This is a genomic window from Paraburkholderia sp. (genome assembly GCF_035501035.1).
Taxonomy (GTDB): Bacteria; Pseudomonadota; Gammaproteobacteria; order Burkholderiales; family Burkholderiaceae; genus Paraburkholderia.
In genome coordinates this window covers 1-56,108 of record NZ_DATJWR010000173.1, presented here as the reverse complement: position 1 = coordinate 56,108, position 56,108 = coordinate 1, and the positions used below count along the sequence as shown (strand labels likewise).

Here is a 56,108-nt window from a genome sequence, read left to right as displayed (position 1 = left end):
GGAAGCCGGCCTTCACGAGATCGGTATAGACGTCGGAATTGATGAGATGGCTGGGCGTCGCCACCTGCGAGCGCGCGATGCGCCCCTCAAGGTAGCTGCAGGGATAGGGCGCCGTTGCATAGAATTGCAGCGCGGAAAGCGGTGAAAGCGGCAGCTCGTTTGGATGCGTCACGTTGGCAGCTCTCGTAGCAGTTCGGATCGTCGCGTGCCGTTCGCATGGCGTACCCGGGCCTGGCGCGCGTGTCTCGCCAGGCTTGCGCGGCGTGCCGCGTACGGCGTGGGGGCGGCGACGGGTTCTGTCTTCAGTCTAACATCGACGCCAGGCATGTTTCCATCGAATTGCGCAGGCTGTCGCCGGCGCACACGGGTGCATGCCGGATGCGTGCTGGATGTGTGCCGTAAGCGGCCTCCTCGCGGGCTTCGCGCCCGCTGTTCGTGTCAGTTTTTCGTGCCGCTTGTTCGTAGCGTTCAAGCAGCTGGTAGCACTTCGCTGCGCGTATCCCGGCCGCCGAGCAGCTCGGCGAGCACCGCCTTGTCGAACTGCCAGGGAATGGGCGCCGCGTTCACGTGCGTGCGCACATGTGTGATGAACGACTTGCGCGAGATTTCGCGCCCGCCGAGCGAGGCCAGATGCGTGGTGTTCTGCTGGCAGTCGATCAGCTCGACGCCGTGGCGGCGCAGATGCGCCACAAGCGCCGCGAGTGCGATCTTCGAGGCGTCGGTGACGGAGGCGAACATCGATTCGCCGAAGAACATCGTGCCGAGCGAAACGCCGTAGAGCCCGCCCACGCGTTCGCCGTCGAGCCAGGCTTCGATGCTGTGCGCGTCGCCCACGCGGTGCAGCGTGGAGTAGGCGTCGATCACGTCGGCGGTGATCCAGGTGCCGCGCTGGCCACGGCGCGGCGCGCTTGCGCACGCGCGCATGACGGCGGCGAAATTGTCGTCGACGCGAATCTCCCACGCATCCTCGCGCAGTACGCGCTTGAGCGTTTTCTTCAGGGAGGGCGACACCTTGAACTCATCGGGGCGCAGGATCATGCGCGGATCGGGGCTCCACCAGAGCACCGGCTGGCCGTCGGAGTACCACGGGAAGATGCCGCGGCGGTAGGCGTCGAGCAGGCGCGAGGGCAGCAGGTCCGCGCTGGCGGCGAGCAGGCCCGGCGCGCCGCTCGACGCGCCGAGCGCGCGCTCGACGGTGGGAAACGGGTCGTCGGGCGAAAGCCAGGGGACCATCGTGCAGGTACTGTCAGCCGTCGCGCAGCGAGCGCAGGACGTCGCCGGTGTGCAGCCCGTAGCTGCCCGACTGGCGATCGGCGAAGAAGAAGCGCAGGGTCTGGCCGACCGTGGGGAACGCAATGTCGTCCCACGGGATCTCGTGCTCTTCGAAGAGCCGCACTTCGAGGCTCTCCTCGCCGGCTTCGATTTCGATGTCGAGCAGGCGCGCGAGATAGAACAAATGCACCTGGTGCACGCGCGGCACGTTCAGGAGCGAAAAAAGGTTCTGCACCTCGACGCGCGCGCCGGCCTCTTCAAGCGTTTCTCGCGCCGCGGCTTCGGCGGTCGTCTCGCCCATTTCCATGAAGCCGGCGGGCAGCGTCCAGTAGCCGTAGCGCGGCTCGATTGCGCGGCGGCACAGCAGCACCTTGTCTTCCCAGACAGGAACCGTGCCGACCACGTTGCGCGGATTCTGGTAGTGGATGGTGCCGCAGTGCGAGCAGACGTAGCGTTCGCGATTGTCGCCGGGCGGAATGAGCAGGCTGACCGCCTGACCGCAAGTCGAACAGAATTTCATGGGCACGATAGGGGGATGGGTGATGCGAGTTTATCACCGCTGCGGGGGCTGCCGGGGTGCAGCCGTGAGGTGGGCGCGGGGGAACGCGAGGGCGGGCGCTTTGCTCGCCGAATTGTTTGCCGGATCGCTTGTTTTTATCTGTGTTCTGCCTGCCTGCGTTCGCCGGAGTTCGCCGTTTTCCCGGTGCCCGAAATGAGCAAGGCGGTAAACGGAAAAAGGGTTACAGGCCGATGACCTGTAACCCTTTCGAATTCTGCTGGTTGCGGGGGTAGGATTTGAACCTACGACCTTCGGGTTATGAGCCCGACGAGCTGCCAGACTGCTCCACCCCGCGTCCGTCGAAGAAAAGATTATATGACAGTTTGCGCCGCGGCGCAACAATAAATAACGGCCGCCTTTCCGCGCGTTTGCAGAACGATTGCAGGACGCGGGTAAGACGGACTCTGCAGACGCCAGGATAGAATCGGGGCTCGGTCGGCGCCGGGGGTAACGTGCGCGCCGGCGCATCTCGCCTTTCTCGTGCGCAACGCGCTTCTCAGCTTCATTTCTCATGCCTCGTTCATGGACATCGCCCTCGATCTGCAATCGATAGCCGCGCAGGAACATGCGCTGGTGTTTCCCCGTTTCGACGCCGATCGCGCCTGGCAACTCGGCTCGCACCTGTATGAACTTGCGCGCTCCCGCTCGCTCGCGATCGCCATCGACGTGCGTACCTTCGGCCAGCCGCTCTTCTACTGCGCGCTCGACGGCACCACGCCCGACAACGCCGACTGGGTGCGCCGCAAGGCACGCGTGGTCGAGCACTTTCGCCGCAGCTCCTATGCGATCGGCCTGCGCATCCAGCAGACAGGCACGACGCTCGCCGAAAAGCATGGACTATCCGTCGCCGACTTCGCGCCGCACGGCGGCTCGTTTCCGCTCACCGTGGCGGGGGCGGGCGTGATCGGCTCCGTCACGGTCTCGGGCCTGCCGCAGCGCAACGATCACGAGCTGGTCGTCGAAGCGCTGTGCGCGCAACTCGGCGCCGACTACGCCCAGCTCGCGCTCGCCAGGGCCTGACGCGATGCGGTTCTCTCCCTGGACCTGGCTCGCCATCTCGATCGTCGCGGAAGTCATCGCCACCTCTGCGCTGCGCGCGTCAGACGGCTTCACTCGGCTCGCGCCCTCGGCGATCGTCGTCGCGGGTTATGGGGTCGCGTTCTATGGCCTCTCACTTACGTTGCGCAGCTTGCCGGTGGGCGTTGTCTATGCGGTGTGGTCCGGCGCCGGTATCGTGCTCATCACGCTCGTCGCGATGGCGCTTTATCGCCAGGTGCCCGATCTTCCGGCTGTGCTTGGGCTCGGCCTCATCGTGAGCGGAGTGGTCGTGCTCAATCTGTTCTCGAAGATGCAGGCGCATTGAAATGAGGCCGGGCAGCCTCGCGTTCAGCACTCGGGCGCCACGATGCGGATGCCTGCGGCCGCCACGGCCTCGCGGCTGCGCTCGCCCTGGACCGTGGCCGCGTCCTCCCACAGGCTGATCGCACGCGCAACGTCGATGTCGTGCTCCTGCGCGTAGCGGAACCAGCGGCTCGCCGCCTGTTGTTCGGAAATCTCGTGCTCGCCTGCGAAGTATCGGCCGTTCAGTGTCGGGGTCATCGATCTATTGAGTGAGTGAATGGGCGGTGGACGGCGCGAGCCGCTTTCGTGCATCCGCATCGTCATCCTTGCGTGGTGCCACGCTGGCCGCGCCGGCCACGTTGGCGCCGACTCTCGCGCATCGCGCGTAAGATACCCGGCTACCGCCGTGTGCCGCGTCGTCCGCCGGTGGCAGTGCCTATCCGCTGAATATCGCCAATGGGGCAGGACATGATTATCCGCTTTCCCGCCGATGCGGCGCACTACCACGACTCCAATCTGACCGTGGTGTTTCCCGCACTCGTCGACGGCACGCGCGTTCCGTGCGCGATTTCCGTCGAGGCGCTCGAAGATCATTTTGGCGCTCTGCCCGCGAATCGCGATGCGTGGATGCAGGCGTTCGACGCGGGCCGTCCGCGCATCGAGGCCGTGGCCCGCGCGCATCTCGAGCTCAGCAATGGCTCGCCGGTGCTGCTCAAGAGCGGCCATTTCCCGCCGGGGCGTCTCTCCTCGTAGCGCGCAGGCGCGCCGGTCCCGGCGTCATCGGATTTTTCGGTTGCCGCCTCCGACGACGCAACCGACAATCGCCGCCATGGCCACAACCGAACGCAAAATCCGCGAAACACAGGCGCGCACGCTTAGCCAGCGCGAGCGCATTCTCGATGCTGCAAGCCGCATCGTCGTCCGCGAAGGCTTCGCCGCGCTTTCGATGCGCAAGCTCGCCGATGCGATCGGCTATTCGCCCGCTTCGCTCTACCTGTACTTCGAAGGCCGTGACGAAATTGCCGAGGCGCTCGGCCGCGAAGGCTATATGCAACTGCTCGCGCATCTCGAGCCATACGCGCAGGAAGCCGATGCGCGCGAGCGACTTCACGCGCTAGCACACGCGTACGTGGCGTTCGGTTGTGGGCATCCGCAGACTTACGAGCTGATTTTCATGGCTCGCAAGGGCCGCTCGGGGCAGGTGGGGCCGCCTGAGCGCCGTGCGCGCGGCACCGCTGGCGTGCCGGATGCGCCGCACGAGCACGCCGACGATGCCTGCGGCGTACAACTCTTCGCGGCCACGCTGTCAGAGCTGACACTGGCGAGCGGCGCGCGCGCCGACTGCGCGCTGCTTGCACAGGCGCTGCTCGCAACGCTGCACGGCGCAGTGATGCTTACGCTCGCGCGTGCCGACTTCGCCACTGCCGCGCCCGGTCCGGTGATCGACGCCGCGCTCGATGCCTGGTTCGGTACGCGTGCCGCTCCGGGCGCGCCGCGGGCGGCGAAAACACCCGACGCGACACCGTGAAAGCCTCGCATGGTCCCGTGCAAAGCCGCGTTTCCCATCGTTAAGTCTTGCCAATCGCCATGTCACACGAAGCTACCGCAAGCCCAGCCAGTTCCGAAGCCGACCCGCACGTACTCACACGGGTAGCGAACGGCATCGGCTATATCGAACTCGAGCGCCCGCAGGCGCTCAATGCGCTCACCACTGCCATGGTCCGCACGATGCAGGCGGCGCTCGATCGCTGGCGCGACGAGCGCGGCGTGCTCGCGGTGATCGTGGGCACGCGCCACGCTCGCGCGTTCTGCGCGGGTGGAGACATCCGCTTTCTCTACGAGTCGTATCGCACGGGCGAGCAGGCCGCGCTCGATACCTTCTTCACCGACGAATATCGCCTCAATCACACGATCTTCGCGTACCCGAAGCCGTATATCGCGTTGCTGAATGGTGTGGTCATGGGCGGCGGCATGGGCATTTCGCAGGGCGCGCATCGCACGGGCGGGCTGCGGCTCGTCTGCGCGAGCACGCGCATGGCGATGCCCGAAACGCGCATCGGCCTCTTTCCGGATGTGGGCATGGGCTGGTTTCTCGCGCGCACGCCAGGTGCGATCGGCCGCTATCTTGCGGTGACGGGCGAGACCCTCGACGCGGCGAGCGCGCTCTATGCCGGGCTCGCCGATGTGTCGCTCGACGAGGCCGCCTGGCCCGAGCTGCTCGATGCGCTCGAGACCGAGCCGTTCGCCTCGGGGGCAGAGGTGGTCGCGCGCATCCGGCGCGCGGCGTTGAGCGCGCACGAGTCTCGGCGTCTTGCCGAAGCCTCTTCACTGGCGGCCACTCGCGTCTGGATCGACCGGCATTTCTCGCTCGCTGACGTGCCGGCCATACTGGCATCGCTCGAAGCCACCCAGCGCGCGGGCGAGGACGCCGAAGCCGATTGGGCCGAGCAGACCGTGGGCGTGTTGCGCGAGCGCTCGCCGCTCTCGATGGCGGTGTCGCTCGAAGTGGTGTCGCGTGCCGAGGGGACGATGGCCGAGTGTCTGCGCCGCGACCTCGACCTCACGCGCTCGAGTTTCGCAATCGGCGACGTGATGGAAGGCATCCGCGCGCGCATCATCGACAAGGACAATCATCCGCACTGGCGCTTCGTGCGTGTCGAGGACGTGCGCCCGGAAGAGGTCGAGCGAATGTTCGCGAGCCCCTGGAGCCCGGCGCAGCATCCGCTGCGCGAGCTGGTTGGCTGAGCCGGCGAGGGAGGGGGAGGAACGAAAGGCGGGAAAACGCAGGGGGAAAACGCAGCGGGATAACGCGCGCCGCGCATCGCGCGCGGCGCAAGGGCTACGTCAGTCTTCTGGCGTCTCGCTCATGAATGCGCGCATGAAGACGAGCGCGCCCCAGCCCCACATCGCATTCGAGGCGAAGGCCGTTGCGAGCCGCGGCAGCATGTTGCCGCTCGGCCAGATGCCGCGCAGCGGATCGACCACGAATACCATCGCGGCGGTCAGGACGAGGCCGCCGAACACGAATGCCTGAACCCACGGCGCGGGCCGCGAAGGCGACACGCGCAGCAGCCACGCCATCAGCACGGCCCAGATGGCGCTCCAGATTGCGTTCACGAGGAACTCGGGCAGCCCGAGCGGCAGGAACGGCTCCGTCGAAAAGCCGGTCACGTCGATGACCTGCGCGGCGTGCAGGAGCGCGAGCGTCGCTTCGCGAAAGAAGAGTGACGCGAGAAAGCCGGAAACGAACGGCAGAATCAGTTTTTGCATGTAATCGTGCGAGGGATTGCGTGGCTTGGGCGCGCTTCGCGCGCGGGCGCGCCGGTGTTTTTGTGGGTGCGTGCGCCATTATATCGGCGCGCGGTGCGGCAAGGCGCACCGTATGCTAAAGCGTCGGGCAAAGCACGAAAGTGGAAAACCTAAGCTCAAAAAAATCGTTTTAAAGGGCGAGGCCCATCCCTAGACTGGTTCCCCATGGAGACGGCGCCGCCGTCGCCGGCCGCCGCGCGACGTGCACGGGGAACGCGCGGGCGCATGCCGTCAATCGACGAATTTCTTTGAACCCTGCCATGAGCGGCGCGCTCGCTTGCGCGGCCCGCTCGTGCGCCTTTGCGCGCGCAGCATGGCGGCATCCCCTCTTCCAGATTTACGAATAGCAGGCAGGAGCAACGCATGAATGTGTTCTGGTTCATCCCGACTCACGGCGACAGCCGGTATCTGGGCACAACGCAGGGCGCGCGCGCCGCGGACCTCGCGTACTTCCAGCAGATCGCCGTCGCCGCCGATACGCTCGGCTACGAGGGCGTTCTGCTGCCCACGGGCCGCTCGTGCGAGGACGCCTGGGTCGTGGCCTCGAGCCTGATTGCCGCCACGCGGCGCCTGAAATTTCTCGTGGCGGTCCGCCCGGGGCTTTCTTCGCCGGGACTTTCCGCGCGCATGGCCGCGACTTTCGACCGGCTTTCCAACGGGCGCCTGCTCATCAACGTCGTGACGGGCGGCGACGCGGCAGAGCTCGAAGGCGATGGTCTCTTCGTCGATCACGACACGCGCTACGAGATCACCGACGAGTTCCTGCACATCTGGCGCAAGCTGCTTGCCGCTTCGCATACGAACGAGGCGATCGACTTCGAAGGTCAGCATCTGCGCTCGGTCGGCGGCAAGGCGCTCTATCCGCCGGTGCAGCGCCCGCATCCGCCGCTGTGGTTCGGCGGTTCGTCGCCGGCTGCGCATGCGATGGCGGGCGAGCACATCGACACCTATCTGACCTGGGGCGAGCCGCCCGAAGCCGTTGCGCGAAAGATCGCCGACATACGCGCGCGTGCAGCGGAGCATGGCCGCACGATCCGCTTTGGCATTCGCCTGCATGTAATCGTGCGTGAGACCGAAGAAGAGGCGTGGGCCGCCGCCGACCAGCTCATCAGCCATCTCGACGACGACACGGTCGCTCGCGCCCAGGCCGCATTCGGCAAGATGGATTCGGAAGGGCAGCGACGCATGGCGGCGCTGCACGGCGGCAAGCGTGGCACGCGCAAGGACCTCGAGGTGTATCCGAACCTGTGGGCGGGCGTGGGCCTCGTGCGCGGGGGGGCGGGCACGGCACTCGTCGGCAGTCCGGAGCAAGTGGCTGCGCGCATGAAGGAGTATGCGGAGCTCGGCATCGAGACGTTCATTCTTTCCGGCTATCCGAATCTGGAGGAATCCTATCGATTTGCGGAACTCGTGTTTCCGCTGCTGCCGGGCCGAGCCGCGAAGGGCGTGGGCGGCCCGCTTTCGGGTCCGTTTGGCGAGGTGGTCGGCAATCACTATCTGCCGAAGGTGAGCCAGAGCTGATGCGGCGCGCGCGAACGAAGCACGAATCATGGAGGATGCAACGATGACGCAATCTGCAGTAACGGCTGCGCCCGCGCGCGGCGCAGCCAGCGCCGGCGACGCACCGCGCTCCGTACGCGCCGCGCAGGCGTTCACACGCGCGAGCTGGCGGCGCCTCGTGCCCTGGCTCGTGCCGTTGGCGATTCTCTTGATCTGGGAAGTTGCGGCGAAGAGCGGCGTGCTTTCGACCCGCGTGATGCCCGAGCCGCTCGCCGTGCTGCGAGCCGCATGGTCGCTGATCGAATCGGGTGAAATGTGGCAGGACGTGCGTGTGAGCACCTGGCGCGCGCTCTCGGGGTTCGCGATCGGCGGCGGCATCGGGCTCGTCCTGGGGCTTGCCACGGGGCTTTTCAAGCCCATCGAAACCGCGCTCGATTCGACGGTGCAGATGGTGCGCAACATTCCGGCGCTCGCGATGATTCCGCTCGTGATCCTCTGGTTCGGCATCGGCGAGGAGGCGAAAGTGTTTCTCGTTGCGCTCGGCGTGTTCTTCCCGATGTACGTGAACACGTTCCACGGCATACGCTCGGTCGACGCCAGTCTCGTCGAAATGGCGCGCAGCTATGGACTAAAGGGCTTCGCCCTTTATCGCGAAGTGATTTTGCCGGGGGCGTTGCCGTCGATTCTCGTCGGCGTGCGCTTCGCACTCGGCTTGATGTGGGTGACGCTGATCGTCGCCGAAACGATCTCGGCGCAGTCGGGCATCGGCTACATGACGATGAATGCGCGCGAGTTCCTGCAAACCGATGTGGTGGTCGTTGGCATTCTGCTCTATGCGGCGCTCGGCAAGCTCGCCGACTGGCTCGCGAAGTGGCTCGAACGCGTCGCGCTGCGCTGGCACCCCGCATATCAACGGGAGGGCGACGCATGAGCACGAGCCAACTGGCACCGAATTACCGCACGGGACGGGACGGTTTCGCGTCCACGCGTGTGCGAGAACGCAGCGAAAAGGTTCATGCTGCGCACGATGGCGCGGCGCTACGCACGGACCCGCGCGCAAGGGACGCGGCAGTCGAGCTGCGCGGCGTGGGCAAGCGCTACGGCGAACGCACCGTGTTGAGCGGCTTCGACCTCGCGATCGAGCGCGGCAGTTTCGTCTCGATCGTCGGGCGCAGCGGTTGCGGCAAGTCCACGTTGCTGCGCCTGATCGCGGGCCTCGAAACGCCGGACGAGGGCGCCGTCGAATGGCGCGGCGCGGGCGGGACGGCGCTCGATACACGCATCATGTTTCAGGATGCGCGGCTCCTGCCCTGGAAGACCGTGCTGCAGAACGTGATGCTCGGCCTTGGGCGCGGCGCACGCGAGGACGCGCGTGCGGTGCTCGATGAGGTGGGCCTGCTCGCGCGCGCCGACGAATGGCCCGCGCGCCTCTCGGGCGGCCAGCGGCAGCGCGTGGCGCTGGCGCGTGCGCTCGTGCACCGGCCAAGCCTGTTGCTGCTCGACGAACCGCTTGGGGCACTCGATGCGCTCACGCGCATTGAAATGCACGCGCTGATCGAGCGTCTGTGGCGCGAACATCGCTTCACGGCGCTGCTTGTCACGCACGACGTGCACGAAGCCGTTGCGCTCGCCGACCGCATTCTGCTCGTCGAGGCGGGGCACATCGCGCTCGACCAGCCGGTGCCGCTCGAGCGCCCGCGTGCGCGCGTGGATGCGCGTTTCGCCGCGCTCGAAGAACGCGTGCTTCAGCGCGTGCTCGGCAGTGGCGCGCAGCACGCCGGCGAGCGGCCCGTGGCTGCGATAGCCTGAGTTATTCATCAGTAATCCTCTATTTCCTGCCTGAATTCGCGGAGCCGAAGTCATGACCATTACCGCCATCAACGTGCGCAACCAGTTTCGCGGCAAGATCAAGGAGATCATTCGCGGACCCGTCGTTTCCGAGGTCGACGTCGATACGTCGTTCGGCATCGTCACCTCGGTGATTACCACGCGCTCGGTCGACGAGCTGGAGCTCAAGGTGGGCTCGGAAGTGGTTGCACTCGTGAAGTCGACCGAGGTGTCGATCGCGCGTTTGTGACGGGATCCCGCGCGCCGGAGTCGCTCGCGCATCGTGCAAGAGGGAAGTGCTACGATGGACCGTCGTAAGACGACGGAGAGGCGATCATGGAGCCGAAGGGCATCGACATGGGCGACTACCAGGAGCGCTACAAGGACTACGACATCGAAGTCGCGGTCGAGCAGGTGCTCACGGGCGTGAAGGCGCACTATCGTGTGCGGCAGGGCGAAGCCGTTGTGGCGGACTGGCAGCTCGTGCATATCACGCGCCTTTGGTGCACCGAGCACGCCGCCGCCGAAGCGGGCTTCGAAGCGGCGCGTGCGTGGGTTGATTCGCGGGGAGCGCAAACGCGCTAGCGTTTGCCTCCTTGCACGTTCGCGGAGGGCGACAGTCTGGATCGGCGCTGTGCATCGGCGAATATTTCGCGCAGTTGTTGCCGCTCGGCGCTGGTCAGGTGCGCGGCTGCTGCCGGCATCGTGAGCACCAGTTGCAGTGTCAGGTTCCCGCGTGCGCCGTTACGGTCCGAGAGCCCAAGCCCAGGCAAGCGGATTGGCGTACCGGAATTCGCGTTTGCTGGAATCTTCACTTCGAGTGTGCGGCCCAGGACGTTCGCTTCGACGTTGCCGCCCAGCATGGCCGTCACGAAGTCGACTGGAAGCTCACAGGCGAGATCGAGCCCGTTGCGCGTGAAGGCCGAGCCGCAGACGATCGAGACAGAGAAAATCGCGTCGCCTGGCGGGCCGCCGTTCACGCCGGGATGGCCGCCGCCTGGGACGGCGAGGCGCTGGCCGTCCCAGGCGCCGCAGGGAATCTCAACGATTTGTGACTTTCGCCAGGTCCTCACGCCGCTGCCGAGACACGTCTCGCAATGCACTGCGCCGCCTTCCTGCTGGCAGGCATGGCACGGACCTTTCACTGGGTAGTGGGCCTCGACGCCGCCGCCATTGATGGCCAGTTCGAGCGGCACGAAGAGTTCGACCAGGCAGTTCGCGCCGCGCAAGGGGAAAGACGTGCGGCGTTCGCGCGGCGAGGGTTCCTCGGAGGGGCTCTTGTTCGCCGGCGCGGCAGGGTTGGCTGACGGCGCTGCGCGCTTGCCGGTCAGAATCTCGAACGCTTCCTGAATGAGCTTGAAGACCGGCTCGACCGCCGCTTCGCGCCCCTTGTTGCGATCGGGGTGGTACTTCGCGCGCAATCGCCGGTAGGCGCGCTTGATTTCCGCTGGCGACGCCGTGCCCGGCAGCTTCAGCCGTTTGTAGTATTCCTCGAAGCTCAAGCGCGTTTCCTGGTGTTTCTGGCAGTGACGTGCAGCGCGCACAGCGACGCGTTCCGCGTTTCGGCTCCGTTCCGAACGGCCGCATGCAGACGCAAAAAAGCCCGCAACCAGTGCGGGCTCATTTTTCGACTGCTGAATTCTTTGGGGTGGCTGATGGGACTCGAACCCACGACAACAGGAATCACAATCCTGGACTCTACCAACTGAGCTACAGCCACCGCTGTTTTCCCGATCAGCGCTGCTTTGAAGGCGGCGTCAATCAAGAAGCAAGATTATATACATACCAAAGCAGACTTGCCTAGCCCTTTATCCAAGAATTTCATCCGGAACACGCAGATGTTCGCGGGCTTCTTCGAAGATGGCCAGATCGGCTTTCGCGAGCTTGCGGCTGTCCGAGAGCACGCGGCGCCAGCCACGCGCGCCGGCCACGCCGCGGTACAGGCCCAACGCATGCCGTGTGATCGCACCCAGGTACGTGCCGCGCGCGATCTCACTCGCGCAGTACGCCAGGAGCCGGGCTTCTACCTCGTCGCGGATGAGCGGCGCATCGGTTGCACCGTAGAAGCGCGCGTCGACGTCGGCGAGCACGTAGGGGTTGTGATAGGCCTCGCGGCCGAGCATCACGCCATCGACGTGCTGCAAATGCTGTTCGACTTCATCGAGCGTCTTGATGCCGCCGTTGATGATGATCTCGAGCTGCGGGAAGTCGCGCTTGAGCTGGTACGCGTAGTCGTGCTTCAGCGGGGGGATCTCGCGGTTTTCCTTCGGGCTCAACCCCTTCAGGATGGCATTGCGCGCATGGACGATGAAGACGTCGCAGCCCGCTTCGGCAATCGTGCCGACGAAATCGCGCACGAACGCATAGTCCTCCACCGCGTCGACGCCAATGCGGTGCTTCACCGTGACCGGCACCGAAACGACGTCGCGCATCGCCTTCACGCAGTCCGCCACGAGTTGCGGCTCCTTCATCAGGCACGCGCCGAAAGCGCCGCGCTGCACGCGCTCGGAGGGGCACCCGCAGTTGAGGTTGATTTCGTCGTAGCCCCATTGCTCGCCAAGCTTCGCCGCGCGCGCGAGGTCTTCGGGCTCGCTGCCGCCGAGCTGCAGCGCCACCGGCGCCTCGGCTGGCGTAAAGGCGAGGTGGCGCGGAACGTCGCCGTGGAGCAGGGCGCCCGTCGTCACCATCTCCGTATACAGCCACGTGTGCCGGGAGATGAATCGATGCAGCGAGCGGCAGTGGCGATCGGTCCAGTCCATCATCGGCGCGACGGAAACGCGTCGAGGGCTGGCTTGACGGTTGGCAGACATGGCAATAGGAGGCGGCTGACGTGGATCAACCTTGCATTCTAGCGCATACGGGCCTAGCCGCTCCTGCCCTTTGCGCGCTGCGCCAATTTGCCGGTTGCACCGCGGGAAGCGCTTCCAGAGAACCTTTTGCGCGCCAAAGACCCTCCCGGCATTATGTGATCCACGATGGATTTTGTGCGATGCGCAAATTTTTTCGGGTGCTTTTTTAGGGTCTGTACGTCGCTCAGCCCCGCCAGGATTGCCTGACGAGATTGTTTCCGAATGCAGAATAGTAAATTCGGATTATCGCGATTATTTTCTGATAGTAGGTGTATACACTAGGTCTCGTTGACGCAGCTCATGGGCAAAGACCTCCCAGGCGCGGCGCCATCCCGATCCGCAACTGAACCTGATATTGGAGTCCACCATGAAGACCAAACTCATCGCAGCGCTGCTGGTCGCAGCTACCGCTTCTGTTGCCGCTCCGGCGTTCGCCAGCGGCTACGGTCCGGCACCGTTCTATCGCCCGGACGTCGGCGCACCGGCTTCGCAACGCGGCCAGAGCGCCCAGACCGTCGCCAGCGAGCGCGCCCAGGAACAAGGCGCCCAAACGGCTTTCGGCGGCGTTGCCGGCTCGACTTCGCAGTCGGGCAGCCACGTGAAGGCCGCAGGCCCGCAATCGGTCTACTTCGGTCAGTAAGCCGCGCTGAAGTTACCGTGCCGCCCGTCAAAGAGGCGGCGGGAAAGCCGGATGTCGTTTCGACATCCGGCTTTCTGTTTTCTGGCGCTGCCGTTCAGGACGCGGCGCGCACGCGCTGGTCGATCGCTTCGCGCATGCGGTCGAAGGCTGCATCAAACGCGTTGTTCTGGGTGGGGAAGCGGCCGGCTGCGATGCCATCCACCGGCACGTTGGCGCTTTCGTTCGCCGTGAGGCTGTGGATCGTCTGCATCGAGACGAAAAAGCCCGCTTCGTGGTCGCCGTCCACACCAGCCGTCATGTTGAATCCCATGTACTCGTAGCTGCGTCGGTTTTCCATGGCGATGTCTCCTCGTGGCCGCTTTCGCGGATTCTGGCACGTCTGTGGCGAACGGCGTCGCGGCGTGCCGTCGTCTGGTCGTTCGCGCAACCGCCGCCCCGTCCGGGGCCGAACGGATATCGTGGCGGCCCGCCAATCATCGGCCGTCCGACGCGCCGCTGCCCCACCTGGGCCACGGCGATCGCGTCGCCCGAGTACCGCGAGCGCGAATAGCCGGCCGACGATTGGTGCCAGTACAATCTCAAACTGCCGCCGCACAGCTATCACTGGGTGGGCGTAGGCGGCCAGCACTATCTGGTGAGCGATTCGAACCGGGTGGTCGAGCGCGTCGGCCCGCAGGCGTGCGCTGTCGCGCAGCCCGGCGAACCGCGCAAGGCAGGACCGGCCCAGCGGTGTCCGGTTTCCAGTCGACCGCCCGCGGCGCTTCGCGAGCATCCTTAAACATGTTTGGGCGCCGCGGCAGTTTCCCGTTTCCCCAACCGCACTGATGGATGACGTTTCGATGGAATACCGCACACTCGGCGACACTGGCGTCAAGGTGAGCCTGATCGGGCTCGGTACGATGACATGGGGCGAGCAGAACACGGAGCGCGAGGCGCACGAACAGATCGATTACGCGCTCGATCATGGCGTCACGCTGATCGACGCCGCTGAGATGTACCCCGTGCCGCCGCGCCCCGAAACCCAGGGGCTCACCGAGCGCTATATCGGGACGTGGCTCGCGCAGCATCGCGCGGCGCGCGAGCGCATCGTGCTCACCACCAAGATTACGGGGCCGGCGCGCCAGCCGCATAATCCGCAGCACATTCGCGGTGCGCAAAACCAGTTCGATCGCAAGAATCTGACCGAAGCGCTCGACGGCAGCCTCAAGCGTCTACAGACCGATTACGTCGACCTGTACCAGCTGCATTGGCCTGATCGCAGCACGATGACGTTCGGCCGGATCGCCTACCCGTATATCGACGACGCTTATACGGTTCCCATCGAGGAAACGCTCGACGTGCTCGCCGGGTTCGTCAAGGCCGGCAAGATCCGCCACATCGGCGTATCGAACGAAACGCCCTGGGGTGTCGCGCAATTCCTGCGCGCCGCGGAAAAGCTCGGGCTGCCGCGCATCGTGAGCATCCAGAATCCGTATAGCCTGCTCAACCGCACGTTCGAGAGCGGTTTGTCCGAATTCACGCACCGCGATGGCGTGGGGCTGCTCGCCTATTCGCCGCTCGCGTTCGGCTGGCTCACGGGCAAGTACGAGGGCGGGGCGCGGCCGGAAGGCGCGCGCATCACGTTGTTCGAGCGCTTCAAGCGCTACAGCAAGCCCGAGGCGCTGGCCGCGACTTCGCGCTACGTCGCGCTCGCGAAAGCTCACGGCTATACGCCGGCGCAGTTCGCGCTCGCGTTCGTGAACAGCCGGCCGTTTGTCACGAGCAATCTGATCGGCGCGACCTCGCTCGACCAGCTGAAGGAAAATATCGCCAGCGTCGACGTGAAGCTCTCGCCCGAGGTGCTCGCGCAGATCGACGCGCTGCACGAGCAGCAGCCGAATCCCGCTCCGTAAGCGGGCCCGCGCGGCGCTTGCTCGGGCCGCACGGCGAGGTTTGCCGGGGCCGTTCGTCACCGGCATCGCGCCGCCGGCGCTGCGCCAAAGTCGTTGGCGATTCGCAAGGCATACACTACGATCCAGCATGCGCCTGTTGGGACCCTTATCGCGCGTGGACGACGCACTTCGTGCGAGCGTGCCTTCGCGCGACAAAGGCCTAAACCCGCCGCCCCACACGCCCAATCCCGGAGAAAATCACAATGACGAGCGCACGTCCGGCGCAATCGCCCCCGTCGTACGGCTGGCCCATCTTCATTTTGCTGGCCGTGGCTGGCCTCTTCTACGTGAAGTGGTTTCCCTACTATCACCGCGCGTTCACGGCCGAGGAGACGCACTCCATCGGCAAATCGATCCTGATGGGAGGCGCGGACAGCGCCCCCGCGCCTTCGTTGCGCGCCGCGCTCGACTACGCGTTCGCCTACGGCAAGGCGATCTGGCAAGCCATGGTGCTCGGCCTGTTGCTCGGCTCGGCCGTGCAGGCCCTCCTGCCCGTGCAGTGGGTCGCGCGCGTGCTGGGCCGGCGCGGCTTTGGCAGCGTCGCGGCGGGCGGGCTGCTCGCCGTGCCTGGCATGATGTGCACCTGTTGCGCTGCACCCGTGGTCGTGGGCCTGCGTGCGCGCAATGCTTCGGCGGGCGGCGCGATTGCGTTCTGGCTTGGCAACTCGGTGCTCAATCCCGCCACGCTCGTGTTCATGGGCTTCGTGATCGGCTGGCAGTGGAGCGCGCTGCGTCTCGTGCTGGGCGTGCTGATGGTGTTCGGCCTCGGCTGGCTCTGCAACCGCCTCGTTACGCCCGAGGAAACGCGCGCCGCCGACGACCGTCTCGCGCAGCTCACGCAGCAGCAGGCAGAAGGCGGCAACGTCTTCGTGCGCTGGCTGCGCATTTTCGCGCGCATGGCCGTGCGCCTCATCCCCGAGTACATCGTGCTTGTGCTGCTGCTCGGCGCCGCGCGCGCGTGGCTCTTCCCGCATATCGGACCGGAAGTGACGAGCAGCCTCGGCTGGATCGTCGCGTTCGCCGTTGCCGGAATGCTGTTCGTGATCCCCACGGCCGGCGAGGTGCCCATCATCCAGGCGATGCTCGCGCTCGGCATGGGCGTGGGGCCGGCCGGCGCGCTCCTCATGACGCTGCCACCCGTGAGCGTGCCGTCGTTCGCGATGCTCGCGGGCTCGTTCCGGCCGCGCGTGCTCGCGCTCGTCGGCACGACGGTGGTGCTGTTCGGCATCGTCGGGGGGCTAGCGACGCTCGCGTTGGGATTCTGACGCCGGCGCGGCCGGGCAGGCGCGTGTGCGCTGCGTTGGCATTCACGTAACACGCGGACGGCTCGCCGTCCGCCAAGGAGCGGGCCACGGCCCGAAAACCAGCATGGCACAGCAAAAAACCAATCCGAAACTCGAGCAGGCGCTCACACGCGGCGATCTAGCCATCCGGCAGGCCAATTCGGCCCGCGCGACGGCGGTGCTGCGCGCGCTCGGCAAGATGATCGTCGAGGCGTCGGCCACCATCGGCGTCGAGGCCCATACTTCGATTCCCGATGGCGATCGCATCTACGACCCGGCCGAAGGCCTCTGGCCGCAGGCGCTGCTGATCTCGCTCGACGGCCCGGTGGAGGATTCGGACCCCGAAGAAATCCGCACGGTGCGTCTGCTCGCGCAGACCCAGTCGACGATGTTTCGCGTGGAATGGCACCGCGCCGACGGCAAGGTCGGCCGTCAGGAAGGCGGCCCGTTCGCGACGGTCGCGTTTATTTCGGACGTCGATATTCCCTGGGGGGACGACGAGGATTGAGCTTCACGCTCAGCGCATCATGCGCCGGCGAAACAGCACCGAAGCGACCGCGAACGGCACCACCACGTAGAGCGCGAGCACGAGCAGATGCAGGCCGGCCTGTTCGACGGGCCGGTCGAGCATCGCGGGGCGAATCAGCGCCACGGCGTGCGCGAGCGGCAGCATCAGCGTGATGTGCTGCGCGGCGGCAGGCAACTGCGTGATCGGAAAGAACACGCCGGAGAGCAGCAGCATCGGCGTGAGCACGAGCGTCTGATAGAACATGAAGAAGTCGTAGGACGGCGCGAGCGCGGTGACGATCATCGCGCAGCTCGCGAACGCGAGGCCCGCGAGCGCGATCACGGGTAGCGCGAGCAGCATCGAAGGGAAGCTCGCGTAGCCGAGCAAGCCCGCCACCAGCATGATCGCCGCGCCCGAGAGCATCGACTTGCTCGCGGCCCACATGACCTCGCCGAGCACGATGTCGCCGAGCGAGAGCGGCGTGTGCATGATCGCCTCCCACGTGCGCTGCACGTGCATGCGCGAAAAGCCCGAATACATCGACTCGAAGCTCGCCGACATCATCACCGACGACGACACCGTGCCCGCCGCGAGAAACGCGATGTACGACACGCCCTCGACGTGCCCGACCATCAGCCCGAGGCCGAAACCCAGGCCGAACAGATAAATCATCGGATCGGCGAGGTTGCCGAACATCGACGCGATGGCGAGCTTGCGCCAGACCAGATAGTTGCGCCGCCACACGGCCATCCAGTGCGTGGCATTCGAAGGCAGCGCGGCGCGCGATTCGCGCAGGGCCGCGGGGGCAGGGCGAACGGGCGCGGGGTGGTTGGTGCGTGTCTGCATGGTGTCCTTGTTGGCGCTGCCGCTGTCAATCCTGCATCTCGCGGCCGGTGAGCCGCAGGAACACGTCTTCGAGATTCGCGGGCCGGTGCAGGTAGCGCAGGTCCGAGCGATGGCGCAGCTTCGCATGCACGGGCGCAGGGTCGTCGACGTAGCAGAACAGCGTCTCGCCGCTGATCTCGGTGCGCTTTGCATCGCCCGCGAGCTCGTCGCGCAGCGAGGCGGGGTTCGGGCCGTAGACTTCGATCACGTCGCAGCCGATCTCCGATTCGATCAGCGCCTTGGGCGCACCCTCGGCGATCTTGCGACCTTCCTCGATCACGCAGACGCGATTGCAAAGTCGTTCGGCCTCCTCCATGAAATGCGTGGTGAGCAGAATCGTCTTGCCGCGCGCGAGCAGTGAGCGCAGCCGTTCCCAGATCAGATGGCGCGCCTGCGGATCGAGACCGGTGGTGGGCTCGTCCATCACGAGCACGTCGGGGTCGTTGACGAGCGCGCGTGCGAGCGTGAGACGGCGGCGCATGCCGCCCGAGAGTTCACCCACGCGTGCGTCGGCCTTGCTTTCGAGGCGCGCGAATTCGAGCAGCGGCGCGACGAGCGCCTTCGTTTCGCGCGCGGACAAGCCAAAGTAGCGGCCGAACACGAGCAGGTTCTCGCGCACGGTGAAGTCGGGGTCGAGATTGTCGAACTGCGGCACGACGCCCACGCGCTGGCGGGCGTGGCGCGCGCGCGCCGGCACGGGTTCGCCGCACAGGCTGATGCGTCCCGCATCCGGCGTCACGATGCCTAGCAGCATGCGCAACGTCGTGGTCTTGCCCGCGCCGTTCGGGCCGAGCAACCCGAAGCATTCGCCGGGGACGACGTCAAACGACAGGCCGTTGACGACCGTCCTGTCTCCATAGTGTTTGATGACCTGCTCGAATTCGATTGCGGGTGCGGGCATGGACCAGTTGAGCGTGAGTCGAACGGGCGGTGCGCGAAGCGCACGACGCACAAAAACGCACAAAACAAGGCGGCCTATTCTAGTGCATTGCCGCGCGGCGAGTGGGCGGCCGCTTCGGGGCGTTCCGGGCCGCTCGCGTGAATGCCTGTCACGGCAAGCATTGTGGCGTCGTGCAGGCCGCGTGCGCGAGGGCGGCGGAATCTGGCGTTTACCGATGGTGACCTGGCGTTTTCCAGCCCTTGCGTGCGCAATTGCGGCGCACCATCATGAGAATCGCACAGCCTGCAAGTCATGCGGGCAGGGAGATGTGATCATGGCGAGCTACAAAAAAATTCTGCTCTGTTACGACGGCTCGCGCGAAGGCCGCAAGGCGCTGCGCTGCGGCGCCGATCTGGCGCTGGATTTACAGGCGGAAACGCACTTGCTTTCGGTCGTTGACATGCGTTCGACGATCGCCCAGAGCGCCGGCCTGCTCACCGATGTGGCTTGTGGCCGCTTCGAGGAAACGGCTCGCGAAATCCTCCAGGAGGGCGTGGACTGGCTGACCGAGCGCGGCGTGCGCGCACAGGGGCACTTCGCGTTCGGGCACCCGATCGATGAAATCGCGAATCTGGCCAATGAACTCCACGTCGACCTCGTGGTGGTGGGCCATCGCTGCCGCACGGGGCTCTCGCGCTGGTGGATGGGCGCGGGCAACACGCCGCTGCTCGACCGCGTGTCGTGCAGCATTCTGGTGGCGTGCTCTTCGGCAGCCGAGGAGAAGCAGCAGCAAGCTGCCGCATAGGGGGGCGCGCGGCATGCGCCGCGTATGCGCGGCGCGCGAGCCTCGCGCACCGCTTCGCCCCGAACCGGTGCGCTTGCGCTTCATATCCGCTTCAGTTCGAGGCGCCGCCTTCGTTTAGTTCGACCGCTGCGAGCTTCCACGAGAAGAGCCCATGGCGCTGCAGGATTGCGGCGTAGTGCTCACCCGTGTCACTGCGCTCCCACGTCAGCGCGAATTCGTTGAGGCCGCGATAGCCGGCCGTGGTGACCGGCCGCGGTTCGGGCGCGGCATTACCGGATGCCGCCGGGGTCGGCGGCGCGGCCTGAGGCGCTGCCGGCGCGGGCTGCGCGCTCGAATCTTGCGGCGGCGTTTGAGGGTGTTCGCCGGGCTTGCCCGTGGGCGGCATGCCGTCGAGCAACGCAGCGACGCCCTCCGGGGTTGCGTAAGCATCGACGAGCGGCCCGATCAGAGCCGCACCGATTACCGCGCCCAGGATCAGGAGCGGATTGCTGCTGTGCTGCGCTTCGATACGCCGGTGCAGCATGTCGCCAACCTGTTGCTTCAAGCTCACGCGCAGCGCAGGGTAATCGACGTACTCGTTTAGCGTGGCTGCGTCGCGCGCGTCGGCAGCAGCCTTCATGCGTTTCACCGCGATATAGGGCGATGCGTACGCATAGCCGAACGCGGCCACGATCATGGCCGCAGCGACCGTGATTGCAACGGTTTTCTTCCAGCCTTGGGTCTTACGAGAGTTCGCGAGGGATTCCGTCATCGGGGCAGGGTTCGGGCAAATCGTTCAAACACGGTGTTGACCGCAACCCGGCGAAAACGATCCCCAGCATCGCTCTTTTGCTTCAAAACTTGTCTCGCGCATTTACTCCGCGAGCGCCGCAGGCAGGTCGCTTTGCTGTTCGGCGATGCAGCGGTCGATTGCACGGCACACCGCGTCCATCGTGCCGACCAGGATGAGCCGCGACGGACCCTGATAGACGCGCACGGGTGCGCGGCGCATGGGGTGATCGGTGTTCAGCGTGCTGTTGAGCGAGACGCGTGCGAACGCCGGCTGGGCCGAGGGCAGCACGGGCAGGTCGGCCGCGCTCGCCGCCACCATTTCGGGCGTGTCTTCGAAGAGCGAGCCGTTCAGCGCGGCTGCCGATGCACGCACTTCGCGTACCGCGCACGAGGCGAGCCCACGAAGATGGCGCAGACGGCCGAATTGACGGAAGGGCAGCAAGCGGGCAAGGCGTTCCATGGCTCTCTCTCCAGAAGACGGGGGGCATTCGAAATTCGTCGGAATTCGTCAGAATTCGGTGGGGCGAATCAGGCCGACTGCAATGCCTTCGAGCGCGAAATCCGCGCTGCCGGCCTCGACGAAAATGTTCTCGTAGTCGGGGTTTTCGGCGATCAGCTCGACGCCGTTCGGGCGGCGCTTCAGGCGCTTCACGGTGACGTCGTCGCCAAGGCGCGCCACGATGATCTGGCCGTCTTTCGCCTCGCTCTTCTTCTGCACGGCAAGCAGGTCGCCGTCGAGAATGCCCGCGTCACGCATCGAGAGCCCGCGGACCTTCAGCAGGTAGTCGGGGCGGCTCGAGAAGAGCGCCGGGTCGCACATGTAGTTCTGCGAGATGTGCTCCTGCGCGAGGATCGGGCTGCCCGCCGCGACACGGCCGACGAGCGGCAGCGAGAGCTGCATGATGCTCGGGTGCGGCAGCGTGAACTGGTGCGGCAGGTCGTCGGGCCCAGGCATCAGGCGGATGCCACGCGAGGCGCCCGCAGCCAGCTCGATCACGCCCTTGCGGGCCAGCGCGCGCAGATGCTCCTCAGCGGAGTTGGCCGAGCTGAAACCGAGCTCCGCCGCGATTTCCGCGCGCGTGGGCGGGAACCCCGTGCGCTCGATCGCCCGGCGGATCAGATCGAAAACCTGCTGCTGTCGTGCGGTGAGTTTGGTCATGGCGCCACTGTATGTTTAAACAGGTGACTGTATTTTTATACAGTACTCGCCGCTTTTCAAGTGTTACTTGAAGTTCGTCATCCGGCCGCCGCCATAGCATCGCTCACCAGCGTTCAGGCAGACGAAAACACGCTGTGGCAGTGACTTCCTCTGCCCTTACCACTTTTGCGTATTAAAAAATGAAGAAACATTATTTTTAATGATGTAAGCAGATCGCTAGACTGGCCTCCATCGTTAGCTGAGAACCACCCACGAGAACGGAGAACAGATAGATGGGCACGAGCAACACGGGGCGCGCAGGCTGGTTGAAAACGCTGGCGGCAAGACTGGTCATCGGCATGGCGCCGCTCGTCGGCTTCGCGGGCTTGGCCGGCACGGCTCACGCGGATACGGCGCTGCTCAATGTGTCCTACGATCCGACGCGGGAGCTGTATCAGGACATCAACGACGCGTTCATCAAAGAGTGGAAGGCGAAGACGGGCGAGACGCTCACCATCAAGCAGTCGCATGGCGGCTCGGGCGCGCAGGCGCGCTCGGTGCTCGACGGCCTGCAGGCCGACGTCGTGACGCTCGCGCTCGCCTGGGACATCGACGCGCTCGCCAACAAGGGGATCGTCGCGAAGGACTGGCAAAAGCGTCTGCCCGACAACGCCTCGCCGTACACGTCGACCATCGTGTTCCTCGTGAGGAAGGGCAATCCGAAGCACATCAAGGACTGGGACGATCTGACGAGGCCCGGCGTCTCGATCGTCACGCCGAACCCCAAGACCTCGGGCGGCGCGCGCTGGAACTACCTCGCGGCGTGGGCGTACGCGCTGCACCAGCCGGGCGGCAACGAGCAGAAGGCGAAGGAGTTCGTGACGAAGCTCTACAAGAATGCGGGCGTGCTCGATTCGGGCGCGCGTGGCGCGACGACGAGCTTCGTGCAGCGCGATATCGGCGACGTGCTGATCGCCTGGGAAAACGAAGCCTTCCTCTCGCTCAAGGAGTTCGGCCCGGACAAGTTCGAGATCGTCGTGCCTTCGGTTAGCATCCTCGCCGAGCCGCCGGTCGCCGTGGTCGACAAGGTCGTCGACAAGCGCGGCACGCGCAAGCAAGCCGAGGCGTACCTGCAGTTCCTCTACAGCGAGCAGGGCCAGGAGATCGCCGCGAAGAACTTCTACCGTCCTCGCTCGAACAAGGTGCCCGCGGCGCTCACGGCGAAGTTCCCGAAGCTCAAGCTCTATACGGTCGACGACACGTTCGGCGGCTGGGCCAACGCGCAGAAGACGCATTTCGCGGACGGCGGCGTGTTCGATTCGATCTACCAGCCGCAGTGAGGCAAGCATTGAATCAGCAACGCAGTAACCGGTCAGCGTTCGACGAGAGCGCGACCGCATAACAAGGAAGCGCGCCCACGGGCGCGCTTTTCGGCGCCGCTTTTGAACCGGACGTGAACCCGGAAAGCGCGCAACCCATGTCTGGACGATGAGCATGACGACGTTTCAGTTACGCAAGCCCAGTGCGCTGCCGGGATTCGGCATGACGCTTGGCATCACGGTGGCTTACCTGAGCCTCGTGGTGCTCATTCCGCTTGCCGCCACCTTCCTCAAGACCGCGACGCTCGATTGGGACCAGTTTGTGCGCGCCGTGTGGTCGCCGCGCGTGATCGCCTCGTACCGGCTCACGTTCCTCGCCGCGTTCGGCGGGGCAGTCATCAATGCCGTGTTTGGCTTTTTGCTCGCGTGGGTGCTCGTGCGCTATCCGTTCCCGTTCAAACGCGTCGTCGATGCGCTCGTCGATCTGCCGTTCGCGCTGCCGACATCGGTGGCGGGCATCTCGCTGGCCGCCGTCTACGCGGGCAACGGCTGGATTGGCCAGTTCCTGCAGCCGCTCGGTCTGAAGGTCGCGTTCACGCCGCTCGGCGTGCTCGTGGCGCTGACCTTCATCGGCCTGCCGTTCGTGGTTCGCACGGTGCAGCCGGTGCTGGAGGACTTCGAGCGCGAGCAGGAGGAAGCCGCCGCGTGCCTCGGCGCAACACGCTGGCTCACGTTTCGCCGCGTCGTGCTGCCGTCGGTGCTCCCTGCGCTGCTCACCGGCTTCGCGCTCGCGTTCGCGCGGGCGCTGGGCGAATACGGCTCGGTCATCTTCATCGCGGGCAACGTGCCGATGAAGTCGGAAATCACCTCGCTCCTCATCATCACGAAGCTCGAACAATACGACTACGCGGGAGCGACCGCGCTTGCCGTGGTCATGCTCTGCGTCTCGTTCGTCATGCTGCTCCTCATCAATTCGCTGCAGTGGTATCTGCAACGCCGCACGAGCCGCGGCGCGTCGGCGGGCAGCGCGCCGCATGCGGGCGCAGGTGTGACGGGCAATGTGGGCGCTGTGGGCGCTGCAGGAGGTGCGCAATGAGCACGCCGTCGCAACAACGAGGCATGCGCCGACCGGGCGCGGGCCGACCCGACCCCGTGACCGAAGCGCGCTGGGTGCGTTGGCTTTTGACCGGCATTGCGCTTGCGTTTCTGGCGCTCTTTCTGGTGGTGCCGCTCGTCGCCGTGTTCTGGCAGGCGCTCTCCAAGGGCATCGGCTTTTATTTCGAATCGCTCGTCGATCCCGACGCGCTTTCCGCGATCAAGCTCACGCTCATCACGGCCGCGATCGCGGTGCCGCTCAATCTGGCCTTCGGCCTCGCGGCTTCCTGGGCGATCGCGAAGTTCGAGTTTCGCGGCAAGGCGCTGCTCACCACGCTGATCGACCTGCCGTTTTCGGTCTCTCCCGTGATATCGGGTCTCATCTACGTGCTGCTGTTCGGCGCGCAGGGGTGGCTCGGGCCGTGGCTCGAAGCTCACGACGTGCAGATCATCTTCGCGGTGCCCGGCATCGTGCTCGCGACGATCTTCGTGACCTTCCCGTTCGTCGCGCGCGAACTGATTCCGCTGATGCAGGCGCAAGGCAACGACGAGGAAGAGGCCGCCCACGTGCTCGGCGCCTCGGGCTGGCAGATGTTCCGCCGCGTGACGCTGCCCAATATCCGCTGGGGTCTGCTCTACGGCGTGATCCTCTGCAATGCGCGCGCGATGGGTGAGTTCGGCGCGGTGTCGGTGGTGTCGGGCCATATTCGCGGGCAGACCGACACGATGCCGCTGCATGTCGAGATCCTCTACAACGAATACAACTTCGCGGCGGCGTTCGCCGTGGCTTCGCTGCTCGCCTTGCTCGCGCTCGTGACGCTCGGCCTGAAGCTGCTCGCCGAGCGGCGCGTTTCGGCCGAACTGCGCGGCGCAGATGAGATTCCCGCGCATGCGGGCCCGCTGCAACATGCCGTGCAGCACGCGGGGGCGCCTCGCGTCGTGAGTCAACCGGTTCAACAGTAGCATTTCGCGGGGCCACGGCAACGCGCCAAAGCGCCGACTGTGGCCGACAGGAGAGCAGTAAAAATGGGTATCACCGTTAGCAATCTGCAAAAGCGCTTCGGCGACTTCACCGCCCTCGACAACGTGTCGCTCGATTTCCCTGCGGGCGAACTCGTCGCGCTGCTCGGACCTTCCGGTTGTGGCAAGACCACGCTTTTGCGCGTGATCGCGGGTCTCGAATTCGCCGACGCGGGCCAGGTCGTGCTGCAAGGTCAGGACGTGGGCGAGGTGGGCGCGCGCGAGCGCCAGGTGGGCTTCGTGTTTCAGCACTACGCGCTGTTTCGCCACATGACGGTGTTCGAGAACGTGGCGTTCGGCCTGCGCGTGAAGCCGCGCCACGAGCGGCCCTCGGAAGCCGTGATTCGTGAGAAGGTGCACGAACTGCTGAAGCTCGTGCAGCTCGACTGGCTCGCGCAGCGCTATCCGTCCGAGCTCTCGGGCGGCCAGCGCCAGCGCATCGCGCTCGCGCGGGCGCTTGCCGTGGAGCCGAAGGTGCTGCTGCTCGACGAGCCGTTCGGCGCGCTCGACGCCAAGGTGCGCAAAGAACTGCGATCATGGCTGCGTCGTCTGCATGACGATCTGCATATCTCGACGATCTTCGTCACGCACGACCAGGAAGAGGCGCTCGAAGTCGCCGATCGCATCGTCGTGATGAACCACGGACGCGTGGAGCAGGTGGGCAGCCCGCAGGACGTCTACGATCATCCGCAGACCGCATTCGTCTACGAATTCCTCGGCGCGGCGAACCGTCTGCGCGGGCGCGTGGACGGGCGCGGCTTCGTAGCCGACGGCGCGGCGCAGGCGGTGCCAGTGCACGCGAGCTTCGAAGGCCCGGCGCTTGCCTACGTGCGGCCCCACGATCTCGTGCTGCATCGCGAGGCGGGAGAGCATCGCGAGGGCATCGTCGTCGACGTGCGCCGCGTGGTGACGCTCGGCGGCTCGGTGCGCGTGGAGCTCGAAAGCCGCGCGGGCGGCGCGCTCGAAGCCGAGCTCGACCGCGAGTCGTGGCGCGCGCTGGGGCTCACGGTAGGCGAGGGCGTGACGGCGGTGCCGCGCGGGCTGCGCGTGTTTCCTGCGCAATGAGGCGCGCGACGAAGCGCGTAACAAGCGAAAAATAAGCGAGAAACAAGCGCGAAGCGAACGCGTAATCCGCGCAAGCGCGCTCACATTGACTAAAACGAATAAACGGTCGGCAGTTTCGGAGAGAAGACCATGAATTTTCAGCAGTTGCGTTTCGTGCGCGAAGCCGTGCGGCAGAACATGAACCTGACCGAAGTGGCGAACGCGCTTTATACGTCGCAGTCGGGCGTTTCCAAGCAGATCAAGGATCTCGAAGACGAGCTCGGCGTGGACATCTTCATTCGTCGCGGCAAGCGTCTGACCGGCCTCACGGAACCGGGCAAGGCCGTGCACCAGCTGATCGAGCGCATGCTGCTCGACGCCGAGAACCTGCGCCGCGTGGCGCGCCAGTTCGCGGACCAGGACAGCGGCCACCTCGTGGTCGCGACGACGCACACGCAGGCGCGTTACGCGCTGCCGAAGGTCGTGCACCAGTTCCGCGAGGTGTTTCCGAAGGTCCATCTCGCGCTGCGCCAGGGCAACCCGCAGCAGATCGCGCAGATGATCATCAACGGCGAGGCCGACATCGGCATTTCGACCGAAGCGCTCGACCGTTTCCCGGACATCGTGACGTTTCCGTGCTATTCGTGGCATCACGTCGTGGTGGTGCCGAAGACGCATCCGCTCGTGGGCCGCGAGAAGCTCACGCTAGAGGACGTCGCCGAGTATCCGATCATTACCTACGATCAGGACTTTACGGGCCGCTCGCATATCGACCAGGCATTCGCGAAGGTGGGCGTGGTGCCCGACGTGGTGCTGACCGCCATCGACGCCGACGTGATCAAGACCTATGTCGAACTCGGCATGGGCGTGGGCGTGGTGGCGGCGATGGCCTACGACCCGAAGCGCGACAGCGAGCTCGTCGCGCTCGACACGCAGCATCTGTTCGAGGCGAGCACGACTCGCGTGGGTCTGCGCAAGGGCGCTTTCCTGCGCCAGTACGCGTACCGGCTCATCGAGATGTTCGCGCCGCAGCTCACCGAGCAGCAGATCGCGAGCCAACTGCGCGAGGTGGGCTGACGAGGCGGCTTGACGAGACGGCCTGATTATTGCGGCGGCCGGCGGATCGCTTAAAATCGCCGCCATGAATACTCCCGTTTCGACTTCCTCTCGCGCGGCAGCGGCCAGGCCCCTGCCGCGCATCGCCGTGCTCGCTACCGGCGGCACCATTGCGGGCTCCGCGGCCGACGCGGCGAACACAGCCGGCTATCAGGCCGGCGTGATCGGCGTCGGGCAACTGCTGTCCGCCGTGCCGGGCCTCGACGCCATCGCGCAGATCCATGCCGAGCAGGTCGCGAGCATCGACAGCAAGGACATGTCGCTCGCGTTGTGGAGCACGCTCGCGCAGCGCGTGAACGAGTTGCTGGCGAGCGACGAGATCGATGGCGTGGTGATCACGCATGGCACCGATACCCTCGAAGAAACCGCATACCTGCTGCACCTCACGGTGAAGAGCGCGAAACCGTGCGTGCTGACGGCGGCCATGCGGCCGGCCACGGCGCTCTCGGCCGACGGTCCGCTCAATCTGCTCAACGCCGTCACGCTCGCAGCCAGCGAAGCGGCGGCGGGGCAAGGCGTGCTCGTGGCGTTCAACAACCGCATTCATTGCGCGCGCGATGTCGCGAAGTTCAGCACCTACGCGGTGGATGCGTTCCAGTCGCCCGAAATCGGCGCGCTGGGCTGGGTGCAGGACGCTCGCGTGGAATTCCAGCGTCGCGCGCTGCGTCCGCATACGGTCGATGCGCCGTTCACGACGCCCTCGCAGTGGCCGCAGGTGGAGATCGTGACGAGCTACGCGGGTGTATCGCGCGCGGCGGTCGAAGCACTCGTTGCCGCGGGTGTGGACGGCCTCGTCGTGGCGGGCACCGGCAACGGCTCGATTCACGGCGCGTTGCAGCAGGCGCTCGCGGAGGCGGCCGGGAAGGGCGTGGCCGTCGTTCGGGCTTCGCGCGTAGGCTCCGGTCACGTCATGCACAATGGCGCTGCGCAGGACGATGCGCTTGGCTTCGTCTCGGCCGGCACGCTCAGTCCGTACAAGGCGCGCGTGCTGTTGCTGCTCGCACTCGCGGCGGGTGAGACTCACAAGGCGGCGTTACAGCGCGCATTCGATACGTATTGAAACAAGGCGCAGTTGCTCGCGGGCGAGCATCGCGCCAAAAGCAGGGCCTTGCGGATCAATCCGCAAGGCCCGCTTCGTTTGCGGGCTCCCTGCGTGCTCCTGCAGTGGCGCAATCACGAGCATCTGGCCCGTATATAGAGCTTGTCCGGGCTCGAGCGTCGGCGTGTTCGCCTCGAAGATCACGTCGTCCGGGGTGGGGCATGCATATTGCGCAATGCCATTGGCAGCACGGACGCCGTCAGTGCGGGTCCATGTCGCGACAATCCACCCGCACCCGCTACGGTGCAGGCGGCACACCGATCAATGTGCATTGCCGGCCGGCCCGGGTAGCGGAGTTCGCATGACGACCAACCTCACGTCCACTACAGCCAACGAGCGCCCGGCCGGTGCATGGCACGAGAAACTCGGCCCCGGGGTGATTACCGGCGCAGCCGACGATGACCCGAGCGGTATTGCCACCTACTCGCAAGCCGGCGCGGCATTCGGCTACAACATCCTGTGGACGATCCCGCTCACGTATCCGCTGATGGTAGCCATCCAGATCATCAGTGCACGGATCGGGCGGGTCAGCGGCCACGGGCTGGCAACCAATATCCGGCGTCACTATCCCGTGTCGCTGCTCTATGGCGCGGTGGTGCTTCTGCTCGTCGCCAATACGATCAACATTGCGGCCGACCTGACCGCCATGGGCGCGGCCGTCAATCTCGTCGTGGGCGGACCCACTCGCCTTTACACCGTCGGGTTCGCTGTGTTTTCACTCGTCCTGCAGGTTTTCGTCCCGTACAAAAGCTACGTGAAGGTGCTCAAATGGCTCACGCTCGCGCTGTTCGCGTATGTGGGCGTCGTGTTCGCCGTGAAGATTCCATGGATAACCGTGGCCGCCCGAACCGTGTTTCCCCGGCCGACATGGAGTGGCGCGTATCTGACGACCATCGTCGCGGTGTTCGGCACGACCATCAGCCCGTACCTGTTTTTCTGGCAGGCCTCCCAGGAGGTCGAGGAACTGCACGCGGCGGACGGGCAGCATGCGCTCAAGAAGGCGCCCTGGCTGGTTTTGGCGAACCTGAGGCGCATTGGATCCGACACCCGGATCGGCATGGGCTTCTCGAACCTCATCGCGTTCTTCATCGTACTGACGACCGCCGCGACACTCCACGCCCACAACCTGACCGATATTCAGACCTCTGCACAGGCCGCGAGCGCACTCAAACCGATCGCGGGACAGTTTGCATTCCTGCTTTTCAGTCTCGGCATCATCGGCACGGGACTGCTTGCGTTGCCGGTTCTCGCCGGCTCGGCCGCCTATGCGATGGCCGGCGCCTTCCGGTGGAAAAACAGTCTGGAACTGGCCCCGCGGCTGGCGAAACGGTTCTACGGGATCATCGTGCTGGCGACCGTCGTGGGCCTGGCACTCGGTTTCACATCAATCGACCCGATCAAGGCGCTTTTCTGGAGTGCCGTCATCAACGGCGTGGCGTCGGTTCCGATCATGGTGCTCGTCATGAAGATGGCGGCGCATCCGGGCGTGATGGGGGAACTCACCATTGCGGGTAGCGTGCGCGTTGTGGGCTGGCTTGCAACCGGCGTGATGGGTGTTGCGGTAGCGGCAATGTTTGTACTCATGGCGGTTTAGCGGCCCACCGCGATGCCGCGCAGCCGTGTACCAATGAGTTGGCTGCGGACCGTTCCCAGCACCGGATAATGTGACCGGATAATGCGCAGATCGCCAGTGCCCAGGCCGATGCTCTGAGGACCCGGTTGCGATATTCTCCTTCTCAACCGGGCGAAACTGACGCGCGCAGCGCGGCGTTAGCCGCGACCAGCAACCCAGCATCGTGGTTACGCAGAATCGAATCGACTGCGTCGAACGTACGTGCCAGTTCTTTTTGACCGGATTTCGTCGTCTTTCCCGCCTCCGAGATGGCTGCCGCTTCCTTTCTTAGCCGCCTGACAAGCTTGGCGGCACATCGGCTATCGAGCACGCCTTCATGGACGAATCCGCAGATCTGCGTTGTCAGTGCCACCAGTGTCGATTCAGCTGTGCCGCTGCTCGAGTGGTCGCCGTTCCTGTTGTCACGTTGCCTGGCCATATTTGCCCCCATATGGGAACCGCCACGTTTTGGACTGGCGCGAATCGATCGTGCGATGTCCGTGAAAAAAGACAGGTTCGCCTTCAAGGCGGGTTACTCACCCATGTGCATATCGGAACTCGGGGGAGTGGCTTCGTGGAGTCATGGGTCCTGTCCGGCATTGCGACCATCAGCGCAGACAATGAATACCTGATCCGGCGCATAATGACCTCGCGTTGCTTGCAACGCGATGCGGCTTGAAGTGTTCACCGATCGTACCCAGCAAGACGGGCTGGTCCGGCGGAATTAGCATGCGCGGGATCTGTGCGGCAGTCGGTACGGCATCGAACGGTAAATTGGTCTGTTGGACTGCTCCGCCGTGTGTCACATGGGTCCCGGGTTCGCGGTGAGACCGATGGGCACGCGCCGTGCTCCGACGTTTTGGCCGCGCCGGAGTTCGTGGCGCATAGCGTGCTGGCAGCACTCAGAAAGCCGATTCGATGCTCAGACGGGGTGCTCAGACGGCATGGGCGGCGGAACACGATCCGAGCGCTGCGCATCGAGGTTACACGCCGATGGGCTGCTCGGCTTCGGCGTTTGCGCCTGCTTTCTTAGTTTGCGCCTGCTTTCTTAAACAGATAATGACCGGGCCACGCCACTTCGCGGGTGAGGGTTACGCTATGGATATTCTGGAGCGGGGTATGACGGACGAACAGCGGTTGAGCGGGAATCACTTGCTCTCGGTCCTTCCTGTGGCCGAGTGGGAGCGTCTCTCGCCCCATCTGGTGCAGGTGGACATGCCATTGGGGCAGGTTGTCTACGAATCGGGCGACAAACTCAGCCACGTCTATTTCCCGACGACGTCGATCATCTCGCTGCTGTACGTCATGGAAGACGGCGCTTCAGGGGAAATTGCCATCGTGGGCAACGAGGGAATTGTCGGCATTGCCATTTTCATGGGCGGAGAAACCACGCCAAGCCGCGCGGTAGTGCAGAGCGCGGGCAAGGCGTATCGTCTCGATACCCGCCTGCTCAAGGAGGAGTTTTGTCGTGGTGGTCCGATGCAACGGCTGCTCCTGCGGTACACCCAGGCGCTCATCACGCAAATGGCGCAGACCGCCGTTTGCAACCGTCATCATTCGATCGATCAGCAACTGTGCCGCTGGCTGCTGTTGAGCCTCGACCGGCTTCCATCCAACGAACTGAAAATGACCCAGGAGCTGATCGCCAACATGCTGGGCGTACGCAGACCGGGGGTCACCGAAGCCGCGATGAAGCTGCAGGAAGCCGGGTTGATCCGCTATAGCTACGGCCACATCGAGGTGCTGGATCGGCCCGGGCTCGAAAAGCGCGTCTGTGAATGCTATAGCGTGGTGAAGCGTGAATTCGACCGCTTGCTGCCCGATCTGAAGGCGCTGTGAGGAGCGAGAAACGTTGCTCGAATGGCTCTTTTGAAGCCGCGGCAGGCTTCGGCAAGTGCGACAACGGATTTGTCCGTTTGCATTGAAATGAAATGTCGCAATTGTCCAATGCCGTACAGACCGGGCTTCTGATTGTCCGGATCATTGAATGCTTGAAGACGCAGGGAATGTCGAGCATAACGGGGAGGGGAGTCGCGCGGCAGGCAACAGCGATAGCGAGCGAAGAGCCGTGCGTAACCTCGGACCATCACGGAAGCGATGTATTCTTGATCAATGCCGGAACTCAATCAGGACCGGCTGTCCGTCCTGAAAGACGGAAAAGGGAGAGCCGGCGAAGCGTCGGCTTTTTCATGCAGAGTCGGTGTCGAATGCCTGAAGCACCATGACAGGCGGCGGCAGGATCGTGGTATGCAAGCCGGATCCCTCGCCGCCCGATAGCCTCGGGCATGGGGGCGATGGGAATTTCAGCCCGCCCGGCCTGCGAGCGGACATGTAGCGTACTTATTCGTAACGTGGTGGCTGGCGCGGCTTCGAGTGGCCATCTTCGTTCGCTGAATCTGCGTCTTGAGCGCTTTCGCTACTGGGCGTCTGAGGCGGCGGCGCAGGTTCCGACCAATATCCTTCGCGGTTGTAGAACTCGTGTAGCGCCACTTCGTAGCTTCGATGAACGGGTATCGAGTCGTCGTAGCCCGGGCTACGCAGAATCGTGTCGCGCGTGAGCGAGGTCGACACGGTTGCAGCGAACCAGTCGACGAGTTCGATCCAGCGCGTGGCGATCAGCACTTCCTTTGCGCCGGGCCACCAGTTGCTCGTATCGACTTTCAGGTAGCGCAGGACCCAGGCGCGATCGTCGAAGATGAAACCCGAAACGTGCCCGATGGTTCCGTCTATCGTTTCGATGTGGTAGCCCCTGACCTCGTCCGTGCTGCGTAGATGGACGTCCGGCAACGCGCGGTTGGTGTTCAGGGTGGGGCGTATCGGGGCGGGTGCAGGGAGCTCCTGCGCAGCGGCATCGAACGCCGGCCACGCACCCATTCCCCACAGATTCGGTCCGCCCCAATACGTCGGATAGCTGTAGTAACGCAGGTACTCGATTTCGTGCTGGCGCGATACCGGCTTGTGCGTGTCGAGTGTCGGGCTGTCACGCACCTGTTGGCGTGTCAGCTTGACATAGACTGCGTTCGACGACCAGTCTACGTGCTTGAGCGAGTATGGAGAAATGAGCACCTGTCTGTCGTGGAGCCAGTTTCCGGTATCGACCACGAGGTAGCGAACGCCCCACGCCTCGTCGTCGAAATAGACCTGATTGATGCTGCCGATTTCACCGTCCGAAGCACGGACATTGCATCCGTGCAGATCTTTTATGCTTCGCAACATGATGCCTCCATGATGTCGAGACCGGCGCATCGATGGCATTCGAAGCGCCGGCCGCCAAATCAATCAGAGTGAATTGAGTCGCGTGACTTTGGTGCCTTCGAGCGATGCGCCGGCCATCAGGCCGTTGTTCGTCAGCACGAACGCATCGACCTGACCGGTCGCAGTGGTCGTGTCGACGTTGCCGTTTGCCCCGATCTTCAGGACTGCGACAGAGGCATCTCCGCCCGCGGACCATCCATCCGTGCTGCGGAACCGCCTGAGCGATTCATCGGTCATGAACAGGAAGACGATCGCACGTGACTGGGCGCCGATCTGCCAGCCCACTGATCCGGTGGCCGTGCTGTAGTAGCCGACCGTATGACCGTTCACGCGCAGTGACCCTTCGCCGTACTGGCCTCCGACCACAAGGCCCGCATCGATCACGGACGGGAATACCAGCACGCCTTTGGCTTTGGAAACCAGTTCGCGCGAGCCGCTTGCGTCGGCATAAAGACGAGCAAGGGTCGAGTCGACACTTGCGTCGATAGTTTTACGCTTGTCCATTTGCTGACCACTTGTGGTCGATGGGCCGGTTGTGGTGCAGGCGGGAATCGCCAGCACGAGCGCGAGGGCGAGGCCCGTCGCGCTCAAGATTGATGTCCGTCCACGCATGATGTTCTCCCTGGGTATCCGACGATGTTGCTGACGCTACGCCGAATCCCTTCGCGAGGCGGTACGACACCGTACAAATTCGTTGTCCGATGTGTCTCGCGGGTGTCGCGACTCGATGCGCCAGGATTCGTGCAGCGGGATGCAGGACGGTACTGCACCGTACAGACGTGCGGCCGTGTGGGCCGCATGATCGGGGTTCATGCGAGGAACCTCTCTCGCCTCAGTCAGGAGACGCTTGTGCACTATCCCCTCTATGTTCAACGGCGTGACGGCAAAGGCTATCGCGGCACGTTCGCAGATTTTCCGTGGCTCGAAATGGAAGGGGACACGCTCGACGATCTGGCGCTAGACGCTGCGCGCCTCGTGCAACGGACGTATCACCGAAGCGAACGCATCATCCCTGCGCCGACCGACGATATGTCGAAGCTGCAGGCGCTCGAATTGGACGATGGAGAAGGCTTGTGGATGTTTGTCGATATCGACCTGGCGGACGTCCAGTCGCACTCCGTGTTCATTCGGCTTAGCCTCGACAAAAGCTTGCTGCAGGAGATCGACCTGGCGGCGCGACAGCATCATATGGGCAGGTCGGCCTATATCGCACAGGCCTGCGCCGATGAACTCGCGCACGAGGGTGATGACCGCGCGCTTCTGCGTTTCTGAAGCGTTTCTGAACAAGACTCCCTGATTCGTTCCGGCGAGGGGCCGGGCGGGAGTGGCATTGTCTATCGATCGGATTCCGACTTCAAGGGAGGGCAAGATGAGCCAAACAGTAACGGCTTACCTCGTGGGCACCATGGCGGCGATGTTCGTCGCGATTTATCTGGCGATGCGGTACTGGGCGAGGCAGCGGCATCAAATGGCGAACCTGGGTGCGGCTGACATTGCCGGCGGCGCAAAGACTCAACAGCGCTCGCTGAGCGCAGGCGTCCAGCATCCATCCATGGATGTGGACTGAGAAGGGCATGAAATGACAGCGACATTGTGGGGAATCATCGGCGGCATGGCGTGGATGTTCGGCTTCGCATGGTATCGGCGAGGACATCGGGCGGCCGCCCGAGCGCGGCCCGACCGGGCGCCGTGAACACGTCGACTGTGTACGCCGGCAATTTCACGGGCCATTGCGCCGTGCCAATCCGTTGCGCGAACAACCATTCGCGCTCGGCGAGAGGCGTATGGGCGATTTGACCAGGCGCGGGCATTGGCCCCGGCGATATCAAGGGAGTCTGATTTGTTCCTTTCGTTCTTGCGGGTTTCCAGCCGCCATGATTTGATTTCACCCTGGAACAGCAGGGAGCCCGTGCGCGAGGAGCTATTCGGCGAGGAGCGTCTGGCGCAGCATGCGAGGAGCCTCGCGAGCGCGCAGAACATCTTGCGCGGTACGCGCGCCGGGCCGTCTCTGGCCACGAGGCTCAAGGACAACGCGCGCCGTCTGATGCACGCGTATGAAGCGACCGCCGCAGCCGCGGCGATGGACGAGGCGATCACGCCTGCGGCCGAATGGCTGCTCGACAATTACTATCTCGTCGACGAACAGGTTCGCAAGGTGCGTGACGACCTGCCTGCGAGCTACTACCGGCAATTGCCCAAGCTCAGCAACGGTCCGTTCGCCGGGTATCCGCGCGTGTTCGGCATTGCGTGGGCGTTCGTCGCGCACACGGACAGTCGCTTCGATCCCGATCTCTTGTGCCATTTCATGCGGGCGTACCAGACGGTGCAGCCATTGACGATCGGTGAACTCTGGGCCGTGGCCATCACGCTACGCATCGTGCTGATCGAGAACCTGCGCCGCCTTGCCGATCAGATCACCGAGGGCCGTACCGCGCGGCTCGACGCCGATGCGATGGCCGATCGTCTTCTGGGCGTAGATGGGCATGCGCCCGAGGACCTGGCCGCGCTGGCGGCGCACTACGAGCGATCGTCTTTGCGCGACACGTTCTGCGTGCAATTGCTCCAGCGGTTGCACGATGAGGATCCGCAGACGACGCCAGCTCTCCTCTGGTTGCACGAGCGCCTCGGCGCCCATCACACGACGGCCGAGCGGATTGTCGCGACGGTGCATCAGCAGCAAGGGGCCGCGAGCGTGACGGTGCGCAACGTCATTACCAGCATGCGCCTGATCTCGGACGTGAACTGGACCGAGTTGTTCGAGCGCATCAGCCCGGTAGACGACGTGCTGCGCACGCATAGCGGCTTCGTCGAGATGGACTTCGCGACACGCAACCTCTATCGAGGCGCGATCGAGGCGCTCGCGCGCGGCTCGCCGGCAAGCGAGACGGATGTCGCGCGGCGCGCCGTCGCGGCGGCACAAATGGCGCGGGCAGCGTTGAGCGGGAAAGCGGGCACGGCACCGGCGCCTCATGCCGGGCAGGACGGCCTTTTCTCCGCGCGGCTGGAGGGGGCGGCCGCGCGCCGCGAATGCGAGCCCGGCTACTACCTGCTCGCGAACGGTCGTCGCGTGCTGGAGCGAGCGATCGGCTACCGCGCGCCCATTGCGCTCTGGCTGCCTCGCTTGACGCGGCGGGCCGGGTTGACTGGCTATCTCTTCCGGATCCTGTTGCTGGCCGCGCTGATCTTGACCGCCATGCTGACGTTCTCGACCGGCTTCAGGACCCCGCCGGTCTGGTTGATCTGCCTTGCGCTCGCCGGGTTGCTGCCCGCTGTCGATGTCGCGGTGGCGATCGTCAATCGCGGCGTGATGCGCGACATCGGTGCGATCGTGCTGCCCGGACTCGCGCTGCGCGACGGCATCCCAGCGAGTCTGCGCACCGTCGTAGCCGTGCCGGTCCTGCTGACTTCGGCCAACGCGCTGGCTGAGCAGATCGAACGCCTTGAAATCCATCATCTGGCGAGCCCCGACGGCGAACTGTATTACGCGTTGCTCACGGATTGGACCGACTCTCCGACGGAGCACGTCGAAGGTGACGAAGCGCTGCTAGGCGCCGCGGCCATGGGCATCGGCCAGTTGAACCGGCAGTATCCGGGCAGCGGCGACACGCCGCGTTTCCTGCTGTTGCATAGGCGGCGCACGTGGAACGGCGAAGAGGGCCAGTGGATGGGCTGGGAGCGCAAGCGCGGCAAGCTTCGCGAGCTGAACCGGCTGCTGCGCGGCGCGCCGGATACGACGTTCGTCGAGATCGACGGACGCTCGCCCACGGCTCCGCCAGAGGTGCGCTACGTCATCACGCTCGACGCCGATACCCGTTTGCCACGCGACTCGGTGCGCCGCCTCGTCGGCAAGATGGCGCATCCGCTCAATCGTCCGGTATTCGATGCGACGAGCCAGCGCATTGTCGATGGCTATGGCGTGCTTCAGCCGCGCGTGACACCTTCCTTGCCGGTCGGCACGCAAGGGTCGCTGTTCCAGCGAATCGTGTCCAGCCCCAGCGGAATCGATCCCTATGCGGCGGCCGTCTCCGACGTGTATCAGGATCTGTTCGACGAAGGCTCCTACACGGGCAAGGGCATCTATGACGTCGACGCGTTCGAGGCTGCGCTGGCCGGCCGCGTGAGCGAGAACACGATGCTCAGTCACGATCTGTTCGAGGGCATTTTCGCGAGGGCAGGACTGGCTTCCGATATCGAAGTCGTCGAGGAGTATCCCGCGCGTTACGACGTCTCTGAAGCCCGTCAGCATCGCTGGGCGCGCGGCGACTGGCAGTTGTTGCCGTGGCTCCTGAGCGTGCATCGGCGGCCCGATCTCGCGCTGGGGGCGACTGGCCGCTGGAAGATGCTCGACAACCTGCGCCGCACGGTTATCGCACCGGCGGCGTTCGTCGCGCTTTTGGCGGGCTGGCTCTTGCCTTTGCCTGCGGCGCTGCGCTGGACGGCCTTCGTGCTCGCCACGATCGCGCTGCCCGTGCTGCTGCCCGTAGTGGGCGCGCTCATGCCGCGCTGGCGGCGTGCGTCCGTGAAAACGACAGCGCGCAGTCTGTTCAGCGTCTGGCTGGCCGACCTGCGGCTCGCGCTCTGGCGGTTCGGTCTTTCCACGGTGTTGCTGGCGCAACAGACCTGGTCGATGGGCGACGCCATTGCGCGGACCCTGTTTCGTGTGGCGCTCAGCCGCCGGCACCTGCTCGAATGGACCACGGCCGCCGAGGCCGGAGCCCGTGATCGGCTCACGCTGGGCCACACCTGGCTGCATATGTCCGGTGGCGCGGCGCTTGCACTGGGTGCAGGCGTGACGGTCGGCGTGGCCGCAATGTACACGGGTCGTCATGGCGCGTGGGTCGCGGCGCCTTTCGTGCTGGCATGGCTCGCTTCGCCCGCGCTCGCGTACTGGGCGAGCCTGGCGCCGCAGGCAGCAGGAGAGCTCGCCGTGAGCGACGCCGACGCCCGGCGGCTTCGCCATCATGCGCGCCGCACGTGGCGCTATTTCGAAACCTTCGTCACGCCGGCCGACCAGATGCTGCCGCCGGACAACTTTCAGGAAGATCCGCAACCGGTCGTCGCTCATCGGACATCGCCGACCAACCTCGGGCTCTACCTGCTCGCTACGGTCAGCGCAAGCGAGTTCGGCTGGGCAGGTACGGGAGACACCGCCGAGCGGCTCGAGACCACGCTGGCCACCATGCAGCGGATGCCGCGCTATCGCGGGCATTTCTACAACTGGTACGCCACGCAGGAACTGCGTCCGCTCGAACCGAAGTACGTGTCCTCCGTCGATAGCGGTAACCTCGCTGGCCATTTGATCGCGCTCGGCAACGCTTGCCGCGCATGGGGCAGGCGGCTTCCCGGCATGGATTTTGGGGCTGCGTGCGCGGGCGTTGGCGATACGCTCGATCTGCTGGACGAAGCCGTGCGCGTGTGGGGCGGCGAGCGCACGCGTGTCGCGTTGAATGCCGAGTTCGATCAGGCGGTGGCGGCGCTGCGCGCGTGGCTCGACGCTGCGCTTCCTGTCCCGCCTCGCGACGAGACACCCGCGACACCCGCAATAGCGCCCGAGTGGAAGGAGGCCGTGCTGCTCGGCGCTACCGTTTCAGACATTGCGCGCGCGCTCGTCGACGAGGGGACCGGTGCTCGGGCTCGCCCCGACGCCCTGAACGACGACGTACTGTTCTGGGCGCGCGCGCTGGAGGACGCGCTTCACAGTCACGAGCGCGACGTGATGCGTTCGGCGAGCGCGTCGGCCGAACTGGCCACGCGCCTGAAGCGGCTGACCGAAACCGCGCTCCAGATGGCCGATGCGATGGAGTTCGGCTTCCTGCTCGACCCGGTGCGCATGCTTCTGTCGATCGGCTACTCGGTCGCCGACGGCCGGCTCGATGAGAGCAGCTATGACTTGCTGGCCTCGGAGGCACGGCTTGCCAGCTTCGTCGCGATCGCCAAAGGCGACATTCCGGCGCGCCACTGGTTCCGGCTGGGACGTGTCGCGACGCCGGTCGCGGGTGGTGCGGCGCTGGTCTCGTGGTCCGGGTCGATGTTCGAGTATCTGATGCCGTCGCTCGTCATGCGCGCCCCGTCCAGCAGCCTGCTCGCGCGGACCAACGAACTCGTGGTGCGCCGGCAGATGGCGTATGGGGCGTCGCTCGGCCTGCCGTGGGGGATCTCCGAATCCGCATACAACGCTCGGGACCTCGAGCTGACTTACCAGTATTCGAGTTTCGGCATTCCCGATCTGGGTCTCAAGCGCGGCCTCGGCAACAACGCGGTCATCGCTCCCTACGCCACGGCGCTGGCCGCGATGGTCGCCCCGACGGCGGCACTACGCAATTTCGAACGCCTCGAAATGGTGGGCGCGGGCGGGCGCTTCGGCTTTTACGAGGCGCTCGACTACACGCCCTCCCGCGTGCCAGCGGGGCGGCAGGGGGTGATCGTGCGGGCCTTCATGGCGCATCACCAGGGTATGGCGATCGTCTCGATTGCCAACGCGCTGCTAGGCGGGCGGATTCGCGCGTTCTTCCACGCGGAGCCGGCCATCCGTGCGACGGAGCTGCTGCTCCAGGAGCGCATGCCGGGCAGGGTGGCAGTCGCGCGTCTGCGCATCGAAGAGAAGAGCGCGGGGCCGCAGCGCGGCGTCGAATCCGCTGTCGCGCGCCGCCTCGTGTCGGCTGGCGACTCGCCGCCAGCCACCCATCTCCTGTCCAACGGTCGCTACACGGTCATGCTCACCGCCGCAGGCTCGGGCTACAGCCGCTGGGGAGATCTGGCGATCACGCGCTGGCGCGAGGATGCGACGCGAGACGACTGGGGCAGCTATCTGTATCTGCGCGACGTCGAGAGCGGTGTTTTCTGGTCCGCGGCATGGCAGCCTACTGGCGTGGTGCCGGACAGTTACGCCGCGACCTTCACGGAGGACCGGGCGGCGTTCGTCCGGCGCGACGCAGCGCTGACCACCTCGCTCGACGTGATCGTCTCTGCGGAAGACGATGCGGAAGTGCGGCGCGTATCGGTGTCCAATGCCGGCTCGCGTGCGTGCATCATCGAATTCACGTCGTATGCCGAAATCGTGCTGGCTACGCCAGCGGCCGATCAGGCCCATCCGGCATTCAGCAAACTGTTCGTGCAGACAGAGTACGAGGCCGAACTGGGTGTGATACTCGCGACACGCCGGCGCCGCTCCCCGGACGAACCCGAGGTCTGGGCGGCTCACCTGTCGGTGGTCGAAGCCGATCAGGCCGGCGCCGTCGAAGTCGAAACCGACCGCTTGCGCTTCATTGGCCGCGGCGGCCACGTCCGCTCGCCGCGCGCGCTTTCCAGCGAGCGCGTTCTGAGCGGCACGGCCGGAGTGGTGCTCGACCCGGTTTTCGCGATGCGCCGGCGCATGCGCGTTGCGCCCGGCGCGACCGCAAGCGTCGCGTTCTGGACGATCGTCGCCCACTCGCGCGCGCGGTTGCTGGATCTCGTGGACAAGCATCGTGAGGGCGCCTCGTTCAGCCGTGCCGCGATGCTCTCCTGGACCCAGGCACAGGTGCAGTTACGCCACACCGGCGTGAGCGCCGACGAAGCGGCACTGTTCCAGCGCATGGCCGGCTACCTGCTGTACGGCGACCCCGCGATGCGGGCGAACTCCGCTGCCCTGATGCGAGGTGCCGCGGAGGTCGCCGCAGCCGGTGGCGTGGGCGCCGCGCCGCTCTGGGCGCACGGCGTCTCGGGCGATCTGCCGATCCTGCTGGTGCGGATCGACGATATCGAGCACATGGCGCTCGTGCGGCAACTGGTGCACGCGCACGAATACTGGCAGATGAAGCGGCTCGAGGTCGATCTGGTGATCGTCAACGAGCGTGCGTCGTCATATGTACAGGATCTGCAGGCCGCACTCGAAACGCTCGTGCGCTCTGGCCAGTCGCGGCCGCAGCCCGGTAGCCCGGCGCCGGGCAAAATCTTCCTGTTGCGGGCGGACCTGATGGCGAACGACGCGCGCGCGCTCTTCCCGATAGCGGCGCGTGCAGTGCTGGCAGCGCGCAACGGGCGCTTGTCGGAACAGCTCAGGCGGCTCGCGGGCGGCCCGCCTGCGAAGCCGCAACGTGCGCGAATGCCCGCGCCTGAAGGAGACGGGGCCCCCGGCATGGGGCGTGTTGCAGCAGGCTCTGGGCTCGAATGCTTCAATGGGCTCGGCGGCTTTGCAGACAATGGCCGCGAATACGTGGTCGTGCTGGGTCCGGGACAATACACGCCGATGCCGTGGGTCAACGTGATCGCCAATCCGGCCTGCGGATTCATGGTTTCCGCGGAAGGCGGCGGCTATACGTGGGCGTCGAACAGCCGGGAGCGGCAGCTCACGCCGTGGTCGAACGACCCCGTCGGCGATGCGGCCGGCGAGGCGTTCTACGTGCGTGACGAGGCCACGGGCGCGCTGTGGGGGCCGCAGGCCCAGCCAGTACGCGACCATGGCGCGGGCGCGGCACCCTACGTCGCGCGTCACGGCCAGGGCTACAGCCGCTTCACGCATATCGCCGACGAGGTGGCGCTCGAACTACTGCAATTCGTGCCGTTGAGCGATTCGCTGAAGATCTCGCGCCTGACGTTGCGCAACCTGTCGGACCGTAGCCGGCAGCTCTCGGTGACGGCCTACGTGGAATGGGTGCTCGGGGCACAGCGGGCCGTAACGGCGCCGCACATCGTCAGCGAGATCGACGCGCAGACGGGCGCGATTTTCGTGCGCAACGGCTACGGCGAGGCGTATCGAGGTCGTGTGGCGTTCGCGGATCTCGGCGGCCGGCAGAGCGGCTGGACCACCGACCGGCGCGAGTTCATCGGCCGCAATGGGACGTTGAGCGATCCCGCCGCGCTGGCCGGAGGCGACGACGAGCGCCCGCTATCGGGCAAGACCGGAGCCGGGCTCGATCCGTGCGCGGCGCTGCAAACGCGGGTCGAACTGCCGCCTGGCGGCGTGACCACGATCGTGTTCCTGCTCGGCGACGCAGCGACGGCCACGGAAGCGAGGCGCCTCGTCGCGCATTATCGCGAAGCCGATCTCGAAGGCGTACTGGCCGCGGCAACCGGCTTCTGGGACGACATGCTCGGGTCGGTTCAGGTCGCGACGCCGGATCGCGCGCTGGACCTGATGCTCAACCGTTGGCTGCTCTATCAGACACTCGCTTGCCGGATCTGGACGCGCGCGGGTTTCTATCAGGCGGGCGGCGCTTTTGGATTCCGCGATCAACTGCAGGACGGCATGGCGCTCGCGCTGCCGTGCCCGGCGCTCACCCGCGAGCATCTGCTTCGGGCAGCCGCACGCCAGTTCCCGGAAGGCGACGTGCAGCACTGGTGGCTGCCGGAGGGGGGGGGCGGGGTGCGTACACGTATCTCGGACGACCGCACGTGGCTTGCCTATACCGTGGCCCACTACATCGAAGTGAGCGGCGAGCACGGGATTCTCGACGTGATGGTGCCGTTCCTCGAAGGCCGTCCGCTGGCGGCGGACGAGCACGAGGCCTGGTTCGTGCCGGACATCGCGCAGGCGAGCGCGACGTTGTTCGAGCATTGTGCGCGGGCGCTGGAGCAGACGCTTGGATTGTTCGGAACGAGGGGGCTGCCCTTGATGGGGACCGGCGACTGGAACGACGGCATGAACAGGGTGGGTGAAGCGGGGCGGGGCGAAAGCATCTGGCTCGGCTGGTTCCTCTACGCGACGCTAGTGGCTTTTGCGCCGATCGCGCGAGCGCGTCATGAGGATGCGCGTGCGGATTGCTGGGTGGAACGCGCGGAGGCGCTCAGGAAGGCGCTCGAAAGCGCCGGTTGGGATGGCGCATGGTTTCGCCGCGCGTACTACGACGATGGCACGCCGCTCGGGGCCGCAGTCAACGATGAATGTGCGATCGACGCGATCGCGCAGTCGTGGAGCGTACTGTCGGGCGCGGCCAGCGCCGAACACGGTGCACTTGCGATGGCCGCGCTCAATGACCGCCTGATTCGACGCGAAGATGGCCTCGCCTTGCTGTTCACGCCGCCGTTCGACCGTACGCCGCTCGATCCGGGCTATATCAAGGGCTATCCGCCCGGCATCCGCGAGAACGGTGGCCAATACACGCATGCTGCCATGTGGTCGGTGCTGGCATTCGCACAATTGGGCGATGGCGATCGCGCAGCCGATCTGCTCGCGATGCTCAATCCGGTCAACCGGAGCCGGACGCGCAGCGGCGTGAACCGCTACAAGGTCGAGCCTTATGTGGCCGCCGCCGACGTCCATTCGGTCGCGCCACACGTGGGACGCGGTGGATGGACGTGGTACACGGGTTCGGCAGGATGGATGTATCGCGCGGGCATAGAAGGGCTGCTAGGGTTGCGCAAGCGCGGCGGCGAACTCGGGATCGAGCCTTGCGTGCCGAGGGCCTGGCCTGGCTTCACGGCGGTCTTGCGCCACGGTACGTCGTACTACGAGATCGCCGTGAACAATCCTCACCAAGTCTGCCGCGGTGTGGGCAGCATGAGCGTGGACGGCAGGATGTGCGAACCCGGTGTAGTGGCGTTTCCATTGGTGGACGACGGCGCACGCCACAACGTGATCGTGACGCTGGGTCCGCGGCCGGATTAGCGGCTGGAACGGTGCCCGGGCCGGCATTTTGCAGCATCCCTGGTAGAAACGAGTCCTGTCCGACGTGTGCGGGCTCGCTGGTTGCGCTCCATATGGCAACCGGAGAGGCAAATGTTCACTCAAAACGCTGTGCGCCTGTTGATCGCAGACGACGATCCGAACGTGCTGGCTGCATACGTGTCGTTTTTCAACGCTCAGGGCTACGAAATACGAACAAGTGGGGATGGAGCAGACGCGCTAGCGCAATACCGTGCGTGGCACCCGAAAGCCGTCGTCCTCGATATTCAGATGCCCATGCTCGACGGTCGCGCCGTCGCCAGGGAAATTCGGCGCCTGAGGGCTGTGCCCCGGCCGTTGCTGGTGGCGGTCACCGCGCTGACGGCCGCTTCGGAGCACGCGGAATCCCTGAATTCGGGATTCGATTACCATTTCGTGAAGCCTGCCGACCTTCCGGTCGTTCTCGCCACGATAGCTGCCGACGCACTCTCCAATGATATGGATGCCTAATCTATAGAAACGAGGGGAAGTCTGGTGTTGTTTGTTCTTTCCTGCTATGCGTTGGCATTGAGCGCAACATGACTCGAGAAATAGCACCCGATAAATGAGCGTACTGTGCAAAGGAGTGGGCGTGCCGTGGGTTTGAATATTCAGCGACCGGTCAGCCAGTGCTCGATGGGATGTAAAACGCGACGTATCAGATAAACGGCTAGCGACAACATTGGTGACCCCCGAGCGAGTTCGGCATCGGAACGCCGCATTGTCACGTTTCTCACTCACTCCAACCACAGCTTGGCGTTTTCGATTGCCCGGACAAATGTCCGTCGGACAGTCCGTTTCTCTGAAGCGCGCTTTAGCCGAGGGCTTGCCCGGAAATTTGAATTCGCGGCACGCCGCGTGCGCTGTCGTTGTCTCCTTTGATGATCAAACAGGAGATGACTATGACTGCATTTGACACCCAACCGGGCGGCGCCGGTGCAACAATCGTTGGCGGGGGCGTTGGTAAAGGGCCCGGACCGGAAGTCATGGCCGCCGCAACGCTCGACGGAAACAAGGTCGTTTCATCGGACGGCGAACACATCGGGAAGATATCCGACATCATGGTCGACGTACGCGACGGACGCGTAGCCTATGCGGTTCTTTCCGAGGGTGGTTTTCTTGGCATGGGGAGTTCGCTGCATGCCATTCCTTGGGGCGCTCTGACTTTGGACACCGCGGAGAAGGTTTTTCGCGTTGACATTACCGCGCAGCGAATCAAGGACGACCCGGGCTTTGACAAGGACCATTGGCCGTCGATGGCCGATCCGCAGTGGGGCAGCCAGCTTCACGAATACTATAACCGACAGCCTTACTGGTTATCGGGTAGCCCAACGGAGGGAATAGACGAAACCGGCACCGCGGGCAGCGGTCGGATCGACGTCTGAAGACAGCGCGGCCCGCCTGAAACGGGCCGCGCAAGCTCGTGTTGCCGCCCTGCGCAGCGATGCGTCGAGTCAGGTCGCTGGCGAGGCACAGCAACGCTGTGCTGATGCGACGGGTGTGGTGCGCGGCGCGACGTCAATCAGTGCATTCACGACGCTTGCGCCGTTCGCCGCGGTCGGCGCTTTGTGATGGGCACACTTTGACGTAACGGCAGGGCCGGTTGCTGAAGGTCTCTTATGTGAGCCGCTTGCGAGGGCGAAACACGCTGCCAACGAAAAGTCCATGAACGGGAACGATCGTTGCGGAACCAGGTGCGCGCGACTGGCGCAGACCTCTGGAGAAAGATCATGAACAAGGACCACGTAAAAGGCGAAGCGGAGAAACTTAAAGGAAAGGCGAATGAAGTCGCAGGGAAGGTCACCGGAAACAAGGGCCAGGAATTGAAGGGTGACGTCCAGCAGGGAGCCGGTGAACTTCGGAAGAAGGTGGGCGATGCGAAGGACGCGGCCAAGCGCTCCAGCGACGAGAGGATCGACAAAGACCGGGAGTGAAGTCCGGCGCTTGCGAGGCACGATAATCGCGCCTCGCAAGCGCTGCCCGCTCACGTCAGAATCAGATTTCGCCGCTAAACGGGGGGAGCGAGTTGACCTGCGCCGTTCAAATCAGAATGACAAAATCAGCGCCCAGTGCGCCACCCATAATGGCGGGAGTCGCACGCCTGAATTGCGTTTCTCAGACGAGATTCCGAGCGCCGCGCAACGATGGCCTACTACCTGTGTTCTTCGAGCTTCGACTGGGACATGCCCGCCCTCCGTCTAACAAGTCCGGCGGCGTAGTGGCTTCGGGGCGCAGTAGGCGAAGGTCCACGGTTCCTATGGGCCTGATCACTCACGAAATCGTATACCTGTTCTGGGGGCCGCCGGTATAGAGGGTTCGGGCGAGCTCCACAATTCTGTCGCGGTTGTGATCGAAGGTTGCGAGCAAAGAAGGCTCGTCAGAAATCATTTCGGGATTCAGCTTCATGAGCATCGCATTGTCGACCAGAAATGCAATCTCACGAGCTTTGTCGTAGCCCCAGAAGCACACGCAGCGCCTGGAAGCATCGTAGATTCGACTGGGATTGGGAAAGTTGAGCATCACACCACCTTTTTTCAATATACCCTCCGGGACGCACTCACATGAGCGACTAATCGAATGTCTGCGGTGGTGACGAGGCAATCTGGCGCCTCGATATCGAACCGGGGGCCGTAGCACATCGGTCATATCCAGCATGCGCTTTTTACCGCAGCGATGCAACGAAGATCACGAAACGCCGCTTTTAGTCGCATCCGGCCATGCGAGGGTCGGCGCTCGCTATGAGCTAGAAGTTCAGTGCGCCGTGGCGAGAGGGCTATTCATTCCTGCGCACTGGCGTCGGCCCCTCCGGGTTCAACCAAGTCGACGCTTGAATCGTGTAAATGCTCCCTGCGACGCCTACAATTGCAATACGTTGTCGTGTGACCGGGCGGGAGCTCAAGCAATTGGCATGGTCGACGATTCAGTGATGGATTCACCGCATATTATGTGAACGCATCACAAGCACTAATTGCTTCAACGTCCGCAGAGGAAAAGCACGCTCACGATGAATTGCAACGCACGTTCCAACCCTTGGAAGGAGATCGCTTTGAACAGGCCCTATCTCAGTGTGGAGGCGATCATCGAGCAGTTTCGCGCTGATGCCGTGGCGTCGTCGGCTCAGCCAACTCCCGGCGATTGTCTGCAGTGGCTGGCAAAATTCCTCGCGCGCGAGCACGCAACGATGAATGCGGATGATTGGGACGCGCTTGTCCACGTGGGCGGACTGCTTTGGCATGCAGCGCAAGCGTGAGACGGGCGACGCGAATCAGATGAGCAGACGAGGTGCCTGGGCGAGTATGAAGTCAAGTGCCTGCCTGCCACGCAGCCAGCCCAGCGGTTTCGACACGAGGTAACGAATGCCCGGAGCTACGCGCTGTCCCGAGCCGTTGAGGTGCGACGCTGCACTAGTTCGTCATCCGATTTGTTGCTCGGTGTGCTGAAACTGCGGCGCCCATGAAAAGTCCTGCACCGTACAGACGCGCATTCGCATTGAAGGCATGATTTGCATTCACGCGGAAAGGAGCGCGTCTCGTGCAACGAGACGTATCATCGGCGATATCCCGGCTCCGATTGCTTACGCAGACAACTCAAGGAGGCATTATGTCGTTCCCACCCGATGCACGAAAGCCGGATCAGGATAGACGCGCGGAGTATGGGCGCGCCGACGAAGCGCGCGAAAAGAAACGCAATGAAAGCGCCACAGAAATCGATCCTTCGGCGACGAAATGGCGCTATACGCCCCTGCGGGGCACGGTGAAAGCGCAGCAATAGAGCTGACGTGGTCCCCCACGCAAGAAGCGTTCGCGCTGGCTTGCGGAGGCGCCGCTGTGCCGCTTGCGGGCAACCAATAATGTCGGGCGCGGCCAGCGCCGCACGAGCGGCACTTGCAATGGCCGTGCTCAATTGTCTCCCGATTCGAGATCGGAACTGGAAGGAGTAAGGGTCTCGCACGAGGCGCCGTTCCAGCTTTCACAACTCGAAGAATGGATTTCCCTTCTTCGTGTCGGCCGTTCGTGTGGCCGTAACCAGATGGTTCTGCAGCCAGTACGATGCCTTGCTCAGCCCCACCGTGTGGTAGTCGTCGCCGAGTTCGCAGACCAGTATCCGGTCATCCGATGCAATCCCTTCAGCGAATGCGCTCGCCAGTTGCTTCGCGTCGCGGCTCGTGTTGAGAACCAGAAAGACTCCCATTCGATGTAAATGGACGAATTCATAATCACCGCCCGACACCTTCATCACAATGTCGCGGATTCTCGCGTGCTGCTCGGTGGGCGTTGCGATGAAGATGCTGACGAGATATGTCACTTTCTTGCTGATGGCCATGAGTGCACCGCTCTTTCGGGGTTAAACAACCGCCTTCGGCACTATGCGCGGGGAGAAGAGGGCTGCGGGAACCGGAGCGCGATGGGCGCGGCCCATGCGATACGTTGCGCGCACGAGGCCTTCGAGTCGGTACGCTAACGTACTGGCCCATGACCGCGCGGAGCGCTGTCGCTCGAAGCGGCGTGCATCGCTGTTACGACTTCCGTGAAGATGGTGCGCATTGCGAATGTGGTTGTACTCTCGCATCACCTCGAGTCTCGCATCACCTCGAGTCGAACGGACCTATTTCACTTGCCGTGTCGGCGGCGACGCCCCGATTCCTGCTATCAATGGAAAATCAGATAAAGGACGACCAGTACGACGAGCGGTACGCCAAGAAGCCAGCCAATCAGATAAGGCATGATGTCCTCCGGTACGAGTAGGGTAGTGAGCAGCCTGCTTCCCGGACTCCGCATGGCGCGTACCCGGCGCGCCGTGCTCGCCACACGGCATCACATCGGATGTCCCCGAAGCAGCGGCACAGTCATGGACGGGCAGGATCATGACCATAAAAGCTAATAAACGCAGCTGGCGCATGCATGCCCGTGCGCTACGGCACCCGGTGCTCCACTGTTACCAGAAATGTCTTGACCGCATTGAACGTGGTGCGTAGCTTGGACCAGGAACTCAGGAATCTGACTACTGCTCATCAATGAGCGCTCACGGCGGTATTCGTTGTCCTCTCTTTTCCTTGATTTCACGTCTGCGTTCGTTAGCGGACGGGGCTGTCTACTCATCAGGGAATTCAAGGCAACATTCGCAACGCATGTCGAATCCACGAGAAAGGCAAGAATCGCAATGGGCACGATCGAACTCTATTGCAGTCCGAACGGTGACAGATGGCTGTTTTGCGACAGCGCTTATCAGGCAGCTTTCATACGGCACGTGCCAAACGCCGCGTCGGGTGGAAGCGTCACGGACGTAGCCGTCGAAGCGTTTCTTGCAGCGGGAAAATCAGGGCAAAGGGGGCCGCAGTACGATGCGTTGCAGGAACTGCTCACGCGAACGGAGTCCGGTGATGTCTCTCGCGATGCCGCGCCGTCCTCACCTCCTGCAAGCGCCGCTGGCATCGTGCACAAACCCGCTGCTGAAGCGCTCCTGCTGAGCGCGGCCCGAGTGCGCACGTTTGCGCAACGGCGTCACATGACGAACGCGAGCGGCTTCTTCTTCACGCGTGACGATCGCCTCTTTCTCGTTACCAGCCGTCACGTTCTGATTGATTCGCCTAGCCAGCATTTTCCGGATCGTATCGAGGTGGAACTCCACGTCGATCGTGACAACCTCGGCGCTTCTACGTGGTTTTCCCTGCCTCTGTATTCGGGAGGTACGAGTCTTTGGCGTCAGGCATCGGACGACGGCGGCGATGTCGACGTCGCCGTGCTGGAAGTCCGGAAAGACAGACTGCCCGCGGGCGCCGTCTTCGAAGCCTTTGGCCCCGAACATCTCCCTACGCCCGGCCTCACGATGCCCGCCGGCGCTTCCGTGCTGATCGTTGGCTTTCCACTGGGTTTTCATGATTCGCTGCATCATCTGCCCATCGTCAGACAGGGCGCCATTGCGTCCGCGTTCGGACTGCGGTTCGACGGCAAGGGCTGTTTCATCACCGACGCGCGAACGCACCGCGGCACGAGCGGCGCGCCCGTGGTGGCGAGCACCGCGTCGATGCACGCGCACGGTGTGGCCTCGTCGCTCCCGTGGATACTCTTGGGCATTCATTCGTCAACCGTCGACATGGGAGCACGCGATAGAGACGTCGACGAGAGCCTGGGTCTCAACCAGGCGTGGTACGCCGACGTTCTGATGACGCTCACGGCCAATTAGCCGGCTGGCGCAGCGAAATCGATCTCACCGGTGGGCAAATCTTGTACTGGCGGGAAGGTAAGCGCAGGTCTAGTTCGCGCTGCCGGATTGAAGTTTCGTATCGGCCACGAAGCGGCGTATGGCGCTCGCAGCGGCCGGGCGGTTTCGTCCTTCGAGTGTTTGTGCCAGTAACTCCATAAATACGGCGAGATCACGACTTCCGTAACGTCCGCAGAATTCCTTCACGACGTCAAGAACGGCGGCTCGCTCGCTGGCATCGGACAGCGTGCTGGCAATGTATGAACCTCCGCGCGCGAGTTCGGCCATATAGAGTTGGCGATATGCGGCGCTAGCCACGCTCTTCGATTTTCCTTTCTTCATTTCCATTGTTCGCCCCCTTTCGTCTTGTCGCTGCGCCCGGGCATGGGCGCTGACTGCGTGTGCGTGAGCGAATCGTTCAGCCTGATCTTGGGGGGAGACGGGCGGCAATGCGGTGCGCACACGTTGATGCACCGCGCAACAATTATTCCCGCAGGATACGCCATGCTTGCCATGGGCATTGTGTCGCGCTCGCGCGAAGGGCGCGGGAGCGGCAAGCGGGCGTCTGCGGTGTGGCCCGTTCACAATGAAGCTGGTTTGCAGCGGCGTTGCCTCATTGCCTGGGCAAGCGAGAGGGCAGGCGCAATTGCGCGCTCAGGTCCGCGCTGCTATCAGTCGATTCACGTCTTCGGGGTCGACCGGCTTGGTGAGGTGATGATCGAATCCCGCTTCGGCTGAGCGGCTGCGTTCTGCAGGCAGCCCGTACCCCGTGAGTGCGATCAACGTCACGCGCCGCCCCGTTTCCGCGCCGCGCAGCCTTTTCGCAACCTCATAGCCGTCCATGTCGGGCAATCCAATGTCGAGCAGGATGACCTCCGGATCGAAGCTCGCAGCCATGGCGATACCCGAAGCACCATCGAGGCAGGTCTTCACCTCGTGTCCCGCGATGGTCAACAGCATCGCGAGCGCTTCGACTGCGTCGGCGTTGTCATCGATGATGAGAATCCGTTTGGGAAGCCCGATGGCCGGTGGCGTCGTCGCATCGGGCACGGTGGCGTGCGGAGTTGCATCCCGCGGCAGGTCGACGATAAATTCGCTGCCGGTGTGCCCGTCGCTGAGCGCCCTGACCGAACCGCCGTGCAGCTCGACCAGGCGTCTGACGATGGACAGGCCAACGCCGAGCCCGCGAAGTCGCGGTGCGTCGGATGCGGGGCCCTGAACGAACATGTCAAAGAGGCTTCCGATCATGTCCGAAGGGATGCCTCGCCCATTGTCCTTGATACTCAGCGACAAACGATGGGCCGTGGCGCTCGCCCGCAACTCGATGGATCCGCCGGGCGGCGTGAATTTGGCCGCATTGATCACGATGTTCTCGATGACCTGCGAGAGTCGGGTGGGGTCCGCGTAGAGAAAGAGGGGTTCGTCGGGCAGCGAGACCGACAGCCGGTGTTGACGCTCGTCGACGATGGGCTGGCACACCTCTATGGCGCTTTGCACGATGGTTTTCAGCGCGACAGTCTGCCGGTTCAGTTCAATGCTGCCGTTGGTGACACGTGTGAGGTCAAGCATATCGTTCACCAGATGCATCATGGCGGCTCCCTGCCGCTGGATGACGCCCACGGCCCAGGTCTTCTGCGCTTCGGAGGCGGCCTCCGAGCCGAGAAGATTGCCGGCCGAATATAGCGCCGCCAGGGGATTGCGCAGCTCATGGCCAAGCATGGCCAGGAACTCGTTTTTGCGCCGGTCGGCCTGTGCGAGTTGCTCGGCGCGCTCCCGGAGCTGCGCGTTGCTCGCACTGCGGTCTGTCATGTCGCGCTCGGTCGAGGCAACTGCTACGGCGTTGCCCGAATCGTCCAGCAGAATCGACATCGTGAGCCAGATGTCGACCACACGACCGTCCTTCGCGACCCGCCGCGTCTCGTACGAATGGAGCGCTTCGTGATGCAACGCCTGATGGATGAAGTCAATATGATCGTGTCTTGCACCGCTCGGTAGCAGGTCCGAGACGGACATGCCCAGCGCCTCGTCCTCGCTGTAGCCATACATACGGGTGGCAGCCCGGTTCCATGCAAGGAAGCGGCCTTGCAGGTCGAATACCGTGACTGCATCGTTGGAGTCCTGCACGACGGCGGCGAGGCGCCGCGAACGCTCATTGGAACGCCTCACAGGAGTGATATCCGTCCACGTGAGCACTACGCCAGCGGGCGGCCTGCCGTCAGCTGCGGCGTATGGCGTGATCCGGCGCATGTACCAGAGGCCGGTGGCCGTCTGGACCTCCTTTTCCGCGGAGGGGACGAGACCTGATAGTACGCGTTCCGCGTCCAGCATCAGCGCATCGCCCAGGGGCGCGCCCAGCACCTCGGCAATGGCGCGGCCCATATCTGCGGGCGCGAGGCCAAACAGCCGGCCAGCGCTGGGCGTGAATCGCCGGATTATGCAGTGCTCGTCGAGAAGCACCGTCGGGATTTGCGTGCTCGCCAGAACACTCGTGACGTCCGCGTTGAGCGCCTCCAGCTCGTGCAGCTTCTGTTCGAGCTGCGCATTGACCTGGTTCATCTGTTCATTGACCGCCTGCAGTTCCTCTCTCGAAGTTTCGAGTTCCTCGTTGGCCGAGCGCAGTTCCTCGTTGATGGAAAGCACTTCTTCGTTCGACACCCTGAGCTCGCTATTGCTTTCTTCCAGCTCCTCGATCGTGCTGCCAAGGGCCGCCTGGGTCGTGCGAAGTTCGCTCTCCAGGTGCCACAGGTCCGAATCAACGCCCGAGAGAACGGGCGAGGAGGGACGATCGACGACCGGCAGACGTGCGAACAGAACGAGCAGGGCCTTGCCGGAATTCGCCGTATCGAACGGGCGCGTCACGGTGATCTTGATCGCTGGCATCTCCCCGTTCGACACGACTTCGCTAACCGGTGTGCCGGAGTCGTTGTCGAGTGCGCGGCGCAGTGCGATCCGCAACTTCAGGCGCAAGCCTTCGCGCGCCATGTCGAGGAGGTTGCCGGTTGGCTCGCCCGCGGGCTGGCTTAGATATTCGTCCGCCGCGCCGCTCACATACAGGACCTGATGCGAGGCGTTGACCAGGATGGACGCCGCGTGGTGCTCGGCCAGCAAGGTGGCATTCACCAGCTCTGCGTAGCCCTTGTTCCTGACGCCCACGCGGCTCGCGGGCGGGAACTCCTCGCGGCGCACGGTGCGTGGCGAGAAGCGATAGCCGGAAACGCCGGGGCCCACCGCGGGGCTGCGCTGGTAAATGCGCCAGGCTTTGGATATCTCGTGGAACTGGGTCGAGTCGGGATCGGTACTCTCCGAGCGCCCGAGAAACAGAAAGCGCTTCGGATTGAGCGAGAAGTGAAACAGCTCGAACACGCGCTGCTGGGCGTCAGGCTCGAGATAGATCAGCAGGTTCCGGCAGCTGATGAGATCGACGCGGGAAAATGGCGGGTCGGCAATCAGGTTCTGCGGCGTGAACAGGATCGTCTCGCGAATCTCCTGCTTGACCTGATAGGCATCGGCGCGCGCGTGAAAGAAGCGCTCGAGCCGCTTGTCCCCGAGCGGCAACGCAACGCCTGGCGGATAAATGCCCAGCCGCGCACGCGCGAGCGCCGCGCGGTTCACGTCCGACGCAAGGATCATGAATTTTCGCGATTCTCCGCGCTCTTCGATCTCCTCGGTCAGCAGCATTGCCATCGAATAGGCTTCCTCGCCGGTCGCACAGGCGGGCACCCATACGCGCAACGGTTGATCGCCTGCCGGTTCATCCAGCAGAGGCGCCAGGACCCGCTCGGACAGTGCCTGCCAGGCCTGCGGGTCCCGGAAAAACTCTGTGACGCCAATCATCATGTCCAGGCTGAGTGCCTCGACTTCCTCGGGCCGGGTTCTGAGCAGCTCGCAGTAGAGCTGAAGACTGGCGACCCGGTTGACGCTCATGCGGCGCGCCACGCGGCGCTCCAGGGTCCCGCGCTTGTAGCCCCTGAACTCAAAACCCGCGCCTGCCAGGGCTCTTAGCACCGGCTCGAGGTCGGGGGAATCGTCCTCGGCGGCGGAGGTCGACAGGCTGACAGCTTCCGAGCGTCCGATGTATTCGATGAGTGCCGCCGGCATTTCCTCCACCGGCAGCACATAATCGACCAGACCGGTTTCGATTGCATGCACAGGCATGGCGTCGTGCTCAGCCGTTTCCGGGTCCTGCGCCATCACCATGCCACCTTCGGCCTTGATCAGGCGCAGACCCGCTGAGCCGTCTGCATTGGCGCCGGTGAGCACGATGCCAATCGCGCGCTCGTGCTGGTCCGTCGCAAGTGATTTGAAGAGGCGGTCGACCGGCATGGGGATCTCCGGCCGGCCGACGGTGGGCGACAGCCTGAACAATCCGTGGAACACGCTGACGGAGAACTTTGGCGGGATGACATACACGTGGCCGCCCATGATCGGCGCACCGTCGTCGATGACCGAAACGACGAGGGGAGTGGCCCGCGCCAGTAGCTCGGCCAGATGACTATCGGCGTCCGGGGCGAGATGTACAACGACCACGAAAGCGATATCTGGCGGTATCGCAGTGGCCGCGCGGAAAAACCGGCCAAGCGCCTGAAGCGCGCCAGCCGAGGCACCGATCGCGACGATACGTGAGGCCCGCAGCGGCGCGCTGGCCGGCGAGGGCGGGGTGGCGTTCATGTTCGAGCTTGCGCCTGTTGATCAGTCTCGTGAGAAACATTAAAAATACCGCGGATTTTCAGGGGGTTAGGACGGTCGGGGTGATCTCGAAGCCGAGCGCGGACGCGCGGCGCCTGAGCGCGGCGATGCTGCGCTGCTGTTGCTGCTCCTCGTAGCGCTGCTGCCCCTGGTCGACGAAGGCCTCACCACGCGTGAGCATGAAGTACACCATGCGCGCGAGCTTGTGGGCGACGGCCGTATTGGCGCGCGGCTTGTCCATGCGCGCGCACAGGCGCCGGTAGAATGCACCCAGCGCAGAAGCGTTGCGCGACAGGCTCATGGCCGCGATCTTGAGCGCCTGGCGCACGCGGTTGGTGGAGCGCCGCGTACGCGCGCTGAGCACCTTGCCGCCGCTGATCTTCGTGCCGGGGCACAGCCCGAGCCATGAGCAGAAGTGCTTGACGTTCGCAAAGCGGCTCAGGTCCGGGCCGATTTCCGAGAGGATCGTCATCACGGTGGTGACCGACAGGCCGTTGATGCGCGTCAGGTCCACACCCGCCCAGCGCGCCAGCGCCGCACGCGCATCGAACTGCGGGGCGTTCTTGCTGCGCCGCTTGCCGGGTCCATCAAGGGCGATGTCGTGACGTCCAAGGGGTACCAGCAGCGCCTCAATCTTCGCGTCGCACTCGAGGATGCGCTGCGCGAGGCTGTCAAACATCGCCAGCGCCTGCTGCAGCACGAACAGGTGTTCCTCGCGCCAGTTGCCCGTCAGCGCGCGGACGATATCTTCTTCGCTGCGCCTGACCCGGGTATGACGATGGCTGGCCAGGGCCTTCGGGTCGCGCTCGCCGGCTACGATTGCACGGATGATCGCCTGGCCAGTCGCACCCATCACATCCGTGAGCACCTCGGTGAGCTGCAGGTTCATCTGCACCAGCGCCTTCTGCATGCGCAGCACCCAGCTGGCCTGCTCGGTGAGCAGTACCTCGCGCTGACGCACCACCGCGCGCACCACGCAGACCTCGTCGCCCGGGCGCCAGGCCGCCCGCAGCAGGCCCAGGCTCATCAGCTTCTGCAGCCATTGGCAGTCCTGCACATCGCTCTTGCGACCCGGAACGTACTTCATCTGCCGGGCGTCGACGAGCCACACCGTCAGTCCGCGCTGCTCCAGCACCTCATGTACGGGTATCCAGAATACGCCGGTCGATTCGAGGGCGACCGTATCAACCCCGCACGCGAGCAGCCAGTCCGCCATCGCGTGCAGATCGTCGGTCATCGTGCCGAACTCACGCACCGGCTCCTCGTCCGCTGCCTTGGGCACCGCGACCCAGTGACTCGAACCACCAATATCGATCCCCGCCGCGTTCGGAAACACTTCGGGACTGTCTTCGCGCTTGCGCATCGCCATCGTCGGCCTCATCATCGTGGGTGGACGGCAGCGCCATGGGATGCGTCGATATTGACTCGATCTCGTGAACGGGATGCAGCTCGCGCTGCTCACCACTGTCGCCGACGAATCCCGGACCATGCTCTCAAGCGGGCTCACCTGATGGCGTGCCGGCCACAGGTGCGCACCATTGG

52 protein-coding genes, 2 tRNA genes and 1 pseudogene (1 of these 55 running past the window's edge) are annotated in these 56,108 nt (G+C 64.5%); 32 read left to right on the top strand and 23 right to left on the bottom strand.

What is annotated here, in order from left to right; genetic code table 11:
- From VMJ11_RS12155 to VMJ11_RS12140, 4 genes are all read right to left on the bottom strand, one after another.
- Window positions 1-172: the 5' end (the start) of an arginyltransferase gene (locus VMJ11_RS12155; protein WP_325619655.1), read on the bottom strand. It extends 593 nt beyond the left edge of the window; 172 of the gene's 765 nt are visible here — the first part of the coding sequence; its start codon is at window positions 170-172; its stop codon lies beyond the left edge, outside the window.
- A gap of 296 nt (window positions 173-468) precedes the next feature.
- The gene (aat, locus tag VMJ11_RS12150) at window positions 469-1,233 is read right to left on the bottom strand and encodes a leucyl/phenylalanyl-tRNA--protein transferase (protein WP_325619654.1); all 765 of its coding nucleotides are present in this window, start codon (window positions 1,231-1,233) and stop codon (window positions 469-471) included.
- Window positions 1,234-1,246: 13 nt separating this feature from the next.
- Complete coding sequence (locus VMJ11_RS12145) at window positions 1,247-1,792, bottom strand: NUDIX hydrolase (RefSeq protein ID WP_325619653.1); 546 nt, start codon at window positions 1,790-1,792, stop codon at window positions 1,247-1,249.
- 257 nt (window positions 1,793-2,049) lie between these two features.
- Window positions 2,050-2,126 (bottom strand) — tRNA-Met (locus tag VMJ11_RS12140).
- A 227-nt stretch (window positions 2,127-2,353) separates the two neighbouring features.
- Between VMJ11_RS12140 and VMJ11_RS12135 the strand changes: the two genes are divergently transcribed.
- Window positions 2,354-2,851: a heme-degrading domain-containing protein gene (locus tag VMJ11_RS12135; protein WP_325619652.1), complete on the top strand. Its 498-nt coding sequence runs from the start codon at window positions 2,354-2,356 to the stop codon at window positions 2,849-2,851.
- A gap of 4 nt (window positions 2,852-2,855) precedes the next feature.
- Window positions 2,856-3,194: a multidrug efflux SMR transporter gene (locus tag VMJ11_RS12130; protein WP_325619651.1), complete on the top strand. Its 339-nt coding sequence runs from the start codon at window positions 2,856-2,858 to the stop codon at window positions 3,192-3,194.
- Window positions 3,195-3,217: 23 nt separating this feature from the next.
- Here VMJ11_RS12130 and VMJ11_RS12125 read toward each other — a convergent pair whose 3' ends face one another.
- Window positions 3,218-3,430, bottom strand: a complete 213-nt coding sequence (locus tag VMJ11_RS12125; protein ID WP_325619650.1) for a hypothetical protein — start codon at window positions 3,428-3,430, stop codon at window positions 3,218-3,220.
- 210 nt (window positions 3,431-3,640) lie between these two features.
- Between VMJ11_RS12125 and VMJ11_RS12120 the strand changes: the two genes are divergently transcribed.
- The 3 genes from VMJ11_RS12120 (at window position 3,641) to VMJ11_RS12110 (ending at window position 5,917) form a co-directional block, all read left to right on the top strand.
- Window positions 3,641-3,925 (top strand): DUF1488 domain-containing protein, encoded by a 285-nt coding sequence (locus VMJ11_RS12120; RefSeq protein ID WP_325619649.1) that lies wholly within the window; start codon window positions 3,641-3,643, stop codon window positions 3,923-3,925.
- Window positions 3,926-4,001: 76 nt separating this feature from the next.
- Complete coding sequence (locus tag VMJ11_RS12115) at window positions 4,002-4,700, top strand: helix-turn-helix domain-containing protein (protein ID WP_325619648.1); 699 nt, start codon at window positions 4,002-4,004, stop codon at window positions 4,698-4,700.
- Window positions 4,701-4,759: 59 nt separating this feature from the next.
- On the top strand, window positions 4,760-5,917 hold the full coding sequence (locus tag VMJ11_RS12110) for an enoyl-CoA hydratase/isomerase family protein (RefSeq protein WP_325619647.1): 1,158 nt from the start codon (window positions 4,760-4,762) through the stop codon (window positions 5,915-5,917).
- A 99-nt stretch (window positions 5,918-6,016) separates the two neighbouring features.
- Here VMJ11_RS12110 and VMJ11_RS12105 read toward each other — a convergent pair whose 3' ends face one another.
- Window positions 6,017-6,442 carry a hypothetical protein gene (locus tag VMJ11_RS12105; protein WP_325619646.1) on the bottom strand — a complete coding sequence of 142 codons (426 nt, stop codon included), beginning with the start codon at window positions 6,440-6,442 and terminating at the stop codon, window positions 6,017-6,019.
- Window positions 6,443-6,844: 402 nt separating this feature from the next.
- On the opposite strand from VMJ11_RS12105, the gene ssuD reads away from it, so the two are divergent.
- From ssuD to VMJ11_RS12080, 5 genes are all read left to right on the top strand, one after another.
- Window positions 6,845-8,002: an FMNH2-dependent alkanesulfonate monooxygenase gene (gene ssuD / locus VMJ11_RS12100; protein WP_325619645.1), complete on the top strand. Its 1,158-nt coding sequence runs from the start codon at window positions 6,845-6,847 to the stop codon at window positions 8,000-8,002.
- Window positions 8,003-8,045: 43 nt separating this feature from the next.
- Entirely contained in the window at window positions 8,046-8,912 is an 867-nt protein-coding gene (gene ssuC, locus VMJ11_RS12095) for an aliphatic sulfonate ABC transporter permease SsuC (RefSeq protein ID WP_325619644.1), read from the top strand.
- On the top strand, window positions 8,909-9,790 hold the full coding sequence (locus tag VMJ11_RS12090) for an ATP-binding cassette domain-containing protein (protein WP_325619643.1): 882 nt from the start codon (window positions 8,909-8,911) through the stop codon (window positions 9,788-9,790). Before ssuC ends, VMJ11_RS12090 begins: the two co-directional genes overlap by 4 nt.
- A 52-nt stretch (window positions 9,791-9,842) precedes the next feature.
- Window positions 9,843-10,058: a TOBE domain-containing protein gene (locus VMJ11_RS12085; RefSeq protein ID WP_325619642.1), complete on the top strand. Its 216-nt coding sequence runs from the start codon at window positions 9,843-9,845 to the stop codon at window positions 10,056-10,058.
- Window positions 10,059-10,144: 86 nt separating this feature from the next.
- Entirely contained in the window at window positions 10,145-10,393 is a 249-nt protein-coding gene (locus VMJ11_RS12080; protein WP_325619641.1) for a hypothetical protein, read from the top strand.
- Here the strand turns inward: VMJ11_RS12080 and VMJ11_RS12075 are convergent.
- From VMJ11_RS12075 to dusA, 3 genes are all read right to left on the bottom strand, one after another.
- On the bottom strand, window positions 10,390-11,310 hold the full coding sequence (locus tag VMJ11_RS12075) for a DnaJ C-terminal domain-containing protein (protein WP_325619640.1): 921 nt from the start codon (window positions 11,308-11,310) through the stop codon (window positions 10,390-10,392). The two genes, VMJ11_RS12080 and VMJ11_RS12075, sit on opposite strands and share 4 nt — an antisense overlap.
- Before the next feature lie 142 nt (window positions 11,311-11,452).
- Window positions 11,453-11,528 (bottom strand) — tRNA-His (locus VMJ11_RS12070).
- Window positions 11,529-11,616: 88 nt separating this feature from the next.
- Window positions 11,617-12,618 (bottom strand): tRNA dihydrouridine(20/20a) synthase DusA, encoded by a 1,002-nt coding sequence (dusA, locus tag VMJ11_RS12065; RefSeq protein WP_325619639.1) that lies wholly within the window; start codon window positions 12,616-12,618, stop codon window positions 11,617-11,619.
- A gap of 406 nt (window positions 12,619-13,024) precedes the next feature.
- Here dusA and VMJ11_RS12060 point away from each other — a divergent pair, with 406 nt between their 5' ends.
- Window positions 13,025-13,297, top strand: coding sequence for a hypothetical protein (locus VMJ11_RS12060; RefSeq protein WP_325619638.1), 273 nt, complete (start codon window positions 13,025-13,027; stop codon window positions 13,295-13,297).
- A gap of 94 nt (window positions 13,298-13,391) precedes the next feature.
- On the opposite strand, the gene VMJ11_RS12055 is transcribed toward VMJ11_RS12060, so the two are convergent.
- On the bottom strand, window positions 13,392-13,634 hold the full coding sequence (locus VMJ11_RS12055; protein ID WP_325619637.1) for a hypothetical protein: 243 nt from the start codon (window positions 13,632-13,634) through the stop codon (window positions 13,392-13,394).
- Window positions 13,635-13,865: 231 nt separating this feature from the next.
- On the opposite strand from VMJ11_RS12055, the pseudogene VMJ11_RS34465 reads away from it, so the two are divergent.
- The 4 genes and pseudogenes from VMJ11_RS34465 to VMJ11_RS12040 all read left to right on the top strand — a co-directional run.
- A pseudogene (locus VMJ11_RS34465) lies at window positions 13,866-14,075 on the top strand (RcnB family protein); the annotation flags it as partial.
- 61 nt (window positions 14,076-14,136) lie between these two features.
- The gene (locus tag VMJ11_RS12050) at window positions 14,137-15,189 is read left to right on the top strand and encodes an NADP(H)-dependent aldo-keto reductase (protein ID WP_325619636.1); all 1,053 of its coding nucleotides are present in this window, start codon (window positions 14,137-14,139) and stop codon (window positions 15,187-15,189) included.
- Window positions 15,190-15,431: 242 nt separating this feature from the next.
- Entirely contained in the window at window positions 15,432-16,493 is a 1,062-nt protein-coding gene (locus VMJ11_RS12045) for a permease (protein ID WP_325619635.1), read from the top strand.
- A 103-nt stretch (window positions 16,494-16,596) separates the two neighbouring features.
- A complete protein-coding gene (locus VMJ11_RS12040) occupies window positions 16,597-17,019 on the top strand; it encodes a hypothetical protein (RefSeq protein ID WP_325619634.1) in 423 nt (140 codons plus the stop codon).
- 9 nt (window positions 17,020-17,028) lie between these two features.
- Here the strand turns inward: VMJ11_RS12040 and VMJ11_RS12035 are convergent, their stop codons facing one another.
- On the bottom strand, window positions 17,029-17,865 hold the full coding sequence (locus tag VMJ11_RS12035; protein WP_325619633.1) for an ABC transporter permease: 837 nt from the start codon (window positions 17,863-17,865) through the stop codon (window positions 17,029-17,031).
- A 25-nt stretch (window positions 17,866-17,890) separates the two neighbouring features.
- The gene (nodI, locus tag VMJ11_RS12030) at window positions 17,891-18,805 is read right to left on the bottom strand and encodes a nodulation factor ABC transporter ATP-binding protein NodI (protein ID WP_325619632.1); all 915 of its coding nucleotides are present in this window, start codon (window positions 18,803-18,805) and stop codon (window positions 17,891-17,893) included.
- Between the two features lie 313 nt (window positions 18,806-19,118).
- Here nodI and VMJ11_RS12025 point away from each other — a divergent pair, with 313 nt between their 5' ends.
- Entirely contained in the window at window positions 19,119-19,589 is a 471-nt protein-coding gene (locus VMJ11_RS12025) for a universal stress protein (protein WP_325619631.1), read from the top strand.
- A gap of 91 nt (window positions 19,590-19,680) precedes the next feature.
- Here VMJ11_RS12025 and VMJ11_RS12020 read toward each other — a convergent pair whose 3' ends face one another.
- From VMJ11_RS12020 to lexA, 3 genes are all read right to left on the bottom strand, one after another.
- The gene (locus VMJ11_RS12020; RefSeq protein WP_325619630.1) at window positions 19,681-20,340 is read right to left on the bottom strand and encodes a DUF2939 domain-containing protein; all 660 of its coding nucleotides are present in this window, start codon (window positions 20,338-20,340) and stop codon (window positions 19,681-19,683) included.
- A 102-nt stretch (window positions 20,341-20,442) separates the two neighbouring features.
- Window positions 20,443-20,820 (bottom strand): hypothetical protein, encoded by a 378-nt coding sequence (locus VMJ11_RS12015; protein ID WP_325619629.1) that lies wholly within the window; start codon window positions 20,818-20,820, stop codon window positions 20,443-20,445.
- 48 nt (window positions 20,821-20,868) lie between these two features.
- Window positions 20,869-21,519 carry a transcriptional repressor LexA gene (lexA, locus tag VMJ11_RS12010; protein ID WP_325619628.1) on the bottom strand — a complete coding sequence of 217 codons (651 nt, stop codon included), beginning with the start codon at window positions 21,517-21,519 and terminating at the stop codon, window positions 20,869-20,871.
- Between the two features lie 272 nt (window positions 21,520-21,791).
- Between lexA and VMJ11_RS12005 the strand changes: the two genes are divergently transcribed.
- The 7 genes from VMJ11_RS12005 to VMJ11_RS11975 all read left to right on the top strand — a co-directional run bounded on the left by VMJ11_RS12005 (window position 21,792) and on the right by VMJ11_RS11975 (window position 29,785).
- On the top strand, window positions 21,792-22,838 hold the full coding sequence (locus tag VMJ11_RS12005) for a sulfate ABC transporter substrate-binding protein (protein WP_325619627.1): 1,047 nt from the start codon (window positions 21,792-21,794) through the stop codon (window positions 22,836-22,838).
- Window positions 22,839-22,992: 154 nt separating this feature from the next.
- Window positions 22,993-23,913, top strand: a complete 921-nt coding sequence (gene cysT / locus VMJ11_RS12000) for a sulfate ABC transporter permease subunit CysT (protein WP_325619626.1) — start codon at window positions 22,993-22,995, stop codon at window positions 23,911-23,913.
- Window positions 23,910-24,875: a sulfate ABC transporter permease subunit CysW gene (gene cysW, locus VMJ11_RS11995; RefSeq protein WP_325619625.1), complete on the top strand. Its 966-nt coding sequence runs from the start codon at window positions 23,910-23,912 to the stop codon at window positions 24,873-24,875. The genes cysT and cysW overlap by 4 nt, the downstream gene beginning before the upstream one ends.
- Before the next feature lie 63 nt (window positions 24,876-24,938).
- Entirely contained in the window at window positions 24,939-25,997 is a 1,059-nt protein-coding gene (locus tag VMJ11_RS11990; protein WP_325619624.1) for a sulfate ABC transporter ATP-binding protein, read from the top strand.
- 129 nt (window positions 25,998-26,126) lie between these two features.
- Entirely contained in the window at window positions 26,127-27,053 is a 927-nt protein-coding gene (locus tag VMJ11_RS11985) for a CysB family HTH-type transcriptional regulator (RefSeq protein WP_325619623.1), read from the top strand.
- A gap of 64 nt (window positions 27,054-27,117) precedes the next feature.
- Window positions 27,118-28,152, top strand: a complete 1,035-nt coding sequence (locus VMJ11_RS11980; protein WP_325619622.1) for an asparaginase — start codon at window positions 27,118-27,120, stop codon at window positions 28,150-28,152.
- A 340-nt stretch (window positions 28,153-28,492) separates the two neighbouring features.
- On the top strand, window positions 28,493-29,785 hold the full coding sequence (locus tag VMJ11_RS11975; RefSeq protein ID WP_325619621.1) for a divalent metal cation transporter: 1,293 nt from the start codon (window positions 28,493-28,495) through the stop codon (window positions 29,783-29,785).
- Window positions 29,786-29,927: 142 nt separating this feature from the next.
- Here the strand turns inward: VMJ11_RS11975 and VMJ11_RS11970 are convergent, their stop codons facing one another.
- A complete protein-coding gene (locus VMJ11_RS11970) occupies window positions 29,928-30,329 on the bottom strand; it encodes a hypothetical protein (RefSeq protein ID WP_325619620.1) in 402 nt (133 codons plus the stop codon).
- 593 nt (window positions 30,330-30,922) lie between these two features.
- On the opposite strand from VMJ11_RS11970, the gene VMJ11_RS11965 reads away from it, so the two are divergent.
- Window positions 30,923-31,642 (top strand): Crp/Fnr family transcriptional regulator, encoded by a 720-nt coding sequence (locus tag VMJ11_RS11965; RefSeq protein ID WP_325619619.1) that lies wholly within the window; start codon window positions 30,923-30,925, stop codon window positions 31,640-31,642.
- A 501-nt stretch (window positions 31,643-32,143) separates the two neighbouring features.
- Here the strand turns inward: VMJ11_RS11965 and VMJ11_RS11960 are convergent.
- Together VMJ11_RS11960 and VMJ11_RS11955 are read right to left on the bottom strand one after the other, a co-directional pair.
- Window positions 32,144-33,019: a PRC-barrel domain-containing protein gene (locus VMJ11_RS11960; protein ID WP_325619618.1), complete on the bottom strand. Its 876-nt coding sequence runs from the start codon at window positions 33,017-33,019 to the stop codon at window positions 32,144-32,146.
- A 63-nt stretch (window positions 33,020-33,082) separates the two neighbouring features.
- Entirely contained in the window at window positions 33,083-33,670 is a 588-nt protein-coding gene (locus VMJ11_RS11955; RefSeq protein ID WP_325619617.1) for a BPSL1445 family SYLF domain-containing lipoprotein, read from the bottom strand.
- A gap of 237 nt (window positions 33,671-33,907) precedes the next feature.
- Between VMJ11_RS11955 and VMJ11_RS11950 the strand changes: the two genes are divergently transcribed.
- The 6 genes from VMJ11_RS11950 (at window position 33,908) to VMJ11_RS11925 (ending at window position 45,613) form a co-directional block, all read left to right on the top strand.
- Window positions 33,908-34,330, top strand: coding sequence for a type II toxin-antitoxin system HicB family antitoxin (locus VMJ11_RS11950; RefSeq protein WP_325619616.1), 423 nt, complete (start codon window positions 33,908-33,910; stop codon window positions 34,328-34,330).
- A 97-nt stretch (window positions 34,331-34,427) separates the two neighbouring features.
- Window positions 34,428-34,625, top strand: a complete 198-nt coding sequence (locus VMJ11_RS11945; RefSeq protein ID WP_325619615.1) for a hypothetical protein — start codon at window positions 34,428-34,430, stop codon at window positions 34,623-34,625.
- Between the two features lie 273 nt (window positions 34,626-34,898).
- A complete protein-coding gene (locus tag VMJ11_RS11940) occupies window positions 34,899-43,643 on the top strand; it encodes a GH36-type glycosyl hydrolase domain-containing protein (protein ID WP_414694374.1) in 8,745 nt (2,914 codons plus the stop codon).
- Window positions 43,644-43,754: 111 nt separating this feature from the next.
- Window positions 43,755-44,150: a response regulator transcription factor gene (locus tag VMJ11_RS11935; protein ID WP_325619614.1), complete on the top strand. Its 396-nt coding sequence runs from the start codon at window positions 43,755-43,757 to the stop codon at window positions 44,148-44,150.
- 431 nt (window positions 44,151-44,581) lie between these two features.
- Window positions 44,582-45,064 carry a PRC-barrel domain-containing protein gene (locus VMJ11_RS11930; RefSeq protein WP_325619613.1) on the top strand — a complete coding sequence of 161 codons (483 nt, stop codon included), beginning with the start codon at window positions 44,582-44,584 and terminating at the stop codon, window positions 45,062-45,064.
- Window positions 45,065-45,409: 345 nt separating this feature from the next.
- On the top strand, window positions 45,410-45,613 hold the full coding sequence (locus VMJ11_RS11925) for a CsbD family protein (RefSeq protein WP_325619612.1): 204 nt from the start codon (window positions 45,410-45,412) through the stop codon (window positions 45,611-45,613).
- A 337-nt stretch (window positions 45,614-45,950) separates the two neighbouring features.
- On the opposite strand, the gene VMJ11_RS11920 is transcribed toward VMJ11_RS11925, so the two are convergent.
- Window positions 45,951-46,199, bottom strand: a complete 249-nt coding sequence (locus tag VMJ11_RS11920) for a DUF1488 domain-containing protein (protein ID WP_325619665.1) — start codon at window positions 46,197-46,199, stop codon at window positions 45,951-45,953.
- Between the two features lie 484 nt (window positions 46,200-46,683).
- Between VMJ11_RS11920 and VMJ11_RS11915 the strand changes: the two genes are divergently transcribed.
- Complete coding sequence (locus tag VMJ11_RS11915) at window positions 46,684-46,929, top strand: hypothetical protein (RefSeq protein ID WP_325619611.1); 246 nt, start codon at window positions 46,684-46,686, stop codon at window positions 46,927-46,929.
- A 719-nt stretch (window positions 46,930-47,648) separates the two neighbouring features.
- On the opposite strand, the gene VMJ11_RS11910 is transcribed toward VMJ11_RS11915, so the two are convergent.
- Complete coding sequence (locus VMJ11_RS11910) at window positions 47,649-48,002, bottom strand: hypothetical protein (protein WP_325619610.1); 354 nt, start codon at window positions 48,000-48,002, stop codon at window positions 47,649-47,651.
- Between the two features lie 837 nt (window positions 48,003-48,839).
- Between VMJ11_RS11910 and VMJ11_RS11905 the strand changes: the two genes are divergently transcribed.
- The gene (locus VMJ11_RS11905; RefSeq protein WP_325619609.1) at window positions 48,840-49,862 is read left to right on the top strand and encodes a serine protease; all 1,023 of its coding nucleotides are present in this window, start codon (window positions 48,840-48,842) and stop codon (window positions 49,860-49,862) included.
- A gap of 69 nt (window positions 49,863-49,931) precedes the next feature.
- On the opposite strand, the gene VMJ11_RS11900 is transcribed toward VMJ11_RS11905, so the two are convergent.
- The 3 genes from VMJ11_RS11900 to VMJ11_RS11890 form a co-directional block, all read right to left on the bottom strand.
- The gene (locus VMJ11_RS11900; protein ID WP_325619608.1) at window positions 49,932-50,228 is read right to left on the bottom strand and encodes a hypothetical protein; all 297 of its coding nucleotides are present in this window, start codon (window positions 50,226-50,228) and stop codon (window positions 49,932-49,934) included.
- 306 nt (window positions 50,229-50,534) lie between these two features.
- The gene (locus VMJ11_RS11895) at window positions 50,535-54,548 is read right to left on the bottom strand and encodes a CheR family methyltransferase (protein ID WP_325619607.1); all 4,014 of its coding nucleotides are present in this window, start codon (window positions 54,546-54,548) and stop codon (window positions 50,535-50,537) included.
- Between the two features lie 58 nt (window positions 54,549-54,606).
- On the bottom strand, window positions 54,607-55,935 hold the full coding sequence (locus tag VMJ11_RS11890; RefSeq protein ID WP_325619606.1) for an IS110 family transposase: 1,329 nt from the start codon (window positions 55,933-55,935) through the stop codon (window positions 54,607-54,609).
- Window positions 55,936-56,108: the final 173 nt, after the last annotated feature.

Bases quoted from the DNA above. Each gene is read 5' to 3' on its own strand.
- aat (WP_325619654.1), bottom strand. From the start codon at position 1,233: ATGGTCCCCTGGCTTTCGCCCGACGACCCGTTTCCCACCGTCGAGCGC.
- VMJ11_RS12145 (WP_325619653.1), bottom strand. From the start codon at position 1,792: ATGAAATTCTGTTCGACTTGCGGTCAGGCGGTCAGCCTGCTCATTCCG.
- VMJ11_RS12135 (WP_325619652.1), top strand. From the start codon at position 2,354: ATGGACATCGCCCTCGATCTGCAATCGATAGCCGCGCAGGAACATGCG.
- VMJ11_RS12130 (WP_325619651.1), top strand. From the start codon at position 2,856: ATGCGGTTCTCTCCCTGGACCTGGCTCGCCATCTCGATCGTCGCGGAA.
- VMJ11_RS12125 (WP_325619650.1), bottom strand. From the start codon at position 3,430: ATGACCCCGACACTGAACGGCCGATACTTCGCAGGCGAGCACGAGATT.
- VMJ11_RS12120 (WP_325619649.1), top strand. From the start codon at position 3,641: ATGATTATCCGCTTTCCCGCCGATGCGGCGCACTACCACGACTCCAAT.
- VMJ11_RS12115 (WP_325619648.1), top strand. From the start codon at position 4,002: ATGGCCACAACCGAACGCAAAATCCGCGAAACACAGGCGCGCACGCTT.
- VMJ11_RS12110 (WP_325619647.1), top strand. From the start codon at position 4,760: ATGTCACACGAAGCTACCGCAAGCCCAGCCAGTTCCGAAGCCGACCCG.
- VMJ11_RS12105 (WP_325619646.1), bottom strand. From the start codon at position 6,442: ATGCAAAAACTGATTCTGCCGTTCGTTTCCGGCTTTCTCGCGTCACTC.
- ssuD (WP_325619645.1), top strand. From the start codon at position 6,845: ATGAATGTGTTCTGGTTCATCCCGACTCACGGCGACAGCCGGTATCTG.
- ssuC (WP_325619644.1), top strand. From the start codon at position 8,046: ATGACGCAATCTGCAGTAACGGCTGCGCCCGCGCGCGGCGCAGCCAGC.
- VMJ11_RS12090 (WP_325619643.1), top strand. From the start codon at position 8,909: ATGAGCACGAGCCAACTGGCACCGAATTACCGCACGGGACGGGACGGT.
- VMJ11_RS12085 (WP_325619642.1), top strand. From the start codon at position 9,843: ATGACCATTACCGCCATCAACGTGCGCAACCAGTTTCGCGGCAAGATC.
- VMJ11_RS12080 (WP_325619641.1), top strand. From the start codon at position 10,145: ATGGAGCCGAAGGGCATCGACATGGGCGACTACCAGGAGCGCTACAAG.
- dusA (WP_325619639.1), bottom strand. From the start codon at position 12,618: ATGTCTGCCAACCGTCAAGCCAGCCCTCGACGCGTTTCCGTCGCGCCG.
- VMJ11_RS12060 (WP_325619638.1), top strand. From the start codon at position 13,025: ATGAAGACCAAACTCATCGCAGCGCTGCTGGTCGCAGCTACCGCTTCT.
- VMJ11_RS12055 (WP_325619637.1), bottom strand. From the start codon at position 13,634: ATGGAAAACCGACGCAGCTACGAGTACATGGGATTCAACATGACGGCT.
- VMJ11_RS12050 (WP_325619636.1), top strand. From the start codon at position 14,137: ATGGAATACCGCACACTCGGCGACACTGGCGTCAAGGTGAGCCTGATC.
- VMJ11_RS12045 (WP_325619635.1), top strand. From the start codon at position 15,432: ATGACGAGCGCACGTCCGGCGCAATCGCCCCCGTCGTACGGCTGGCCC.
- VMJ11_RS12040 (WP_325619634.1), top strand. From the start codon at position 16,597: ATGGCACAGCAAAAAACCAATCCGAAACTCGAGCAGGCGCTCACACGC.
- VMJ11_RS12035 (WP_325619633.1), bottom strand. From the start codon at position 17,865: ATGCAGACACGCACCAACCACCCCGCGCCCGTTCGCCCTGCCCCCGCG.
- nodI (WP_325619632.1), bottom strand. From the start codon at position 18,805: ATGCCCGCACCCGCAATCGAATTCGAGCAGGTCATCAAACACTATGGA.
- VMJ11_RS12025 (WP_325619631.1), top strand. From the start codon at position 19,119: ATGGCGAGCTACAAAAAAATTCTGCTCTGTTACGACGGCTCGCGCGAA.
- VMJ11_RS12020 (WP_325619630.1), bottom strand. From the start codon at position 20,340: ATGACGGAATCCCTCGCGAACTCTCGTAAGACCCAAGGCTGGAAGAAA.
- VMJ11_RS12015 (WP_325619629.1), bottom strand. From the start codon at position 20,820: ATGGAACGCCTTGCCCGCTTGCTGCCCTTCCGTCAATTCGGCCGTCTG.
- lexA (WP_325619628.1), bottom strand. From the start codon at position 21,519: ATGACCAAACTCACCGCACGACAGCAGCAGGTTTTCGATCTGATCCGC.
- VMJ11_RS12005 (WP_325619627.1), top strand. From the start codon at position 21,792: ATGGGCACGAGCAACACGGGGCGCGCAGGCTGGTTGAAAACGCTGGCG.
- cysT (WP_325619626.1), top strand. From the start codon at position 22,993: ATGACGACGTTTCAGTTACGCAAGCCCAGTGCGCTGCCGGGATTCGGC.
- cysW (WP_325619625.1), top strand. From the start codon at position 23,910: ATGAGCACGCCGTCGCAACAACGAGGCATGCGCCGACCGGGCGCGGGC.
- VMJ11_RS11990 (WP_325619624.1), top strand. From the start codon at position 24,939: ATGGGTATCACCGTTAGCAATCTGCAAAAGCGCTTCGGCGACTTCACC.
- VMJ11_RS11985 (WP_325619623.1), top strand. From the start codon at position 26,127: ATGAATTTTCAGCAGTTGCGTTTCGTGCGCGAAGCCGTGCGGCAGAAC.
- VMJ11_RS11980 (WP_325619622.1), top strand. From the start codon at position 27,118: ATGAATACTCCCGTTTCGACTTCCTCTCGCGCGGCAGCGGCCAGGCCC.
- VMJ11_RS11975 (WP_325619621.1), top strand. From the start codon at position 28,493: ATGACGACCAACCTCACGTCCACTACAGCCAACGAGCGCCCGGCCGGT.
- VMJ11_RS11965 (WP_325619619.1), top strand. From the start codon at position 30,923: ATGACGGACGAACAGCGGTTGAGCGGGAATCACTTGCTCTCGGTCCTT.
- VMJ11_RS11960 (WP_325619618.1), bottom strand. From the start codon at position 33,019: ATGTTGCGAAGCATAAAAGATCTGCACGGATGCAATGTCCGTGCTTCG.
- VMJ11_RS11955 (WP_325619617.1), bottom strand. From the start codon at position 33,670: ATGCGTGGACGGACATCAATCTTGAGCGCGACGGGCCTCGCCCTCGCG.
- VMJ11_RS11945 (WP_325619615.1), top strand. From the start codon at position 34,428: ATGAGCCAAACAGTAACGGCTTACCTCGTGGGCACCATGGCGGCGATG.
- VMJ11_RS11935 (WP_325619614.1), top strand. From the start codon at position 43,755: ATGTTCACTCAAAACGCTGTGCGCCTGTTGATCGCAGACGACGATCCG.
- VMJ11_RS11930 (WP_325619613.1), top strand. From the start codon at position 44,582: ATGACTGCATTTGACACCCAACCGGGCGGCGCCGGTGCAACAATCGTT.
- VMJ11_RS11925 (WP_325619612.1), top strand. From the start codon at position 45,410: ATGAACAAGGACCACGTAAAAGGCGAAGCGGAGAAACTTAAAGGAAAG.
- VMJ11_RS11920 (WP_325619665.1), bottom strand. From the start codon at position 46,199: ATGCTCAACTTTCCCAATCCCAGTCGAATCTACGATGCTTCCAGGCGC.
- VMJ11_RS11915 (WP_325619611.1), top strand. From the start codon at position 46,684: ATGAATTGCAACGCACGTTCCAACCCTTGGAAGGAGATCGCTTTGAAC.
- VMJ11_RS11910 (WP_325619610.1), bottom strand. From the start codon at position 48,002: ATGGCCATCAGCAAGAAAGTGACATATCTCGTCAGCATCTTCATCGCA.
- VMJ11_RS11905 (WP_325619609.1), top strand. From the start codon at position 48,840: ATGGGCACGATCGAACTCTATTGCAGTCCGAACGGTGACAGATGGCTG.
- VMJ11_RS11900 (WP_325619608.1), bottom strand. From the start codon at position 50,228: ATGGAAATGAAGAAAGGAAAATCGAAGAGCGTGGCTAGCGCCGCATAT.
- VMJ11_RS11895 (WP_325619607.1), bottom strand. From the start codon at position 54,548: ATGAACGCCACCCCGCCCTCGCCGGCCAGCGCGCCGCTGCGGGCCTCA.
- VMJ11_RS11890 (WP_325619606.1), bottom strand. From the start codon at position 55,935: ATGGCGATGCGCAAGCGCGAAGACAGTCCCGAAGTGTTTCCGAACGCG.